Origin of the sequence: Pseudoalteromonas sp. S408, from assembly GCF_005886645.1 — a bacterium.
GTDB lineage: Bacteria > Pseudomonadota > Gammaproteobacteria > Enterobacterales > Alteromonadaceae > Pseudoalteromonas.
Genome location: NZ_PNDY01000011.1, coordinates 1 through 57,671, shown reverse-complemented (window position 1 = coordinate 57,671; position 57,671 = coordinate 1). Strand labels below are relative to the sequence as shown.

Here is a 57,671-nt window from a genome sequence, read left to right as displayed (position 1 = left end):
AAAACTAACTTTCCTGAGCGGTCTGCAGTCTCAATATTAAAATCTGTTTTACCAACTTGATCAACCCGTTGCTTGCGCTCATTACGTAATTGTTTTAATTCACGTACACGACCTTCATTACGAGTTCTTCGGGCTTTTACACCCTGACGGATCCACGCTTCTTCTTCAGCTAATCGTTTATCAAATAATGCGTTTTGGCTTTCCTCTACCTTTAAATCATGCGCTTTTTGTTCTAGATAAGTGGCGTAGTCACCTGGGTATGAAATAAGTTTGCCGCGATCTAAATCTAAAATACGCGTAGCAATTGCACGAATAAACGCACGATCGTGAGATATAAATACAATCCCACCTTTAAAGTCTTTTAAAAACTGCTCTAACCACATCACACTTGTCATATCTAAGTGGTTTGTTGGTTCGTCTAATAGCAACAAGTCAGGCTCACTAACTAATGCACGTGCCAGTGCAACTTTACGTAACCACCCACCTGACAGCGATTCAAGTTTTGCATCGGGTGTGAGCTCAAGTTTTGTTAAAACGAGTTGAATGCGGCTATCAAAGCGCCAGCCATCCGCAGCTTCTAATTTATTCGATAAACGCTCAAGTTTATTTAATAATTGATCAGTACATTCAGTTTGAAGCTCATTACTAACATGATGATAATCAATAAGTAAATTAGCTATATCTGGCATACCTTGCGCAACGTAATCAAATACAGTACCGCTGGCCCCTTTTGGTGGGTCTTGTTCAAGACGAGATATTTTTAAACCACCTAACTGGTTTATTTCGCCATCATCTAAAATTACTTGGCCGTCTAACACTTTTAACAGTGTCGACTTACCTGCGCCGTTTCGGCCAACAATACATACTCGCTCGCCACTTTCAATAACAGCCTCTGCGTTATTAAGTAACGCATGTGTACCAAAGGCGAGTTGGGCTTTTGAAATTCTTATTAAATCCATAATTCTACTATGCTCTTAATCTGCCAGTGCTAAAAAGATTTGCACTTGTTCTGCAGTAAAAGGCCAAAAAAGTTGTTGGCCATGTTCATTTTCTAAAACAGGAATACTTACCTGGTACTGCGCAATAAGTTGCTTGTCAGTCATTATGTCTGTTAAAAGTAAACTTTTTTCACTCGTTAATAACGGTGTTATTAACGAATGAGCTTGTTCACATAAATGGCAACCTTCCGTATGGTATAACGTCCATTTAGCCATGGGTAATTAACCAGCTGTTATGAATTTTTTTATTACGCTTAAAGTCTGGTGACAGTGTTTTGTCAGAAATATTAACGGCTTTTAAACCCAAGCCAATCAAGCCAACTTCATCCATAACGAAACCGCGTTTATTGTTAGAAAAAATCAATGTGCCAGACGGGCTAAGAATTTTTTTAACCCAAGTGAGTAACTTAATGTGATCGCTCTGAACATCAAACGCATCTTTCATTCGCTTTGAGTTCGAGAACGTAGGCGGATCAAGGAATATTAAATCATATTGCGCAGTCGCATGTTCTAACCACTTAAGACAGTCTGCTTGTTCAAAACGGTAACGCGTATTGCTGATATTATTTAAATCAAAATTATCTTGCCCCCATTTTAAATAGGTTTTGGATAAATCGACTGTGGTAATAGCCTTTGCACCACCAAGGGCTGCATGGACTGATGCACTGCCCGTGTAAGCAAATAAATTTAAAAAACGTTTGTCTTTCGCATTTTCTTGGATGTAACGGCGCACTAAACGATGATCTAAAAACAACCCGGTATCTAAGTAGTCAAATAAATTAACTTTAAACTTTGCACCAAACTCTTCAACAACCATGGTTCTATTTTGCTTAGCCATAGGTGTGTACTGCTCTTCACCTTTTTGCTTTTTACGGACTTTTACAGCTATGTTTTCAGGTGCAATATTTAATTGTTGCGCTGTTAAGCTAATTACGTCTTGAAGGCGTTTATCGGATACTTTTTCATCTATTTCTTTCGGTGCAGCATACTCAAAAATTACAGCACTGTCGTTGTAAACGTCAACTGCTACATTATATTCCGGAATATCAGCATCATAAACACGATAAGCATCTACTTTATTTTGCTTTAACCAATTTTTGAGGCCTTGTTTATTTTTTTTCAGACGATTAGCAAACGACATTGAACCTTCATAATTAAGGGCTTTTTTATCATCCGTAGTCAAACTGACTTGCTTATCATCTAGTTGATATAAATTAAGCTCAACATCTAAAGGACCATTTTTAAATTTATAACGTTTTAATTTAACCAGCTTTAAAAGTTTAAATAAACTTTCATCCATGCCCAATAACGCCAGTTTCCAATGATTAAAATGCTTTTTAAAGCCAACACCTAAGTTGCGGTGTAAATTAACTAACTCAGCCATAGAGCCAATACGTTCGCCATAGGGTAAATTTGAAATAACTACACCAGGTAATTTAGCCACTGCGGTTAACTTTGTCGCATCGCTTTGTTTAAATTTAATTATGTCATCAAGCTCTGCACGTTTTGCGTTATCAATGGCTTTACCTAGTACCTGAGCATCGTAATCGTGGCCTATTAACCATAATTTTGGATCTGTAATATTTTCGAACAACTCTTCTTTTAACGCGTTGAATTTTGCCACTCTAAAACTAGGTAAACGCTCAAAAGCAAACCCTTCACGAAATAGCCCTGGCGCCTCATTACGCGCCATACCAGCAGCTTCTATTAAAATAGTACCCGCACCACAACATGGGTCAAACAAAGGTTGTTTAACGTTATCTAGCCATCCACTGCGCTTAATAATTGCCGCAGCTAAATGCTCTTTTATTGGCGCTTTACCTTGTCCCTGTCGGTAGCCACGTTCAGATAGTCTTGGCCCTGAGTAGTCAATATATAAAGAAACACCGTGACGATTTAAACGCGCAACAACACGAACATTTGCATCCTGTTTATCAACATTAGGACGCTGCTCGTACAAGTTATTAAAATAGTCAACAATTGCGTCTTTAATGACTAAACCTGAAAACTGTGTATTTTTTAATGAATCATTAGTACCGTTAAAATCTACAGCGAATGTTTGGGTTGGGCCAAACCATTCTTGCCAAGGTTGAAAACGAGCAAATTTATACAAGCTATCTTTGTCATCAACGCCTTCTTTTTCTTCGATAAGCATAAGCACACGAGTAGCAAAACGGCTTGATAAACAAACCTTTTGCGCCAGTAATGAGTCAGCCTCAAAACGAACAGAACCAACAGTTTGCTTAGACACAGCAGCGCCAAGTTCTGTTAACTCATCAACTAATAAATTTTCGATTCCGATAGAAGTAAGTGCGATAAATTGCAAAGTAGTAACCCTTAATAGCTAATTGCGCAGGATTATACCATAGGTTGAGGGACAAACACGCCATAACGCATGCTTAATAACGTAAATTTGATTAGGCGGTTTTAAATTTAAACTGCTGGGTTAAGATGGGATGAACGCGGTTGTTTAAAATTTTTATAACTTCAAACTGAGCAAGAGATAAATTTTCGTCTAGCTGAAAGTTCTCGCTTAAGTTTAAGCAAACTGACGCATCGCTGCAATGATCGACGATTAGAAAGTCCCCAGACTGCGCCTTAGAAACTAATTTAACGACAGCTTCAACACTGGGTTGAGTGCCTGTATATTCGTTAAAAAACCAGCTTTTAGCTAACACTGGTTTTAAATGAAATTTTACAGCGGTGGCATTGAGCGCTATCTGACAAACTTGCACACTAGACCAGATTTCAAACCCATCTAAGTAATTATAAACTTGTTCGTAAAAAGCGGCATCTTCTAAACTAAAATTCGGGTTTTTGATAACTAAATCTGTTAACTGCCTTATTTTGTAAGGTGTGCAAAGTTGCATTTCGTCGTTCAAATCAAGTAATAAACGATTTTTATTAGGACAAGCAATCCACTGCCATTGCTTTGACGCTTGTAACATATGCTCCTCCTTGTGGGCTTTATTAGAGATGGTATCAGTTCAAAGTATAACCGCTTTTGACCATTTTATATATAATTGCTTAGAACATTTATCTAACGATCAAAAGCTTAGATAACTGATCCTTATAAGCCATTAACGATCGATTTTACCAATTCAGGGCCTTTATAAATAAAACCGGTATAAACCTGAACTAAACTAGCGCCCGCGTTGAGTTTCTCTTTAGCTGATTTAGCATCGTCAATTCCCCCTACGCCAATGATAGGTAATTCGCCTTTTGTTAATCGCTTTAATTCACTCACTACTTCTGTAGAACGCATTCTTACAGGGTGTCCAGATAAACCACCGGCCTCGTCTGCATACTGTTGGCCAATAACATCACCCCGTTCCAGTGTTGTATTAGTTGCAATTACCCCGTCTATTTTATTATTTAGTAGTGATTCACTCACCTGCTCTATTTGAATAGGATCAAGATCTGGCGCAATTTTAACAAGCATTGGAACCTGCTTATTATGTTTTGAAATTAAATCTAGTTGCTCATTTTTCAGGCTTTGCAATAAATCATCCAGTGCTGCACCGTATTGTAAATCTCTTAGGCCCGGTGTATTTGGTGAAGAAATATTTACGGTAATATAAGAAGCATGCTCAAAAACTTTTCTCATACAGTGTATATAATCGTCTTTACCTTGCTCATTAGGCGTATCTTTATTTTTACCAATATTAATACCTAAAATACCGTTGTATTTTGCTGCTTTTACGTTAGCAACAAGGTTGTCAACGCCTTTATTATTAAAGCCCATACGATTAATAATAGCGTTTGATTCTGGTAATCGAAATATACGAGGCTTGTCGTTACCTGCTTGCGGACGAGGTGTAACTGTGCCCACTTCAATAAAACCAAAACCCATTTGGCTAAATGCATCTATACAGTCTGCATTTTTATCTAAACCTGCAGCTAATCCAACCGGATTCTTGAATTCAAGACCTAAAAAGTTAACCGGCTTGTCTGCTACAGATTGCGACCATGCAGCGCTCAATGGTGTGTTAGCGAAACGACTTAGGTTGTTAAGAGCAAATTCATGTGCCCACTCCGCATCACGGGTAAACATAAAACGGCGAGCTAAATCGTAAAACATGAATATATTCCTCTTTAAATAACAGACAAAAAAATACCTCAGACAAGGCTGAGGTATTATATAACATTTTTAATAATTAGCTTATTACTTAGTTAATAAATAATAAGTTAACTTACTGCTTTATTTGGCTGGTGTATCGCAATTGTGACTTAATAACATTAATTCACGCAATGCCACAGAAAACTTAGCAAAGTCATGACTTTGTGATGTTTTAAATTCAGCCAGCATTTGCTTCCAACGAGTAAGTAGTAACTCTTGCTTATCCATCCACTCATCAATTTGATAATCAACGTCTTTCTCATCTGCTTCAAAGCTGTTTAATACAACCTGTGCGAGTGTACGTTGTTGCCAATCGAGCTCTTCTCGATAAGATGAACGTGCCAACGCCTGCCAATGGTTAGCTACTGGTTGGTTGGTTATTTGATCTAAGAACCAATGTAAGCCCATTCTTGCACCAAGCTTGAAGTAAGTATTCGACACCATAGCAATGCCTCTACGTGAATTATTAGCAATTTCTGCTAAGTCCATCACCGAGAACAAGCTAGATAACGACACTATACGCTTAGCAATATCTACTGGTACGCCACTGTCAGTTAACTTAGCCGCAGCTTGATCTATACGAGCACTTTCCTTTTCAACAATGTATGTGGTCAAGTTATCACTCAAATCACTAAATGTTGGTGAGAAGTACTCAATCCCTTGCTCAATTGTTTGCGATTTATTGCGATGACGCAAGAACCAGCGTGTTGCTCTGCGAACAGTTCTACGGAGTTGGTAAAGCATTTCTGTTTGTACTGCCGCAGGTATTTTATTATCTAATGCGCTAATTGATGACCAGGTATCACGCATTTCAAAAATTTCACTGGCAATTGAGTAACACATTGCAATTTCTGCTTCGCTTGCACCTGTTTCTTCGTGCATACGAACCATAAAATTTAAGCCCATGTCATTAACAATATTATTAGCAAGCTTGGTTGCTATAATTTCTTTACGAAGTGGGTGATTGTTCATTGCATCATTAAATTTCTCACGTAATGGACGTGGGAATGATTTAACCAGTAACTGACGATAATATGGATTCTCAGTAATATCATCTGTAACAAGCGAATCTTTTAACACCATTTTAGCGTAAGAAACTAACACTGAAAGCTCAGGGCGCGTTAGGTCTTTACCTGATGCAGCTCGCTCTGCTAGTTCTTCATCGCTTGGAATAAACTCTATAGCACGGTCTAATTTGCCATCTTTCTCAAGGGCATGAATAAAGCGGATTTTCTCTTTAAGCGTCGATGTACCACGAGATTGAGTAATCGAAAGCGTGTGCGTTTGACGATAGCAGTCTTTTAATACCAATTCTGATACTTCATCAGTCATAGAGTATAAAAGCTCATCACGCTGCTTAAGTGTTAAATCACCTTCAGCAACTAAACCATTTAAAAGAATTTTAATATTTACTTCATTATCTGAACAAGCAACACCGCCAACGTTATCAATAAAGTCTGTATTAACGCGTCCACCTTGTTCAGCAAACTCTATGCGTCCAAGTTGCGTAGCACCTAAGTTACCACCCTCACCAAGGACTTTAGCACCCAGTTCTTTACCGTTTATACGCAGCGCGTCGTTAGCACGGTCGCCTACGTCAGCATCTGTCTCTTTTGTGTGCTTGATATATGTACCAATACCGCCATTCCAGAGTAAATCAAACTCCATCATTAATGATGCTTTCATTAACTCGTTAGGCGTCATGCTTGCTTTTTTAGTACCCAACATTTTTTTCATTTCTGGGCTAAGGGTAATCGATTTCGCTGCACGAGAGAAAATACCACCGCCAGCAGAAATAAGATCTTTATTGTAGTCTTCCCACGAAGAGCGAGGCATATTAAATAAGCGTTCACGCTCTACATACGACTTAGCGGCGTCTGGATTAGGATCAACAAATATATGCATATGGTTAAATGCAACTTGTAAGCGAATGTGCTTAGACAGCAACATACCATTACCAAATACATCTCCAGCCATATCGCCAATAGCAACCACTGTAAAATCAGTTGTTTGACAGTCAATGTCCATCTCACGGAAATGACGTTTAACAGACTCCCACGCACCTTTTGCTGTTATACCCATTTTTTTATGGTCGTAACCTACTGACCCACCTGATGCAAAGGCATCACCAAGCCAAAAGTTGTATTCATTCGCAATACCGTTAGCAATGTCAGAAAACGTTGCCGTTCCTTTATCGGCTGCAACTACCAAGTAAGCATCATCTTCATCATGACGAACAACGTCGGTTGCAGGGACTACTTCACCACGAGCAATATTATCAGTGATGTCTAATAAACCTCTGATAAAGATTTTATAACACTCTTGGCCTTCTTTAATGAAAGCCTCACGCTCTGATGGAAGCTGTTTACAAACAAATCCGCCTTTAGAGCCAACGGGTACAATTACGGTATTTTTAACTTGTTGTGCTTTAACTAAGCCTAATACTTCAGTTCGGAAGTCTTCACGACGATCTGACCAACGTAAGCCACCACGAGCAACCTTACCAAAGCGTAAGTGAACACCTTCAACACGAGGCGAATATACAAATATTTCAAAAGCAGGTAACGGTAACGGTACGTCAGGTATTAAACGTGGTTGAATTTTAAATGACACATAAGATTTAAATTGGTTTTGAGCGTCTTTTTGATAGTAATTAGTACGAAGCGTAGCCACAATCATATCAACGTACAAACGTATGATACGGTCATCATCAAGGTTAGCTACATTTTCCAGCTCAAGATAGATTTGCGCTATTAACTTGTCCAGCGTTTTAGCACTTGCAGGGTTTTTAACAGAAAATCGTTTCGCAAATAAGTTAACAATTTGCGACGCAATATGAGGGTAGTTTGCAAACGTACTTTCAATATATGTTTGAGAGAAAGTTACACCAATTTGGCGCATATATTTAGCGTAAGCACGCAATATAGATGCTTCACGACCCGTTAAACCGCCCATTAGTACTAAACGGTTAAAACCATCATTTTCTAAACGGTTATTCCATACATTAGTTAAAGCTGCGCGAAAACGTGCAGACACCTTATCAAAATCATCCATTCCTTTGCTATCAATCAGCATAGAGAAATCCATGATCCAATTAATTCGGCCATCACTTGTTTTAACTGAATACGGTGTTTCACCAATAACACGTAAACCAAAGTTTTCTAACATTGGCATTACATCTGACAAATGAATTGGCTCGTCTTTATGGAATAAGCTCAAGCGCACAATATTGGTATTCGCCTCTTCTTGAGGGCGATAAAAAAGCATCTCAAGTTTATTTTCTTCACTCAATAGCTCTAGCTTTTCAATATCGACTACTGCCGCACTCGGTAACACTTCATCTTTGTAAGAACGCGCAAATGCACTACAGTATTTGCGATTTAAGTCATTACCACGCGCTTCGCCTGCAGACTCCAGAAGCGCTGATTGTAGTTTGTCTTCCCAAGTACGGGCTGCTTCGATTAAATTGTTTTCGATGTCTTTCACGTTATATTCGATATTGTTGTCGGTCACACGAACAGTGTAATGAGTACGTGCTAGTGTTGACTCAGAGAAATAAGTTGTAAATTCGACTTTTTCGTCGGAATTAAATGCATTGCCTAGTATATCTTGAGTTTCGCGGCGCAGAGCTGTGTTATATCGCTCACGCGGAACATAAACCATGCAAGAAAAGAATCGGCCATAGGCATCTTTACGCACAAATAAGCGACACATATCTCGCTCTTGTACTTGTAATACACCCGTTGCAACTTCAAGTAACTCATTCTCGCGTGCTTGAACTAATTCATCACGAGGGTACGTTTCGAGAATATTCAATACAGCTTTATAGGCATGCGTCCCTTTAGCAAAATCACACATGTCCATTATGCGAGTAATTTTACTTTTCAAAACAGGGACGTCGGCTGCGCTATTATTATAAAAATTAGATGAAAACAGGCCTATAAAGCGATCTTCGCCAATTACATTTCCTTCATCATCAAAACGTTTAATTCCCACGTAATCAATATAAGCTGGACGATGTACGCGAGACTGAGAATTTGTTTTAGTCAATATGAGTAGATTACTACTGCGGGCTTCTTGTCGTGCTACTTCTGGCAGCTCAGACAATAATCGAGTGTGCTCTTCTGTTGAATTTTTTAACAAGCCCAGACTTGTATCCATTTTACCTTTTAGCTGGTAGTCACCTTGTACTGGGCTTAACTCGTATTGTCGGTAACCCATAAGGGTAAAATTGTCGCTAACTAGCCAATCTAAAAACTCAACAGTTTCTGCTACTTCGCTCTTGTTTTTACCGTGGCGGCGTTTTGGTAGTTCTTTACTAACCTCAATTAACTTTTTGCGAATCGGTTGCCAATCTTCTACAGCAACTGATACATCAACCAGTACAGACTCGAGTTCTTGTTTAAAAGACTCAATAGCAGATGAATCTGTTTGACGGTCAATTTCTATAAAAAAAACTGTTTTTGTTGATGTAGATTCTTGCTCTGCTTTTAAGTTAGATAAACCAGAAATCTTCGAGCTCTCGTCGCGTTGAATTTTAAGAGGGCTATGAAGTAGTAAGTGAGAGGCGATATTTTCGCGTGTCATGGCCATCCGAACAGAATCAACCAAAAACGGCATGTCTTTAGCAATAATTTCTACGATGGTATGTGATGACTGCCAGCCATCCTTTGCCACTTCTGGATTGAAAACGCGAATAACGGCGTCGTCGGTAGTGTTTTTTTCTAGCGAATTCCAAAGGCTGAGTGCAGCGCCGTATAAGTCACTGTCGTTTCGATTTGCCAAATCCTCTTTAGACATATTGCTGTACAAGGCTTTGGCGAATTTTTCAACGAGTAACACATTATCAGCGTGAACTTTTTTCTGGATAAGCTTACAGACATTATCTAGGATAACCGAGGCTTGGCCTTCATTTCGTGTCATTGTATGTTCCTTAATCTATTACTGCTCAAGAGCAGGAATTTGTACAGCCATTTATTAGTGTGGAGTCAGATAAATTCTAACCCTTTTACAGCTAATAAACAGCTTTTTCGATGAAAACATTTCAAGCTTTTCAGCTATTTGGTCATCTATTCACAAATTATAGATATAAATGGCCAATAGTGGCCATTTAGGAGCAATATTATTCACATTATTTTTTCTGGTCGGTCCACAGAAGACTACCAATTGCAGGTAATAACAGGACTGCGCCTAACATATTTACTAAAAACATGAAGGTAAGGAGTATTCCCATATCAACTTGGAATTTCAAATCTGAAAAAATCCATGTACTTACCCCAATGGCGAGCGTGATACCGGTAAATAGTACTGCACTGCCACGTTCAATAAGTGCATTGCGATAGGCAATCGACAACGGCACATTTTGTTTAAGTTGCCCCATCATTGACGATAATATATAAATACCGTAATCCACACCAATACCCACACCCAAAGCAATAACAGGTAGTGTTGAAACTGTTAAGCCAATTTCTAGCTGCACCATTAAAGCTTGTGCAAGTGTTGATACAATATAAAGCGGTAGCACAACAGCAATGGTCGCTTTGACACTTCTAAAACTTAATAAACACAATGCAATTACAGCACCGTATACATAAAGCATCATCGGTATTTGAGCTTCTGAAACAGATTCATTCGTAGCAGCCATAACACCAACTGGGCCAGATGCTAATTTAAATGCAAGTTTATCTGTCCCTTCCTCATTTGCGAACTGTTTTACGCTAGCAATAACACGATCAATAGTTTGCGCTTTATGATCATCTAAAAAGATAATGACAGGCATAACAGAACAATCACCGTTTAGTAAACCGGTACTCGTTTCCACCCGAGAAGTAGATTGCACTAATGTAGCTGAATTACGAGGCAAACTCTGCCATTTTAAATTACCTTCGTTATAACCCGCATTAACAGACTGGGCAACTGAGCTTAAACTAACTGCAGATTGAACACCGTCAACATTTTCAACTTTATATTGAAAACGGCTAATACGTTCCATTACATCATGCTCTGTACATGCTGCTGGGTAAGCTTCAACTATTACCTTTAAAATATCTGATGAAATTGTATATTTGTCCGATATTAAAAAAGTATCCTGGTTATAACGTGCATCTTGATGAAGTGACGGCGCACCCGCATGTAAATCACCAATACGCATTTTATCCGCTTGCCAGTAACCCAGCGCAAACAAAACAAGCGTAAAGCCAATAATGAGTTTAGCTACTTTAGGATCGGTTGCTTCTACCAATAAATCCCTAATTTTATCAAGCATATTTGGTTTATTAGCATCACCTGATTGAATATGAATACTATTTTCAAACTGCATGTATGATGCCCAAACAGGCAATAAAATTAAATTTGTAAAAATTATTACTGCAACACCTAAGCTAGCAGTAATCGCAAGCTCTCGGATGATACCTATATCAATCGTCAACAGAGTTAAAAAACCAACAGTGTCTGATAGAAGCGCAATACCACCGGGAATCAAAAGCGCTCTAAAACTCGACTGGCAACAAATACGAGTACTTTTTCCCTCGCTTACTTTTTTACCAATGGCATTAATCATTTGCACACCATGGCTTACACCAATAGCAAATACTAAAAATGGGACTAATATCGACATTGGATCAAGACCAAAGCCAAGGCTTGAAAGTAAGCCCAACTGCCATGCAACTGCAATAATCGAGCATGCGATAGGTAAAATTGTGAGCTTTAAACTACCGCAAAACAACCAAACCATAATAAAAGTAAAGGCAATGGCAATGGCAAAAAATAACACAACACCTTTAGCCCCTTCTGCAATATCACCGGCCATTTTTGCAAAGCCAATAATATGAATACTCACCTTATCAGTGCTCAAAGGCTCTCTTAACTCTGTTTCGAGCTTTTCTGCAAAGGCTAAGGTATCAAGTTTTTCTTGTGTTTGTGGATCAGTTTCTAATAACTGAGCTGTTACCATTGCACACGAATAGTCGCTGGCAATCATACGACCAACAACTTTTGCTTTTTCTATATTTTCTTTTACAACGGCTAAACCACGTTCGTTTGCTTTAAAGTTTGCAGGAATAATTGGACCACCTGCAAAACCGTCTTCAACTACTTCTACAAAACGGGCACTAGGAGCAAATATAGAGTTTACAAGTGGCCTGTTAACACCCGGTATAAAGTAAAGCTGATCATGAACGGCTTTTAATTGAGTAAAAAATTCTGGATTGAATATATTACCACTGTCATCACACACAGAAATTAAAATGCTATTCGCACCACCAAACTGCTTCTCATGCTTGGTATACACTTTCATGTATTCGTGATTTAGGGGGATATTTTTATTAAATGAAGCATCAAGTTGAATATGCGTAGCTTTAAAAATAAGTAAACAAGTAATAATTGCAAAACTTATAAGCACAACCAAGCGATGTCTGAATATCGCTTTTTCTATAAAATCTAAAATAGTATGCATTAAGGGGTCAACTCCTTCACTTTAATGCCATCTTCAGTAGCCATAACCAATTTATTATTTTTAATTACACCATCAAGTATCGCTTTACCGTCGGCAAGTTGCTCATGAGTTAATAACCCATCTTGTAAGTGAAAAATCACCCCACTGTTTGCTAACATTAACCACTGCTCGTCATTGTAATTAATAATGCTATTTATAGTAGCGGCTTTAGTGCTATCAAGGTGAAGCCATTCTTTTTCATCGCGCTGCTTGCTGTATACATTACCTCTAAGCCCAGCAACCACCTCTTGGTTATTATCTGAATTAAATGCGAAGAAAGAGCCTGGGTATATTTCTTCAAGACGCTGCCACGTGTTGCCGTTATCCGTGCTTCGAGCTAATAAACCCATCTCACCAACAAGCATTAAGCCATCTTCGGTTTTTTCAATTCGATTAAAATGTGGCAAAATTGATGCTGTTTCTGCTTCGTAACCCTCGGGATCATTTTCTTTTAAGTCATTTAAGTACTCTCTGTCTTCACTGAACAACAAAGAATCTAAAAATCGCTTTTCCCATTGTTTTCCACCATCGGTCGTATGGTAAAACATGCCATACGCACCCACTGCAAAACCTTCTAATTGATCTTTAAATAAAATGTCTAAACATGGCTTATCTAAAGAAGGCTTAGCCTGTTGTAATTGCCAATTATTCCCCCCATCAACGGTGTTAATAATTGTAGCATCATGCCCACATGCCCAACCGTTGTTTTCATCACTAAAATCGACAGCGGTCAACAATACTTGCGTAGGTACTAATTTTGCTTGTTGCCAAGTTTCGCCATTTACACTTTTTATTACTGTGCCATGCTTACCTACAGCAACTAATTCATTACCTGTATTGATAATATCTGTTAATAGTGTTTTTTGTGCATTAGGCGCACTAATTGCGTTTTTTGGTGTATCTTGAGCAAAACTTGCACTGCTTATAATCAGGCTGGCACATACCAAATACTTCATAAATTTTAATCGCCTTGAACTGAAAGGAGTGTTTGTCTTTGTAAACGAGGAAAGTTTTTTGCGTTGAAAGACAAACGCGATGAGAAAGGAAAAAGGCACCTAACTTGCGACTAGGTGCCTATTTTTAACTTATCTACCTGCGCGGCGTAATGCGCTAGATGTAAACTCGTTATCATTAAATGATTTTGAGAAATCGTACATTTTTTCTTGGTTATCTAAACCAATAGCTAAGTAACGACGTGAATTCAAATCATGATAAACCTCTAAAGTACTCCACTGGGTAGGTACTTCATAGTAGTTAAGACCATAGGCCATTGCTACACGGTAAAGTTGGTCACGGTTATCATAAATATCAGTTACCGTTACCTGCCAGCTATCTTCATCTATATAAAACACACGTTTTTTATAAATGTGACGAGTATCATCTTTAAGGTTAGCCTCTACTACCCAAACACGGTGTTTTTCATAACGTGTGTGCTCAGGATTTATATGACCTGGTTTTAAAATATCATCGTACTCAAGCTTGTCACTGTGAAGTTTGTAGCTATTATATGGAACATAAAGTTCTTGCTTACCTTTGAGTGTCCAATTATAGCGATTTGGCGAGCCATTAAACATGTCAAAGTCATCAGTAGTACGTAAGCTATCTGCTGCTGTACCCGGTGCATCATAGGCGACATTTGGTGCACGACGAACACGGCGTTGGCCAGAGTTATATGTCCATGCTTGGCGAGGCGTTAATATTTGGTCCATTGTTTCATGTACCAATAAGGCTGTACCTGCAAGACGAGCTGGCTGAGTAACGCTTTGTTTAAATTTAAATAAAATGTTTGAGTCTTGAAGCTCAGCAGGTGTAGCACTTGGATCAGAGTATTTAACAAGTAGTTGTTCATCAAAACCAACATAGTTGTAAGAACCTGATGCTGTAGGTGCTGCTTGACCACCAAAACGCTCAATTGACTCACCTCTAAAGCGAAGTAAATGGTTCCAAATTGCTTCTAAACCTGTTTTAGGAATTGGAAATGGAATGCCAATAGCTGTGTTCTTAATCCCATTACCGCCTTCAATCAATTCAGCAGTAGGTGCAAACTCTTTAGTTGCATCATAAACAAATTGAGGGTAAGACGCTGATCGGCGTGTTTCATACACTGGCATTTTAAACGTGTCAGGGTAAGCCTCAAATAAAGCAATCTGACCCGGGCTCAGGTTTGCCTTGTATTTATCGATGTTTGTTTTGTCAATTGTAAAAAGTACTTTGTCACTTGAGAAAGGGTCAAGGTGATGCATACCCGCTTCGTAACCTGCTGGAGCAGCAGTAATGCCGTTATTCCACGCAGGAATAGAGCCGTCAGCGTTACCCGCTTTCTCAGCGCCCATAGGAGTTAGGTCTTGACCTAAACGTGCAACTTCTTCAGCTGATAGTTTTGCTAAAGCAGCATTACTTGCAAACAAGCTAGCAAAAGCTGCTGCAATGAGGGTAGGTTTTTTAAGCATAATAATGTTACCCCTAAATAGAATATTTTAAGTTAAAAGAAACGTAATCGCGGTCTGAGAAGGTATTTACACCACCACCGCCCCAAAATGAGTTGTAGCTTACATCAAGTGACCACGCATTTTGGTAGTTAAAGTTCATAGTAGCACCTAGTGACTTACGATCTTCAATGAACAAGAACATAGGATCAGGTGTATTACCATTTACGTCATGTGAAAATACAAAACGAGGTGAAAAGTTGATACCGTTGTAAAGGTTGAAATAGTCACCCTTCGCAATTAGTCGATAACCCCAAGATGAGCCAGTGGCAAACGACTTTTCTTCAGGACCATTTGAAAGACCTAAATGCAGCGTTGAGTAATCTGTTGTACCTGGGCCAGTGATAACACCACTTCGACCAGTACCTGACACATTTAAACGCATTTCATCGTAATCTGGCATATCGTGAATTTTAACGGCGCCAACTTCGCCTACCACAGCCCAACTGTCAGCTCCTAATGACGGGCCAAATAAATGCGTTGCAGTAAACTGAATTTGTGAGGTATCACGTTCAATATAACCTTTTGCAACTTCACCTGGACCTACAGAACTGATTGCATCACCAATACTCATTTGCGAAATACCGGCAAAATCAGGACGAATACCAGCAACGGCTAGCTGTTCAGGCATTGCTGTGTAAAGTAATTCTACATCATCAATTTGCAGAGGCTCGTCTTGTCTAAAAGCAAATTCACCTGCAAACGCAGTCTCGCCAATAGTCGTATTAAAGCTCACACCATAAAGTTTAATATCTTCAGGGTATTCATTCTCAGCTTTAGAAAATGCAACTAAGTCAGCAACATTATCATCAGTAATTTCTGTTGTAGAAATCATTGCTAAATCTTGTGCAATGGCAGCTTGAGAAAAATTAGATACACGCCCTGAAATAAGAGGACGACGGCTGTGGTAATTTACGTGGTAAAGCGCAATTTCAGTGTCATTCCACTCGGGTAAAAATATGCCTAATCGTAAACCATATTGACCACCATCATCTGGTTCAGTTTTACCGTTACTACCTTTACCTTTAAGTGCAACCTTGGTTGGGTGCGCTAGGTACATATTAGCTAGTAAAGCTTGGCCTTCTGCACTTGTAGGATCAATACCCTGAGCCGCAGCTACTTGAGCATAGGTTGCAGTTAAGTTATTTAAACTTTCAGTTAAAAATGCAACATCTATATCAGGGTTAGACGTAAAGCCTAGCTGAACGTTTTGTTGGTAACCATTTTCTGCTGCAAAGTCATTGGTAGAAAAATAAGTACCTGCAGCTGGCAAGCGAGTCTCATGCCATTGGTACTGATAAAAACCTTCTAGGGTGATGTTATCAGTAATACCCAATGATGCCCAAAGCATACCAACAGGAATAAATGCTTCTTTAAGCTCTGCGCCTGGCGCTTTCAATCTATCGATATCTACAGGGTTCACATTTATACCATGAGATATAAGTGTACTTTCACCCCAGTTAACTACTTGTTGGCCAAGTCGGACTGATAATGGGTTTTTGCCTTCGTTTAAATCAAAGTCAGCCCAAACAAACGCGTCTAATAAGCGAATATCTGCACAACTTTGCTTTTTAGTGTCTTTATCATCACAAGGATCAACGCTTTGGCCTGATGTAGGATTTGCGTAGGCAAAGTCACCATCCATTAGGGCAAAATCATAAAAATACATAAACCGAGTGAATAGACCGTAGTTGTCTTTGTTTATTGAAAGATCATGTGTACCTTTCAATAATTTTGAAAACGAATCACCGCTGTCAAAATTAAGGTCACCAGCATCACCATTATTAGAGTAAGAGCCAGGCTGAGCCCAAACATCTTGCGAAGAATAAATAGTATTTACAGCAGGATTGTAACCTGTCCAATTAAATGCGGGGTTGTTGCTTTTACCTATTAAACCAAAGTCTCTGTCTTCTACACGAATACTCTGGCCGTACGAAAATGTAGAATCGAAGGTTATGTCAAAACCTCCGGCGTCAAATGTTACAGCCTGTGAACTTGCTGTAGTTAAAGCTAAACTAGCGGCTGCTAAACCTATAGCGATTTTGTTTTTAACAAAAAGCGATCTTCTTATCATTGTGGTTCCCCCCTGTCGCGGGTCATATTGTGTGATCAAGTTATTGTTTTTAGTGTAATCGTAACGATAGAAGCGAATTGTATAAATTACAAATAGTCGCATTCAATCTGTCATATATATAGTGTGTCAGCTGACGTTTACGTATTGGTAAGACGTCATACCAGATAATTTATACACGTTATTTAACAATAGAACAAATTGAAATTAACAAAAAGACAATATTTTTATGGTTTTATAACATAAAAATAGCGCTCTAAGCCACTTGTTCAATACGAATAAATTTATTTTCAGGGGTGAGTAACATTCTAAAACGCCCTCTTACACCCAAGCTTGTAACAAACGGTCTTAAATGATCGGCAGAAAACCGAATTGACTTCCCACCCTCTTCAACCACTTGAACAGAACTATATCGACCGTGGTAGTAATCCATGCAGTCGTTATAGCTCAATCTTAAATTAAAGTAATATTCAAGCATTTAATTAAGCGCTTTTTCAACTTTCTCGAATAAGTCGTCACTTAGTCCATCTAAATTAGATATACGTTCCAATTGCGTTTTCATAAGCGCTGAACGTGTTTTATCATAACGCTTCCAAAACATAAACGGTGTTAACATTCTTGACGCATTTTGTGGATTTATTGCATTAAGCTTAACAAGTAAATCACCTAGCAATTCATACCCTTGCCCGTCCACACGATGAAATTGCTGAGTATTAAAGTAACTAAAGCTACCTACTAAAGCACGCACTCTATTAGGATTTGAAAAATCAAAACTTGGGTGTTCGTATAATGACTTAATGTTAATAATTGCGTCTTCACCAGTTTGCATTGCTTGAAGCGCAAACCATTTGTCCATGACAAGTACTTCATGTCGCCACTGACTATCAAAGTGCGACAGTAATTCATCACAAAGCTCATGAGAAGCTTTTACCACAGCGCTAAGCGAACCCAACACATTGGTCATATTTGATGAGCTAGCAGCACGTTTAATAAATTTATCTGTTTGTTTACTTCGAACTTTTGCAAGATAATGCAGGCATATTTGCTGTAGTGAGCGCACAGCAACCGCTTCAGCACTTATGCTACCATCGTCATGTAATGAACCAAAACATGCGGTCAGCTCATCATTAAGGCTTGTAGCAATTTGCACTTCGAACTGTGCTACAACGCGAATAATTTCATCAACAGGAATAATTTCAAATTCAGCAGCTAATGTGTCAAAGCTAGGAAGTTTTAATAGCTCAGCAATTAACGCTAAATCGCCTTGTTTTGATACGACCAACACACGCAAGGCTTCAATTATTTCGTCACTCAATTGAAATTGTATATCAGAGTTAATTGCTGTTTTTACTGCTTTTATGAACAATTGTTGTTGTGCATCCCAACGTGAAAAATCACTTCGTGCAAAACGCATGATATGCAAAAGCTCTAGCTCAGTTGTTTGTTGAGTCAAAATACACGGTGCTGAAAAATCTTCTGATAAAACGGCAACTGGTTTGCACGTTACATTCTCAAAAATATAACGCTGCTTTGCATCAGTAACATTAAGTACATTACTTACTTTTAAGCCTTTGTACTGTAGTTCGATGCTATTACCAGATTCGTCTAACAACTCAATTGCAAACGGGATGTGCAAAGGTGCGTTATCGGGCTGATTAACAGGTGCATTTTGTTCTATGGTTAGTGTGTATGTATTAGAAGCACTATCGTAATGCTCTATAGCATTTAAACGAGGCGTGCCTGCCTGGCTATACCAACGCTTAAATTGCTCTAAATTAACACCCGATGCGTCACTCATAGCACTGACAAAGTCATCACATGTAACAGCTTGGCCATCATGGCGTTTAAAGTAAAGGGCCATACCTTTTTGGAAGTTATCCTCACCAAGCAAGGTATGCATCATTCTAATTACTTCAGCCCCCTTGTCGTATACTGTTACGGTATAAAAGTTATTCATTTCAATAACTTTTTCAGGCCGTATAGGGTGCGCCATAGGTCCTGCGTCTTCGCTAAACTGGTGAGTTCGCATTACCTTTACAGCATCAATGCGGTTGAGCGCGCGCGAACCTAGGTCACTACTAAATTCTTGATCTCTGAATACAGTTAGCCCCTCTTTAAGTGATAACTGAAACCAATCTCTGCAGGTAACACGATTACCAGTCCAGTTATGAAAGTATTCATGACCCACTATAGACTCAATAGTATGGTAATCTTTATCCGTTGCTGTTTCTTGATTTGCCAAGACACATTTACTATTGAATATGTTTAGGCCTTTATTTTCCATCGCACCCATATTAAAAAAATCTACGGCTACAATCATATATATATCAAGATCATATTCTAGGTTAAAACGCTCTTCATCCCATTGCATAGACTTTTTAAGTGATTGCATCGCATGAGGTGTTTTAGACAAATTACCCTTGTCTACAAATAAAACTAAATCAATTTTTCGACCACTTTTTGTTGTATACGTATCCTTTGATACATCAAAATCACCGGCAACTAATGCAAACAAATAGCTTGGTTTTTTAAATGGATCCTGCCATTTAGAAAAATGACGGCCGTCGGATGTCTTACCGGTATCAACTTGGTTACCATTAGACAACAAATGTGTGTACTTTAAATCTGCAACAATAGTCACATCAAACGTCGACAACACATCAGGGCGATCCATGTAGTATGTTATCTTTCTAAATCCCTGCGCCTCACACTGTGTACAATATGCTCCACCAGACAGATAGAGACCTTCTAAAGACGTATTCGTCTCAGGAGATATCTCAGTCACAATACGTAATTTACAATGCTCTGGTAGGTTATTAATGACTAGCTGTTCGTCAACAACACTGTAATCTGTTAGCTCAAGCGCATCTATCGATAAGGAAATTAACCGTAAATCTATGCCATCAAGTATTAGAGGTGATTGATCGCCACTAACACGTGTTAAGGTAAGTACGCTTATTACCGTTGTAGCTGTAGGCTGAAGATCAAAAGTTAGGTCTGTATGATCAATTAAAAAATTAGGGGCTTTATAGTCTTTGAGATATTGAGCTTGAGGTGTCTTTGAGTTAATCATATTTACTCCAAAGTAGCGCCTTTATCAATAAAGGCGCTACTAAATTTAGGCAGATTGTTTCGGCTTAATACGTAAAATTTTAATACCAAGGTAAGCATATATAACAGCTAAAACGGGATTAATTAAGTTGAAGAAAGCATAAAGCGCGTAATCGAAAGGGTTTATTAAAAGTACACTTTGCATGTAAGCACCACAAGTATTCCAAGGAATAAGCGGGCTGGTAATTGTACCGCCATCCTCTAAGGTGCGAGATAAATTAACTGGCTTCAAACCACGCTTTTTATATTCGTCTTTAAACATACGTCCAGGAACCACAATAGCGATATACTGATCAGCTGCAATGAGGTTGGTGCCAATACATGTTGCAATTGTAGAGGCAATTAAAGAGCCTGTACTTTTCGCTATTTTTAAAATACTTTTTACAAAAATATCCAACAGGCCCGTTTTTTCCATAATTGCGCCAAACATTAACGCAGTCATAATTAACCAGGTAGTTGTCAACATGCCCGCCATACCGCCACCGCTAAGTAGTGAATCCATTTTGTCATCACCGGTATCGATACTAAAGCCGTCAAAAAATGTCGTCCATACCAATTTGAAATACCCAACCACTTGGCCCTGGGAAGTATCAATTTGAGAGCCTATTAGGTCAGACTGAAATAACATTGCCCAAACAGCACCAACAACAGCACCAATAGAAATAGCAGGAAAAGCAGGCATTTTTTTAATTGCTAACACTAAAAGTACAATTAAAGGAATAAGCATTTCAAAACCAATGTTGAAATTTTGCTCCAAAATTAGCGTAATTTCGTCTAAGCGCCCCGCCTCATTAGATGCCGTTGCATTAAAGCCCATAAATATAAATATAATGAGTGCAATCACAAAGCTAGGGACTGTTGTCCATAGCATATGCTGAATATGTTCAAATAAGTCAGAGCCAACCACAGCGGGTGCAAGGTTAGTTGTTTCAGAGAGTGGACTTAGTTTATCACCAAAATACGCACCCGATATAACAGCACCAGCTGTAACCGTCTGCTCTAAGCCAAGGCCAGTGGCTACACCTAACAAAGCAACACCAATTGTAGCTGCTGTGGTCCACGAGCTACCAATACTCATAGCTACAATGCCACAAATTAAACAACTTGCGGCATAAAACCAACTAGGGTTAATTACTTGCAAACCATAATAAATTAACGTTGGTACTGTGCCAGATAGCAACCAAGTACCTATCAATGCGCCTACCATCAATAAAATGAGTATAGCGCCAAGTGACAGCGTTATACCTTCTATCATGGCTTGCTCAAGCTTTTTCCAAGTATAGCCGTTTTTTAGGCCAATGAGAGCAGCTGCAAAGGTTGCAAATAAAAGTGCAATTTGGTTTGGTCCAGATGACGAATTGTCGCCAAATAAATAAACCGCGGCCCCTAACAAACAAATTAAAACTGAAATGGGAATTAATGCATCAAGGAATGAGGCGGATTTGACTGGTTTATCATCCAATGGGTTCAAGGTTGAGACTCCTACACACATACAGCGTGTTTAATTATTATTTTTAGCACTTAGTGCGTATTAACTGAGCATTATTAAGCTGGCTCAATTTTTAATAGTTAGAGATTATAACAATTTAGGCAGTGATAGGTAGCAAAAAAGGCGCATAAGCGCCTTTTTTATAGTGGTAAAACCAGTTTTACTTTTTGGCTATACGCCCAAAATTTATGTAATCTTGAGTTATTAAGGCTGCCTCTTCAAGGAAAGGGTCAAGCTCATCAATAATTTCGGGTACATCATCTAGGTTTTCAACAGGGTCTTTACCTAATCGTTTCAAGCGTTCATTTGTACGTACTAATGCACGCGCTTCACCCTCTTCTTTTTCTTTAATGCGAGAAGCTTCAACTAAAGAAATTGTTTTACGATCTTTTTCTTCATTATAAAACGCAATATCGTCAAACACATAACCAAATTCTGGCTCAGATTTAATCCGATCTTTATGTTGTTTTTCAAGATACGGAATAACAGGTGTTAAGTTTCCTAACTTCTTATATTTTGCTTTTACAATGCTATCCCATGGTAATGCATTATCTTGCTTACTTTCACCCCACTCAGCAGGGTCTATCGCTGATGGAAAAGAAATATCAGGAATAACACCTTTATGCTGAGTACTGCCGCCATTTATACGGTAAAACTTCGCTATGGTGTATTGCACGCTACCTAGTGGGTTATCATAAAGGTCATATGCTCTTGCAAGACCTTTATGTTGCTGCACAGTGCCTTTACCAAACGTTTGTTCGCCAATAATAACAGCGCGACCATAATCTTGCATTGCAGCGGCAAAAATCTCAGAAGCAGAAGCACTGTAACGGTCAACTAGAACCGTTAAAGGGCCGTCGTAATAAGTAACGCCATCACGATCCCTTTGTTCTTCAATTCTGTTGTTCAATGTATGTATTTGTACGACAGGCCCTTGGTCAAAAAACAAACCAGAAAGCTGAGTAGCTTCATATAAAGAGCCCCCTCCATTTTGGCGTAAGTCGATAATAATACCGTCTACTTTAGCCTCTTTTAATTTAGCTAACTCAACTTTGACGTCTTTAGATAGGTTATTGTAAAAACCTGGGATTTCAATAACCCCAATTTTGCTTGTTAAATCAGAATATTTAGCTTCGAACACTTCTGACTTGGCAGCTCTGTCTTCAAGTCGGATTTTATCACGAGTAATTTCGACAACTTTAGGTGTGCCGTGAGCATCTGCCCCTTTTAAATATTGTAAACGTACTTTAGTGCCCTTTGGCCCTTTAATTAAATCTACAACATCGTCTAAACGCCAACCAATAACGTCAGTAAAATCTTCACCCTCTTGTGCTACACCAATAATTCGGTCATCGGCTTTAATTTGTTCTGTTTTATCCGCTGGACCGCCGGGAACAAGACTACGAATAACGGTGTAATCTTCGTCAGGAGTTAGCACTGCGCCAATCCCTTCAAGCTCTAAGTCCATATCCATTTTAAATTGTTCAGCACGTCTTGGTGATAGGTAAGACGTATGCGCCTCAATTGAGCGAGCTAAAGAATTTAAAACAATTTGAAAGGCGTCTTCTGAGTTTGATTGAACTAAACGTTTTTCTGCGTTTTTGTATCGCTTTGTGAGAACCTCTTTAATACCTTCCCAATCTTTACCTGTCATTTTTAAACGTAGTGCATCGTACTTAACGCGTTCACGCCAAATTTCATCTAGCTCAGCTTGCGATGTTGGCCAGGCTGCATCTTCACGATCAAAAAAATATTCATCTGGTTTCTCAAACGTCATTTCATTTTCTAATAAAGAAAGTGAATATTCGTAACGCTCAAAACGGCGCTTTAGGCTTAAATTAAATATATCAAACGTAAAGCCTAGTTTGCCGGTTGTTAAAGCGTTGTCAAAGCTATCGCGATATTGCTCAAACGATGCAATATCACTGGCTAAAAAAACGCTTTTATTAAAATCAAGGGATTCGATGTAACGATCATATACGCTACTAGAGAGCTCATCGTTAAATCGAACCGGGATATAGTGTGAACGAGTAAATAAGCTTGCCACGCGTTTACTGGCAGTACCATGTTGACTTTCTTGCTTGAGTAGAGGTAAATCATCAATTGTGACAGGCTCTACAGCAGCAAATAATGAGCCTGAGAACAGGGCTGCAACTACCGGAATGAGCGTAAACTTTTTACTCATACAAACTCCTTAATTTATGTACAGCTTATATAGTGTATAAGCTGTCTGCTTTGGTTTTAACTTGCATACCAGTCACTAATTCAACATGAACGTCGTCTTTGTTTACTTCAGTGATTACTGCATTTACAAGTGCTTGGCCTAGTTTAACCTTAACCTTGTTATTAACCTTGACCTCTGTCGCTGGTAAAGGTTCAATTTTACCTGAACGTTTAGCAGGTGCAGCTTTAGCTGTTTTGTTAGCCGACGCGTTTTTATCTGCGCCTTTACTTGCATGTGCTGGTTTTTTCTTAAAGTTTTTAGAATCTGAGTCTTGACGTGGACGCTGTTGTTTTTTGCGCTTAGCCATTTTTGCACGACTTTCTTCTAATGCTTTTTGAGCATGGTCAATATGCTCTTGCTCAACTTTTTCACCTTGATTACCATCAAGGTCAATACGAAACTCCGACTTTGTCACAGCTTCTAAATAACGCCAGTTAGACGTGTATTTTCTTAGTGCTTGACGAACTTGAGTCTTGCTTACTTTTTCAGACCCTTCAATACGCTCAGCAATATCTTTAAAAATACCGACTTTAAGCGGTTTGATACCGTCTTTTTGTTTAAAACATTGTGGAAATTCTTGGTACAAGAATTCCAATACTTCATTAATATCTTTTAGCTTGTTTGTGGTTTCCATTTTAGAACCTATTTTTCACATCTTTTCATCAAGGGACGAATCAACATAGTGTATTACCCAGTCGACCAGTTCTTCGAAATCGGCTTCAAGTACAGCCATATCACCTCGAAGGTGTTCCCAAATACCATTTATTATTTCATCGATTGATTCACAATCTAAATCATCTGGGAGTTTATCCCAAGCGATGTGAATCAAATCATTGAGCGTTTCCGCTACATGTTCTTCTTCGCCTTCCCAGTCACCTACATCTTGTAAAGCAAATAGGTAGTCTTGAACATTTAGCAAATCTTTCATTATAAGCTAGCCTCAAAGCATTTAACCAATGCTTCTAATCCCGCTTTGTCATCAGTGTCAAATCTAGAAATACTAGGACTGTCAATATCTAGCACCGCAAATATTTTACCATGTTTCATGATAGGTACAACAATCTCAGAGTTCGATGCTGCATCACAGGCAATATGCCCATCGAAGGCATGAACATCTTCAATTAGTTGTGTTTGCAACGTAGCTGCAGCCGTTCCACATACACCCTTTCCAACTGGAATACGGATACATGCTGGGTTACCCTGAAATGGGCCTAGCACTAATTCTGATGGCGAATCAATAAAGTAAAAGCCCGCCCAATTTACATCATCTAAAGAGGTAAATAACAGCGCGCTTATATTTGCCATATTAGCAATTACATTCGACTCACCGGCAATCAGCGATTCAGTTTGTTTAACTAATGACTGGTAAAAATCGTGCTTTTGCATACCAAACTACTTCTTATTAAACATACAGTAGCTAAAGGTACTCTTTGTGGTGAAAAATTGGAACCTTTTGCAGGTAAAAAAAAGGAATTTCCGCAGTTTAAAAGCGTCCTTGGTTAATAAAGACGCGATTATGATTTTGAAGTTTTACGAAGACCAAATAAAAACAGCCCTGCCGCTATTGCCGACATAACGCTATTAATCAAAAATATTTCGCCTGTAGATGCACTCAGTAGAAAACTAAAAATAGCCCCACCAACTAAACCAAGCGTTAAAACACCTGAGTAGTTCACTTTTGAATATTTAAACATTAATAAATAGCCAGGGACAACAAATGCAGCCATTGTTAACCCAACAATATGTGCATTAGAGATAGCCGTCATTAATAAAGAGAAAAATATTGAGACAAATTCACCTTTTAAGGTTACCGAATAGTAGACTCCTAATAAGCTACCCACAATAACAGGAGAAAGTAATGAAAGCGCAACGCTTTTTGCTAATTGGTGTTTCATTTAATAGTCCTTAATTACACATATACTTTACTAATAAGCATGCACCAAGAACCAAAAGTTAGAAACAGAGACTATGGTCGTAAATTACGCTCAAAAATAAAACACATTAAACGACGAACGACCTATCGTTCTCGGGAGGTAATTTTAATAAAGGTAAAGTTATTGCTTTTAAATAACAAGACAGGTGATTCAATCTGCAGATGTTAAACAGAAGAATTATATGATGACATAAGCTCTATGTTTAATTTTAAAATTAATTAAACATGAATGCTGATTTCAATTAATAGTTAAATCTAAAAAACAAAAAAGCCCGCTGTTTAGCGGGCTTTAATATAATGGTGGAGAGATAGGGATTTGAACCCTAGATAGGCTACAAACCTATGCCGGTTTTCAAGACCGGTGCATTCGACCACTCTGCCATCTCTCCAAAAGTGCTATAAATTACAAGTAAGAGTGTACTTATAATTATTGTAATAAGTGGTGGAGAGATAGGGATTTGAACCCTAGATAGGCTACAAACCTATGCCGGTTTTCAAGACCGGTGCATTCGACCACTCTGCCATCTCTCCGCACGGCCTGCATAATAGGGAAACCCGTTGGCTTTGTGAAGCTTTTTTTTAAAAAAATTGTTTAAGTGCTTAAAAAACAATTGATTTGTTCAAAGATAAAACAAAAATTTTCTTTTTGGTGCTTAAATGAACTTTAATTAAAAAATTAATGTCTATTGATCCACAAAGGTTTGCCCAAACATATAAGAGTTGGTAATCTAATTTTAGTTAAATTATCGAAACACACGTTTCACTTAAAGGAGCTCTACAATGGCGTTTAATCAATCGTACAATACCGCTAAACCGGTAATGTCTACCATTGAAACAAACAAGGTACTTAAAAACACCTACTTTTTACTAGCGATGACACTGGCATTTAGTGCAGTAACGGCTGGTATCTCAATGGCACTACAATTACCTTACTTTATGGGAATTGTGTTCACACTGGTTTCGTTTGGTTTACTATTTGTTGTAAACAAAAAAGCTGACACCGCATCTGGTGTATTTTGGGTATTTGCTTTCACTGGTTTAATGGGAGCTGGTTTAGGTCCAATGTTAAACCATTACGCTGCCATGCCTAATGGCCCAATGCTGATTATGCAAGCACTTGGTTCGACGGCACTTATTTTCTTTGGTCTATCTGCATATGCGCTTAACACCAAAAAAGACTTCTCTTTTATGGGCGGCTTTTTAACCGTTGGCCTAATTGTTGTTATTGTTGCGAGCATTGTTAACATATTCATCGGCAGCTCTTTAATGTTTATGGTGCTTAACGCTGCTGTTGTATTAATTATGTCTGGCTTAATTTTATTTGATACAAGCCGCATTATTAACGGCGGAGAAACTAACTACATTCGCGCTACAGTATCTTTATACCTGAATGTGTACAATCTCTTTACTTCATTACTGCACCTACTTGGCGCAAGTGATGACTAATTAAATAGTTCTGTTAAAATAGCCCCTTTATTGGGGCTTTTTTATTGGAATTGTTTTGGCACGATTTGTTCTTTCATTACACACACCACCATCAGATCACGATACCAGCCAACGTATAATTAAGTTTGCTAATGCGTGTTTATCTCAAGGGCACACCATAGACGCAATATTTTTGTACCAGCAAGGCGTTTATCATGCATCAACCCATTTTGACTTAGCCTCTGATGAGCTTCAAATTGGCGCATTATGGCAGCAGCTATCAAGTCAAAATATTAATCTTATGCTGTGTGTAACCGCTGCAGAAAAAAGAGGCCTAGATACGTCAAATACAAGCGTGTTTTCTGTGGCAGGTTTAGCGGAGTTTGCAATGCTTGTAAGCGACGCTGATAAATGGGTGCAATTTAAATGATTAATGTATTAGTAATGAGTCAAAGCAGTCCATTTGATGATCTAAACTTGCGCGACGCGCTCGATATGACGCTGATTTTTGCAGCTGTCGATCAAAATATCAGTTGGTTGTTTAGCGGCCCCGCCGTTTTAGCTTTAAAAAAACATCAAACTCCTTCTACAATAGGTATAAAAGATTTTTTTAAAAACATAAAAACGCTTGAAATTTATGACGTAGAGAACATCTATGTATGCGAAAAGTCGCTGCTTGATTATGGTTTAAGCAAAACTGATTTACTCATAGACGCATACACAATGACATTTAGTGAACAACAAACACTTATTAAAAAACAACATCATGTGGTGACCTTATGAGCACGCTGCATATTTTTTCAAAACCTTTAAATTATTACTCAGCTAATCAATTAGAGAACTTAATTAGCCTTGATGACCGGGTATTACTTTTAGGTGACGCGTGCTTTGCTAGTAAACAATTTAAACAGTTTTCAGACGCTCTCTTAGTACTTGAAGAGGACGCACACGTTCGCGCAATTAAGTTATCACACAACGACACTCCCATTAGCTACGACGAGTTTGTAGCGCTTACTTTAACCTCTACGCAATTAATTACTTGGTAATCCATGCTTGAATTTAACGAACAAACAATCGAAACCGATAAGCAAGGTTACTTACTTGACTATACACAATGGTCTAAGCAACTAGCACCCCTTATTGCAGAGCAAGAAAATATATCGCTTAGCGAACAACACTGGGAGGTGATTAACTTCGTCCGCGAATTTTATATTGAATACAACACAAGCCCAGCCATCCGCATGCTTGTAAAAGCAATGGCTAAAGCACTCGGAGAAGATAAAGGCAATAGTATTTATCTTTATAAGTTGTTCCCAAAGGGCCCGGCTAAACAAGCGACAAAAATTGCTGGATTACCAAAACCAGCCAGGTGTATTTAATGAGAAGTAAATCAAGTAACAAGCAAACACCCGCCTCCTCAAATAAGCGCAATACGGGTCGTAGCTATTCTAGAAGTGCAATTAAAAAGCCTACAAACAAAAGAGAAATAAAACCTCAAATAGACGCTAAAGACAAAAAAATTGTACTTTTTAACAAGCCTTTCGATGTACTTTGCCAGTTTACCGACGATGCAGACAGAAAAACGCTAGCTGAATTTATTCCTATTAAAGATGTATACGCTGCAGGACGATTAGACCGCGATAGTGAGGGGCTATTACTGCTAACAAACTGCGGTAAACTACAAAATACATTAACAGCACCTAATAAAAAAACCAATAAAACGTACTGGGTCCAAGTAGAAGGCGAACCTTCTACACAATCAATACAAGCTTTATGTAAAGGTGTTGAACTTAAAGACGGGCTCACACTGCCTGCTAATGTAAAAATAATTAATGAACCTGATATTTGGCAACGTACCCCGCCGGTTCGTGAACGAAAGTCTATTCCTACCACATGGCTCAGTATTACCATTAATGAAGGAAAAAATAGACAAGTTCGCCGAATGACTGCTCATATTGGCCACCCAACTCTTAGGCTCATCCGTTACAGCATAGGTAATTACACTTTAGACGATATTAATAATGGTGAATATAAAATCATTAAAGGTAGCGTTAATGCATAAGCCAAATGTAACAGTAGCCGCCATCGTAAAAAAACATAACGAATACTTATTAGTAAAAGAGCGCGATAAATTTACTAGCCGCATTTGCTACAATCAACCAGCAGGCCATTTAGAAAAGAATGAAACGCTAGCCCAAGCAGCAAGCCGCGAATTATATGAAGAGACAGGTTTGTCACTCACCCCTACAGGCCTTTTAGGCATTTATAACTTATACGCTGATAACGGTGTTCATTACTTAAGATTTTGTTTTTTATTTGATGCGACTGGCACCAGCCAACAACTCAATCCAATTGATAAAGATATTATAAGTGCCCACTGGTTCAACCTTGAACAGATTAAGTCTTTAGCACTACGAAGCCCGCTCGTTCAAAAATGCATTGATGACGCGATAACGCGTCCGCCATTAAGCCTAGATACTATTTATAACTAATCAAAAATTAAGGCATGTTGATGGTGTGTTTTAAAGTTTGCTCTGACTAGAGGGCCTACATAGTGACGTGGGGTATGTAATTGCTCTTGTGTTATTTTTGTGAGTTGCAACCATGTACGGATAAGTAAAAAAAGCAAAAATTTCTGCGTTCAGCCTAAGCCCTTGCCTACCCCATGTAGGCAACAAATAATTAATTTAACTTTGAGAGTGTAGTGCAATACAGTTTCTGCCTTGGTCTTTTGCATAATACAGTGCGCTATCGGCTCCTTTAACAAAGCTTACTTTATCGTTTTCGTAATTAGCTGTTGAGTTAACACCCATACTGACAGACAATAAACCGCTATAAGTTTCTTCATGCACAATTGCCAAGCTTTCAACAGCCTTCTGTATTTGCTCAGCAATAAATAGTGCACCTTCCCTATCCGTATCAGGAAGTAACACAACAAACTCTTCACCACCGTATCTGGCAACAAAATCCTCAGGACGGTTTACAGTCGATGCAATAGTTTGAGCCACTTCGTATAAACAAGAGTCACCTGCTAAATGACCGTAGCGGTCGTTAAACTGTTTAAAAAAATCAACATCAATAATTATTAAGGATATTGCCCCTTCGCATTCCTTGGCTTTATCAAATTCATGGGCAAGTTTTTCATCAAATCGACGCCTATTAGCAATTTTGGTTAATGAATCCAAAAACGCCATATCCCTTAAAATATCCTCAGCCTCTATTCGTTCGGTTGCATCTTTAAATACGGCTAAAAATTCTTCGCCAATATTTATCCCCGACACCTCCATAACCACTTGTGTGCCATCACTTCGTGCAACAGTGTAGTTATTGGCTGGTATATCGTCATTATTACTCTTCGCTTTTTTCAAAGCTTCAGACCATAGATTTTGAGCTTGTAACCTATATTGAGGATCTGGGTAGGCCTTTTTCCACCATGCATGAAGGTTAGGCACATCCTCAACAGTATAACCAAACACATCTACAAACCGTTGGTTTACTCTGAGGATATCACCAGTTTTACTACACACGTTACACACCGGCATAGGGAGCACTGAAAATAACTTAGCATAATGACTTATCTCATGCTTTCGCATTGGGTTTAAGGTACTGCGGGATAAAAAGCTCATCGGCATTTCTTTGCTTTCAGCACTTAATTGTTCGTGCATTTGTATAGCAAAATCCCATTCTAGCCACCAATGTTCTAATTTATCCAAAAGCTGCATTTCCAGACTATGCACTTCTGTAGTGTGCTTAATTAAATTAAACAAATCACTAATTTGATGATGGGATTGGGCGTGTTTGAGTTTTATTAATTCATAAAAAAGGTTATAGGCTGACTTTTTTAAATCTAACAAATTTATGATTAAAAGCTTATTAGAAATGAGATTTACTTGATGTTTGTTTTGTTCTACGAACGATCTAATTTTATTAATTTTGTATGCGTGATTCATATACTCATTCCATTGATTATATTTTACAGCTCATTGATTGGGTTCACCCATCCAACCTTATTACTAATGAGTGTATCTATACTCTAATCACTTTAAAAGAACTTATTATTAAATTTTAATAAGAGACTCATATTTTATTTTGTTTTTAACCATTGAATTGGAATCAAATTTGCTCAAAAAAATATTGTGTTAGCGCCTTAGGTAACTTAGCTATTTATTATATTAATAAAATACCCACTAATTGTTAGGTTTGCCTTGTTAGTCTCTTTAAGCAGAAACAAAATACATGCTATAATCGCCACCTTTCCAAGTTAACAGTAATCTGTATAAGCGAAATTATTCATGAGCGAAAATAGTCACATTAAAGTCATCGTTGGCATGTCCGGCGGTGTTGATTCTTCTGTATCTGCATATTTGTTACAACAACAGGGCTACCAAGTAGAAGGCCTGTTTATGAAGAACTGGGAAGAAGACGACAATGACGAGTACTGTGCCGCTGCAGAAGACTTAAAAGATGCACAAGCTGTATGCGACAAGCTAGGCATTGAGCTACATACAGTAAACTTTGCAGCTGAATATTGGGATAACGTATTTGAATACTTTTTAGAAGAATACAAAGCAGGCCGTACTCCTAACCCCGATATAATGTGTAACAAAGAAATCAAATTTAAAGCCTTCTTAGAATTTGCTGCACAAGCACTGGGTGCGGACTTTATTGCAACAGGCCATTATGTGCGTCGTGAGCTTCGGGACGACAAATATGTAATGTGTCGTGGTTTAGATAACAACAAAGATCAAAGCTACTTTTTGTACACCTTAAGTCACGAACACATCGCTCAAACACTTTTCCCTGTGGGCTATATCGCCAAGCCAGAAGTTCGCCGTATTGCTGAAGAGCAAGATTTAATTACTCATGATAAAAAAGACAGCACCGGTATTTGTTTTATTGGCGAACGTAAATTTAAAGACTTTTTACAAAAGTTTTTACCTGCTCAACCAGGTGTTATTGAAGACACAGAAGGTAATAACGTCGGCGAGCACGAAGGCTTAATGTACCACACACTTGGCCAACGAAAGGGCTTGCTAATTGGTGGTATGAAAGAAGGTTCTGGCGAGCCTTGGTACGTTGTAGACAAAGATGTTGAGCGTAACGTACTTATTGTGGGTCAGGGTAAAGACCACCCACGCCTATATAGTAATGGTTTAAATGCTAACCAACTCCACTGGGTAGACCGTACAGGTCCAAAAGGAACGACACGTTGCACCGTTAAAACACGTTACCGCCAAGAAGATATAAACTGTACTTTGCTTGTTGGGGATGACGGTATGGCCCGTGTGTTATTTGATGAACCTCAAAAAGCGGTTACACCAGGTCAGTCTGCGGTATTTTATGCGCAAGAAGTTTGCTTAGGCGGCGGTATTATTGACTCGGTGATCAAGTAATGAATGAACACCAAGTTATGGCGCTTGCCGCTATGTGCCAAGCCGCTAAACAAGTACAAAAAATCGCGCAATATGGCAGTAATAATGAGCACGATTTAGACATACTGCTTTCTAGTATTGTTCAAACATCACCAGCATCACCAGAAGATGTATACCAAGGTACTCATAATTTACGAGATGGCTACAAAACCTTGATGGAACAACTCTCTGCGGGCGCTCAGAAAGATGTTGAGATTGTAAAATATGTTGGTGGCTTAATGCAGCTTGAGCGAGCACTTAGCGCAAACGACAAAAGCTTAAACGAATTAGGTAAACGTATTGATGATATTCATCGTCGTTTAGACCATTTTGCCATAACCGATGACACCGTTGTTGCCGGTTTGGCAGATATATACTCATCGGTGCTAAGCCCCCTTGGGCACCGAATACAGGTTTATGGTAAACCCGAGTTATTAAAACAGCAACTCACTCAAAATAAAATCCGCGCATTACTACTTGCGGGGATCAGAAGTGCAGTATTGTGGCGACAAATGGGCGGTAAACGCCGTCACTTTTTCTTTGCAAAAAGAAAAATAATCGCCATTGCTAAAGCAAAAATTTAATTATCGTTCAAACAAATATTTAGGAGTTATTATGGAGCTTTCAGCGTTAACGGCTATCTCGCCAGTTGATGGTCGCTACGGCAGCAAAACCACTGAACTACGCAGTATTTTCAGCGAATTTGGCTTAATTAAATACCGCGTAATTGTTGAAGTGCGTTGGTTGCAAGCGCTAGCTGCAGCAAGCGACATTAAAGAAGTACCGGCATTTAGCGAACAAGCAAATGCACTTTTAAACGCTATTGTTGATAACTTCAGTGAAGCCGACGCTCAGCGCGTTAAAGACATTGAACGTACAACTAACCACGACGTTAAAGCCGTTGAATACCTTCTAAAAGAAAAAGTGGCTGATAACGCAGAGCTTCATGCTATCAACGAATTTATTCACTTTGCATGTACCTCTGAAGATATTAATAACCTATCACATGGTTTAATGTTAACTGAAGCCCGTGACAACGTATTGCTACCATATTGTGACCAATTACTTAACGCCATTAAAGAAAAAGCGATTGAGTATAAATCAGTGCCAATGATGACTCGTACACACGGACAACCTGCTACACCATCAACTATGGGTAAAGAGTTTGCAAACGTATACATGCGTTTAAAGCGTCAACGCGACCAAATTGCGCAAGTTGAAATGCTAGGTAAAGTAAATGGTGCTGTAGGTAACTACAATGCTCACCTAAGTGCATACCCAGATTACGACTGGCATACACATGCAGATAAGTTTGTATCAAGCTTAGGTTTAACATTAAACCCATTTACTACACAAATTGAACCGCATGATTACATTGCAGAATTATTTGATGCAATTGCACGTTTTAATACTATTTTGCTTGATTTTGATCGTGACGTTTGGGGTTACATTGCCCTTAACCACTTTAAGCAAAAAACAATTGCAGGCGAAATTGGCTCATCAACAATGCCGCATAAAGTTAACCCTATTGATTTTGAAAACTCAGAAGGTAACTTGGGTTTAGCTAATGCAATTTTTGCACACCTTGCACAAAAACTGCCTGTTTCTCGCTGGCAGCGTGACCTTACAGATTCAACTGTGTTACGTAACCTTGGTGTGGGTATGGGTTATGCGCTTATTGCATATCAATCAACCCTTAAAGGTGTTAGTAAACTTGAAGTTAACGAACAACGTCTGCTTGAAGAGCTAGATCAAAACTGGGAATTACTTGCTGAGCCTATTCAAACTGTTATGCGCAAATACGGTATTGAAAAGCCATACGAAAAACTTAAAGATTTAACCCGTGGTAAACGCGTAAATCAAGAAATAATGGCTGACTTCATCGATGGCTTAGACCTGCCAGAAGATGCCAAAGTAGAAATGAAAAAACTAACACCGGCTAATTACATTGGCCGCGCGGTTGAATTTATTGACGATTTAGTTTAATAATTAAACGCGACTATTAAAAAGCGAAAGGTTTATCCTTTCGCTTTTTTTGTATAAAAAACAAAGCAATTTCTAGCAGGCAAACGCATGTATCAATTAAAAATAAACGATTTATCTGAACAAGAATTTTTAACCCATTTTTGGCAAAAAAAGCCGCTTTTGATCAAACAAGGGTTTAGTCACTTTGAAGATCCACTTGATGCAAACGAACTTGCTGGCTTAGCCATGGAAGACTCTATTGAGTCGCGTATTGTTACTAATCACAACAACGATTGGCAAACTCATCAAGGACCTTTTGAAGACTTTGAAGTCCTTACAGAGCAAAATTCAACGTTATTAGTACAAGCAGTTGATCACTGGCATTCTGATGCAGCTTTGCTGCTAGAGCCCTTTAGATTTATTCCTAACTGGCGCATTGATGATTTAATGATCAGCTTTTCTACCCCTAATGGGGGTGTTGGCCCGCATTTAGATCAATACGATGTTTTCATTATTCAAGGTGAAGGAAAACGTCATTGGCGAGTAGGCCTACCCGACCCAACGCTTAAGCAATTTGCTCAAAATAAAAAACTATTACAAGTTGAAGCCTTTGAAGCAGTCATAGACTGTATTTTAGAGACCGGTGATATTTTGTATATACCGCCAGGCTGCCCGCATGAAGGCTACGCAGTTGAAAATGCACTTAATTACTCTGTGGGATTTAGAGCACCAAATCAGCAAGATTTACTTTCAAGCTTTGCCGATCATATTATTGATACTGAAAGTGGTCAAACGCGCTACACCGATCATAATTTAGTAAGCAGAGCCTCTAAAGGTGAACTTAACAACGCTGAAGTAGAAAAAGTTAAACACCTTATGGCGTCAATGCTAGAAAATAACGATTTATTTAAGCAGTGGCTTGGCAAAACCTTAAGCCAACCAAAGCATGAAATGGACTTAGCACCAGTAGAGCCTGCTTTTACCCAAGAGCAAATATTAAATGAATTAGCAGAGCCAGAAACTATTTTTGAACGAGTAGGTGGCACACGTGCAATTTATCAGCTGTGTGATAATGAACTTCTTGTCAGTGTGAATGGTGAAAATTTTACACTGCCTCTCGAGGACTTAGCAGCAGTAAAATTACTGACCGACGAGACTGAGTTTAAGACTAACGAAATGGTTAAAACAAAAAACAGCCTAGTTTTTGTTCAAATGTTTACTACACTTGTTAATGAAGGTATTTGGTTTAACACTAACCAAGAGTAACAAGTAGGAGGCCATTGTGGGTTATCGAGTAACTAAAGTTGAATGGGATCGACAAAAAGATCAGTTACAACAAATAAGGGAGCGCGTTTTTGTTTATGAGCTGCACATACCCAAACGCGTTGAATTTGATAACCACGATAAATTAGCTCTGCATGTACTTGTAACAGACGATACCCGTTGTCCTGTAGCTACTGCACGATTATGTGATGACGGCTTAATTAGTCGCTTAGCTGTACTGCCTGATCACAGAAACCGAAAGGTATATTGCTCATTACTCAATTACATTTTTGATTTGGCTACAGAGCAAGGCATTGAGTCTATTAGCGTTAACTGTGTATTACATGAAGTTGAACGCTTTATACGTAATGGATTTATAAAGCAAGGCAACGTATTTATGGAAGCGGGTATACCAAGGCAAAGGCTTAAATGCCCAGTTAGGTGTGCAGATACAACACCTTTTACGTTAGTTCATTAATTAAATTGTAAGGGTAATCGACAATCGATTACCCTTTTTTGATTATTTTGGTTCGTGAGCCCAAAGCTTATCGTTATCGTATAACTCGTATAGACCATGTGCTCTTTTTACTAATAAGTTAGCAAAATCTGCCTGTGTTTTATCACGTGCGCCCGTACTCATTATCTGGTCTGCTTTTAACTGCCATTGCAGCGAAAAATAACGCATAGCATCACGTGCATCTGATGCCGCCCCCACTTCAGCATGATCTGTTGGTAATTGGCCAGTAACAACCCAATACGTTTTTCCATTTTGCGCTTTAAATTTCCACATAGCGCAAATAGGCGCTAAAAAACGGCTGTCTTGCTCAACTACCGACTTAGGCATAATGCCTTTTTCTGCTAAATATTTTTGTGCTGTTTGAAAACATCCACGTTGCCATGCAACACGTTGTTGTTCGGCTAAAGCTTGCTCTTCAGGTGTTAATTGTTTTTGTTGTTGTTCCATTGTAATGACCTTATTACTTCTTTTTAAACACTGTAAGGTCTTAGTAAATAAGGTGCAAGCATAAAACAGGCTGCTTGCACTTTAAAAACTCTGACTGCTTTTTTTTTATACAAATTGCTATTTTATATTATGCTCAAACGAACCAACATCCCCCGGAAACACAACTGGCGACTCAAAACCATCATGACTAACTGATGATACGCCAAAGTAGTAATTATCTATTACAACGTTTTCAAGTGTGAAATCAGAAACATTACCCACGTATTTACTAAACTGCCATTGCGGTTCACTTGTGTAACGCCAATATATTTTGTAACCGGCAACGGTATCATCATTACTTTTTTGCCACGAAAAGGAAGTACTGGCCTTAACCGCGCCTGTAATTTTAACGTCTTTTGGAGGGGCTGGAGCCCATGCCATAGATGCCATAGTCACTGCGTTAAGTGATGTTAATTTTGCTGCATAATCAAAATCAACACCGTCAATTGTATCTCCGTATGTGATGCCATTTTCTGTGCGTAAGTCTTGGTGTTGGCGATCATAATGCTCATTGGTTTCCATTATACGCACCGCTGCAAACCCGGCATCATTAAATGGTCTATGGTGTCCGCCTCGTGCAAACCTGTCTAATCTGTAAACAAGCATTGTGTCTAGGTTGGGTATATATCTATCTGCAACGGTATCAATATAACGCGCTAGATTTCTGCTCGCAGAATCAACCTCACCACCAGTAAACCGGCGAGTACGAGCTTGCGCTTTTGTTTCTACAACACGTGTACCTTCTGAAAAAATACGTGCAGTCGTATTATCGGTCACACCGTTTATGCCCGTAATATTGCCTATCATGTCATTATTTAAAACACCATGTACTTGCCAGTTATTCTTTTGAGCGTACGCTGTTAAAATTTTACCACCAAATAACCCCTGCTCTTCTCCCGATAACGCGGCGTAAACTACAGAGCCATTAAATTTATATTTACTTAATACCCGAGCTGCTTCAATAACTCCAGCGACCCCAGATGCATTATCATTTGCACCCGGTGAGTCACTAGTAAAGTCCATGACATCGCTGACACGTGAATCTATATCACCCGACATCATCACCATACGATTTGGCTCTGTGCTTCCACGTTGAATAGCAACAATATTGACTACCTCAACTGGGTTAGGGATACGTTTTTCACCAGATATAGTGTCCGATACCTCAATAATTTCTAGGCAACCACCACATTGCGCTGATATTTTTTCAAACTCGGCTTTAATCCAACGTCGTGCGGCGCCAATACCTCGCGTGTCAGATTTAGTTTCTGAAAGTGTATGACGTGTACCAAAGTCCACCAGCGTTTGAATATCACTACCAATTCGCTCAGCTGATACGTTTGCGGCAATATCATGTAATTTCTGTTGGTCTTTGTATTGCACCTCAGCCGCACTAGCCCCGTTCGATACTGAGCAAGCAAGCGCAAGCGCGCTTACCTTTAATAATTTTATTGATGGTTTAAGCATATATGTCGCTCCTTATTGTTATTGGTTCACAATTACCTATGTATTTGTATATCGCAATTGATTTGAGGTAAATACGAAAATAAGTACGCTAAAGCGCAGTAAAGAAGGGTTCTAATTCGAGTTCAATATAAAAATAGTTGCCATGATTATAAAGTAAGGGATCAAACCAAATATCCACAGCTTTAGCCCTAAGGTATAATGTTTAATAACTTTTTTGTTCACCCTTTTGCGAACTCTGACTTTATAATCAGAGGCGTTACCAATTACTAAATTCATCCCCCCTATAATAAGCGCTAAATAAAGTGCACTAGATACTATTAAATTATGTCTTAATGAATCTGTCAGTATTTTTGCATAGTCAAAACAAAAAATAAGAGCAAATATCCCTATATAAACAGATAAGACCATACCGATGAGTACACTCGCTTTGTAACCCGTATGCGTGTTTTTTGGATCCACTTTTTTCAGCCACTGAGCACACACAAAATGTACAGCGCAAATAAACGATCTCATCTTCTATCCTTGAATTAATGAGTAAGTTGGATATTGTTATAACTTATAAAACGGTCATGCAAACCCACACTTAATAATACCGAAGCTGAAAACACAAACAAAATTACAAAAACAACACAGGCCAGCCCTACGCTATTTTGTGAGCTAGTAATAAAAAATTTTATACATAAAGCCAAACCAACACTAAATATTGCAAATTTGTTGAAAACAAAGTAGCTAGGTATCTCAAATGCCCATAATGACGTTTCATTTATAAATTGTTTGTAACCATAAAATACAAAGGCAATAGCACCAACTAAAGCCACTGTCAAAGTAATGAGCGTGACCTCTAAAGCCATATTTTTGTGAATAAGCAAATAACCAAGTCGAGTTGAATAAATAAAAATAGCGAGCCAAACTACCAATACAGGGCCTAAAATTAATCCCATTTTTCTTTCCTTGAATGTATTAAATGATTTAATTTAAACCAAAATACTACACGGTTAAGCAAATCAATAAACTTAAAACCGAATAACTTAAGTAAACTTTTTATTTTCGTGCCAAACTAATAAACGAAGACTCTGGATAATAAATCAATTTCGAGCAACTATTGCCTGTAAGTTCGCCTTGTTTTTATTAAAGGCCCTAGGCTTGGAAAGTTTAATTATCATCATGATTTGATAAGTTAGTAAATCACTTAATCAGAATTCCAATTTAGTCATCATTTAAAATAGTAAAAGTATGCGCCAGTTAAAAAATGAAACGCTAAAATGTAACCTTGTGCAGTTTAAGCAAACGGCGCTAGGTCCTATCTATGTTTATGAAAACTCGCAATACCGTTGGTTAACACTTGATGAAAAACGTGAGCAAGATGCTGTTATTCAGGGTGTAATGAGCCAAAGTAGTCCAGAGCGCGTCTTAGTACCTGTTAATCAAAGCATGCTACTTTTTTTATTAAAGTCAGTAACCAATCTCAAGATGCTAAATTTAGGACTGGGAACGGCGGGAGTAGAGCGCGCTATATACTACTTGCTTAATAAAAAACAACTTATAAAAAATCTACATACTTTTAATACCATTGAAATTAACCCTGATGTGGTTGAAATTGCACATACACATTTTAAATTGCCAAAAACACACTCTGTATTTATACAATCAGCTGAGCAATTTATTCAGCAATGTGAAATTAAATACGATGTGATCACCATCGACATATTCAGTGGAGAGCATCACCAGCCCTTTTTAAATAATGCTCTTTTTTGGCAAAATATGACGCACTGTTGTCATTCAAATAGCCAAATAAAACTCAACATAAACCCTAAAACAGCTCAAGAGTTACACCTGTTACTGGCCATGTTAAGAAAGTACTTTAAAGCAATCGCGCTTGTTGAATTTAATGAGTATAAAAATATAGTTATTGTTTTAAGCCCCAGTTCGTTAAAACACATTAGCGTTGATGAAATTCAAAATTCTGCAGTTTTTGAGCACCTTGCACCCAATTTATATAAAGATATTAACCATATTTATCACATTGAATCGCAGTAATTAGCGACCTGGCTCATGCTTTTCATAGCAAGGCAAACTGGTTTCTAACTGCTCCCAATTCGCTTTTGAAGTAACAAAATTATGAGATAACGGTTTTTCTGTAATATCTGTATCCAGTAAACCTAACCGAATACGAATACGGCTAATATCACTGCTGTTTGCGCTATAAATAGGCGAACCGCAGCAGGTGCAAAAATACCGTGTTCTACCAGGTTTAAACGAATAACCACTTAATGAGTCTTGCCCTTGAGTAATTAAAAACTCATCTGCATTTACAAAACCATTTGTAGCAAATGCCGTCCCGCTGTTTTTTCTACACAAAGAGCAGTGGCAGTGAATAATACTGGTAATATTACCTGTAATTTTTACGTTTACTTTTCCACACAAACAAGCGCCTGAATACATAATATTTCCTTATTAATTTCTTAAAATAAATACATACGCATGTTAACTATAAAGTTATTTAATATGAATAAGTTTCAGTAATTTACTGCGAACACGTCAAATCTTATATTATTTTTACCTATATTTAATCCTGTCAAATTATTTTGATTTACAATTAGGTTATTATTGGTTATAAAGTAAATGCAATTTGGTAATAACAAATTAAAACCATCCAACTAAATCTTATTACCAATATAAATTTACTTCTGTTTATGCTGTCAATACCAATTACATAAAGAGCAAACAATGCGCTATAAAAACGGTCTTCTACTAATGGGGTTAACCTCGTTAGTGGCATGTAGTCAAAATCACCAACACTCTTCCACGTCTCAATGGTTGTTGATCGATAATTTTGAAACGCAAACGTTAACATGGCAAAAAGCTGATACAGACAATCAAACCAATCCATACGTACCCTACCCACAAGTGTCAAAAATATCGCAAGAGGCTGAATCCTCAAATCATTATTTGTTAAAAAAACCAGCCGCCGAAGGTATTTTTGGCAACCGAAAAGCACTCAGCTTTACCAAACTGCCAAAAGTAGTAGAAGTTGGTGAAACTTACACGTTTTTTACACGTATAAATGTAGAAACATTTCCTAATAACCATGCTTTTGGATTAAGTAATCTGCAACCAAATGAAATAAAAAAGCAGGGTTACAACGCGTTTGAACCCACGTTGCGTGTAACAGATAAAGCCGAGTCGAATGGGTTTAAAAACAACGGTACGTTAATGGTTAAAACAGACAATGGCTACAGCAATATACAAAACTACAAAGCCGCTCAATCAGCACAGCCACTCAATACAAATCAATGGTACAGCATTTGGTATGTGGTTAATAACGCGCCTACAAAAATGCAAGGCCAACAATATAATGTGTATGTTCAAGGTGGGGAGTTTACAACTCAAACACTGGTATATAAAAATGCAAAATTTAGAATGAAACGCGAACAACCACTTATTTACTTTTTAGCAAACGCAAACACCGGACCGGCTAAAAAGCCCTATGGCAACGGTGGGTTAAAATACGACGACTTATATATGAGCCGAGGCATAAACCTTTCGAACCCTGTTAGGTAAAATAGCCTACCTAAGTAATGATTAACCTGAGTTCAGGTTAGTGAACACAAAACTGCATTTAAAAATACTTAAATGGTATGATACCCCATATTATTTGCTATTTAAGTTTTTAAAATGTATCGATTATTTGAAAGAATGACCAACGCATTTCCTGAGGAAAAACCCACTCAGCCGCCTTCTACTTTATTTGCGTTTTGCCGCCATTACACCAAGGGCATGGAACTCTCACTAGTACTTATGTCGATAAGTGCGGCGCTCTTGGCTATTTTAGAAGTTTCGTTATTTAGTTATATGGGCCAATTAGTAGATTGGCTAAGTACGCATACACCTCAAACCCTGTTTGTAGAACAAAAGTCTGAACTTATCAAAATGGCTATTATGCTGTTAGTCGTTTTGCCCATAGTGGTTTTTTTTCATGCAGCCATCTTGCATCAGGCCTTACTGGGCAATTACCCTATGTCAATTCGTTGGTCGGCGCATCGATATTTACTTCGCCAAAGTGTGAGTTTTTACCAAAATGAATTTGCTGGACGAATAGCCACCAAAGTCATGCAAACGTCTTTAGCGGTTCGCGAAGCAGTAATGAAGTTGCTTGATGTACTTATGTACATAGTGGTTTACTTTGGCGCAATGGTGTTTTTAGTGGCTGAAGCTGACTGGCGCTTAATGATCCCATTGCTTGTATGGCTTGCGTTGTATGCTTCAATACAGGTTTACTTTGTTCCTAAACTTAAAAAAATAGCCAGTTCACAAGCCGACGCCCGCTCAGAAATGACGGGCCGTATTGTTGATAGCTATACAAACATTTCAACTATTAAACTTTTTTCGTACACCCAGCGGGAAGAGCAATATGCTAAACAAAGCATGGATGTATTTTTACAACCTGTGTACAAACAAATGCGTTTAGTAACCAGCCTTAACTTTGCAATTAATACGCTAAACTACTTATTGGTGTTTAGTGTTGCCGCATTATCACTTTATTTATGGTCATTAAGTGCAATTAGCACTGGCGCCATAGCTGTTGCAGTGAGTTTATCGCTTAGATTAAATGGCATGGCGCAATGGATCATGTGGGAAATAAGTAGCCTATTTGAAAACATTGGCACCGCCACCGATGGTATGAAAACGCTTTCAAACCCAATAAAAGTAGACGATAAACCTAATGCAAACACCCTTGAAGTAACACAAGGAAGCATTGAGTTTCAAAATATCCACTTTAATTATGGCAAAGCCGCTAACGAAACCCACCGCGGACCGGTAATGAACGGGTTAAATCTCAACATAAAACCAGGTGAAAAAATAGGGTTAGTTGGACGTTCTGGCGCGGGTAAATCAACGCTTGTTAATCTACTACTTCGCTTTTACGATACCGACTCTGGATGCATAAAAATTGATGGGCAAAATATTACTGACGTAAGTCAAGAAAGCCTTCGTCGTTACATTGCTATGGTAACTCAAGACACCTCACTACTTCACCGCTCAGTAAAAGACAATATTTTATATGGCCGCCCCGATGCCACCGAAGCCGAAATGTTAAACGCAGCAAAGCAAGCTAAAGCCCTAGAGTTTATTAATGACTTAGAAGATTCAAAAGGCAACAAAGGGTTTAATGCACAAGTAGGAGAACGTGGTGTCACGCTATCGGGCGGTCAACGCCAACGTATTGCCATTGCACGTGTGTTACTTAAAAATGCCCCTATTCTTATTTTAGACGAAGCAACCAGTGCACTTGACTCAGAAGTTGAAGCGGCTATTCAAGCAAGTCTGGATGATTTAATGACAGGCAAAACGGTAATTGCTATTGCGCACAGGCTGTCTACCATTGCTCAAATGGATAGACTCATCGTGTTGGATAATGGTGGCGTAGTTGAGCAAGGCTCGCACGATGAACTGATTGCTCAAGGTGGAATATATGCAGGCCTTTGGGCACATCAAACCGGCGGGTTTATTGGGGTGGAGTAGCTGTAAATATAACACGAAGTTATAGCGCTACAGCTATAACGTCGTGGTTTACTTATTAAGCAATTAACCGTAAACCTATTAATACCAACATGACAATGTTGGCAATAAAACTGATTAAAAAGAAATAAGTACGTGGGCTTGGGTTTTTTTCTGTTGCTATAACGTAATAAAGCACCATATGAACTATACGAGCAACAACATACACCCATACACATAGGGCAAAAGCAGCACTTTGGTAGTTAATTAAAAATGCAAATAACACTGTACCAATAAACAATGCGCTGTTTTCTAATGTATTTTGAAAGGTACGATGCGCTCTAAATATAAAGCTATCGTGCGATAAATCGTCGCTAATTTTACCCGGTACTGCACCCGGTTCTTTAGCTTTACTAAATGTTGCTACCCCCCACTGCACCACCAGCATAATTAAGTAAAAATAAAACCCTAAATAAGCAGATAAAGAAACTTCCGTCATTGTTAAATCCTTTATTATTAAAACTAAGTAATTAAAGCTGCAATACTTTTTTGCAAAATGAATACCAAATATAAATTCAATTTATTCAGCACCTTGTAATAAATTAAAAATCACTTTTGTAATAAATACATATTACTATGTGCCTTTTTACAACGGTTTTTTAAGTTCTGAGGCTTAAAGTAATACACACAACACCATGATCGGTTGTTAGGTCATCTCGCTCGTATTCTGGGTTAATTAAATGCCTGTCGTAGGTAGTATGGTCGCTGACCTCAAAAAAACTATCGTCGTAACTTGAATCAAACTCGCACGACAGCAAAATATAATCGAGCACTGAGCTGCTGGTGCCAAAGTATTGCGTTGGCTTACGCGTTAAAGGCGCTTGTTTGGCTATATTATTATCACTATTGGTATTGGCTAGTTCAGTATCATCAGTCGTAATAGCTAATTTTTCAAATAACGCCCACGAGTCATACAAACAATATTTAGCAAGGTAGGCTTTGGCATCCATTGCGGGAGCAAACCTGAGTGTATTTGTCAGTAAATGGCTAAGCACACCATCGGCTAGGTCATTATTAAAATCCCCCATTAATACCATAGGGTATTGAGTTGCTTCTCGTCGGGTGATCATTTGTATCATAAGTAAAGTCGCTTCGCTGCCGCGCTGTATAGTAGAGCCCCAGCCACCTGCTACATTCGCTTTTAATATTTCGATTATGTTTTGCTCGGGCGTAAGTGCTTTAGTGTGCTCATCAGTCTCAATCATGCCTCGCTTAGATTTAAAGTGCACAACATAACAATCAGTGTTCCCTAAATGCGGTAAAGTAATTGTAGCTCTCAGTACCTTTCGGCTAAATAAAAATGCTTCTGTTAAACCAAGTGAGCATGCAAGTTCTTTATCATGCTCTACCGCTATAACATCAACAATCGGGTATTTAGAGGCGATGCCGACGACTGGGTGCTTAAAAATAAAATCATCTATAACATGGGGTTTATCAACTACAGCAAAGTGCTCGTAACCTTGGTTTTGCATCAACTCTTTAAGCGACTCAATGCTAAATATTTCCTGAAAACCAATTACATCGGGCTGCTGCTCCTTTATGTATTCAGTTATCCATCGTTGTTTTCTTACCCATTGCTCAGCGGTGTATATGCGTTCAAATTCATAATAGGCGTTAGGTGGCTCAAGGTAGTTAAATAAATTAAAGGTTGTTATTTTTACTTCTTGATTATTAATTGAATATTCCTTCAAATTATCAGTCGTCTATATATTTTCCGTTATAATTGTCGCACTGCCTGTATTTTTATTACTAGTAACTCAGAGCAATCAATTTATATCTTTGTAAGAGCAGCGGAGTAAGATTATTTGTCAGTAGATAATAAAAAAGATCGCAACTCAATACAAACCTAGCGAAATTTTTATTTATAAATGGTTTGCGTATTCATTGCAATCAGTTAGTAATTTATACCTGCTATCCTTTTATCAAAACTCTACAATAACTCTCACGCGATCAGCATATAAACCAGGTGATGGGAACCTATCTTCTACCAATGTTTCAACTAAAAATTGATAAGCTTGGTTATTGCCAATGCCTACCCCTGCTACACTGGCGCCTACATCAGGACCAATAGCAGTATTACCATCGGTCGCAGAGATTTTATAAGCAATGCTTTCACCGCCAAATACCATATTACGGTTGCCATTAGTAAAGTTATCACCACCGTCAACAAAGTACTGATAACTTAATTGTTTTGTACAGTTGACATCAAAAGGCAAAATAGCACTATGTAAATCACCTAAATAAGATACGGTGCCTAATGAAACATCCGATGTTTGTACGCTACAACTAGCAGTAACATCGAGTTGAACATTAACAACTACACTAGCAGACCCTTCATCTCTTCCAAGACATATACCCGATAAACCAATTCCAGAGCAATAATCCCACTGCCAAAATATTGTAATTGAATCGCTATACGACCCAACACCGACATTCGAAGTCCCTGTTGATAAATAGATTGGAATCGTACCATCGTCTCCAAACAAACCAAGCAAGTCTAATAAGTTAAACGAACCAAAGCTAACGGTTTCGTTCAGGGTAAATGGATCTGTTCGCTCTGCTGCTGTATAGAGGGTGTAAGGGATCGCATCGCCATTAGTTGCAGTTAGTTGGAAATCAGCAGCAACTAATGTGGCATCAATTTCACTAAAGTCTAATAGGTTAACAAAACCCGAACAAGCAAAGTCAGAACTAAATGATGTTTCAACTACCCCAGTCGATATTGAGTTTGAATTAAAGGTACCCAAGTTTTGGTTGCTATTTCCCCCAACAACGCAATCCGCTAATGCCGTTTCACAGGTCATGACCATTATAGCGCCACAGCAAAGTTTAGATATGGTATTCATACTGATTCTCCTCGGGTCGAAATACGTACTAATCTATTCGATTTATTTGTTACATCTAAGCTTTGTTGCTTAAGTTGCTTATTGATTGAACATTTTGCAGATTAGGCATCACCGTCGTTGGCTTTTGAGCTAGATATGATGAGGTAAAATGTTTTTTAACAATTAAACCAGCACAAATATTTGATGTTCCATCACCTTGTGTTGTCAACGACGGTTTAGCATTATTTGAAAAGTGCTCGTCAAAATTAATGTCGTCTAAATAAAAGTCATCTTTGTGCTGCTTATTTTTTAGCTCTGTAGAGTTATTAAAATCATTACTACCTTGTAAAGGTGTAATTGATTTTTTAACTGATAATGTGTCCTTCAAAGGCGTATCTTTTAAAGGCAAGTCATCAGTATATTCCTCTGTTTCTAACTCTACAGGCTCAGCCACACTGCGCTTAGTTTCAGTTTTTGGTGCTTTACGTGCTTCTTTGTCCCCAATAGCTTCAGACTGCTGCACAGCTGTTGGTAATAAGCTTTCTTTGCACTGCAGCGGCCCAATAATCGCTTTTTGATGATTGACTTGGTCATAACTAAAGGACACAGTACATTGCTTGTTGCTCCACGTTAATACCATTTGGTTTGTGTCTTGTAGCGCTTGTGGATAAATTTCTCCATTGTGCGATACGGTATGCGATTGCTCCGCATTTATTACTGCATTCGCTCCTGCAGGGATTGGTTGACCTCGACTATCCTTTACAATCACAGTCGCCATAAATGTCTTTTTCTCACATTTGACTGGCCCAATAACGGGAATATCGGTACTTTGTTTGTAATAACTAAACTCTGCTGAACATTCTTGGCCCGCCCAGTTAACTGTTACTATATTTTGTGCTAATAATCCACTGAGGGTAAGTTCTCCATTAAGCCCGACCACAAAGGGAGCAGCTTGATCATTAATAATCGCTAAACTGCCAGCAGGGATTGGTAACTCGTTAGCATCAATAAGTAGTACTATGGCGTCCGATGCTTCAGCTGAGCAAGTGAGAGGGCCAATAACTGGCACGTCTTCACTCTCCTTAATATAAGGGAACTCTAAAACACACTGTTTATCATCCCACGTAAGTATTAATGTATTGTTGTCTTGGAGCTTTTCTAAATACAGCTCGCCGTCCCATCCTACGAAGTTATCGCCCTGCTCTTCATTTAAGCTAGCAGTTGCGCCAACCGGGATCGGTCGACCGCTCTCATCGTTGAGGATAATAATAGCTGCTTTAGTTTGATAAAGCTGAAAATCTATGTCAATACCATGATTTTCAGCTGCCATAATTTGTACTCTATCGTTAACTACATTGGTATCTATTGGTAAAGTTTTAGTGCTGATACTGACATTGACTGGGTTATATGATGCAAGCCCTGTCACAAGCAAAACCCCTTCTTCATCAGACTTTCCTACTACCTGATTCTCTACCAGTACCGGTACATCTTTAATTCCACCAGTTGAAACAACAGCAAAAGTATCAGCAACACGATTCCCCATTAATAAGCGGTTTTTAGAGAGCACCAATGAACCAGACAACTGCCCCCAATAACCACTTGATCCTCCACGGTTGTAATAGCCTGAACTCAGCTCTACTTTATCGGTACGCCAACTGCCATTTGCAGATAGATCACTTGAACCAATAACATTACTCACAGCACCTTTAAAACCACGATTCCCAACACGTGACATTGAAGCTGAAGCCACGGTTCGATTTTTAGTCCGTCTATTTTGTACGTGATTGATACTGGCTCTTAAACGTTGGCCAAAAGGAATGGATAGGTTTAAACCTACACTGAGATCTTTTGTATTAAGGTCCAAATTAACATTGGCCGACAGAGATGATTCTCCTATTGACTGGTTGTAAAAACCTGACAGTAGTTGTCGGTTTTCATTATCAAACTTTTCAATATCAAAATAACCAATCCCCAACGATACTCCATTAGCGAATGAATATGCCGTATTGACTTGCGCTTCTCGCTTGATTGGTGAGATAGCTTGGCTGGTACCAATATCGCTATAACCTGCTTGCTGCTGCTTTACTTTAGCCGAAAGCCCCCAGTTATCTGCCTGAAAGCGATATCCTGCAGAGCCTAACCAACCGCTATTGTCCTTACCTTTACCATGGGCTAGAGCAAATGAAAATACCCCTGCATTACCATAAGTGAAGTCAGTGCCTATACCTAAGTTATAAACATATTTATTAAGTTCAGTATGACTGAAAATGGTAATATTGTTTGTTAAGCCATAGCGAATATCAGCTATACCTGTAAGATTTGTATCGTAATCAAACGACTTTATACCGAAGTTCTTTCTCAGCATACCTAAGTTTAAATCGTAATCGTAAATCCCTTTTTTCAATAGTTCAGGGGCAACGTAAAATTGCAGGTCGCGAGTTACTGCTTGGCCATTGATGTCGGTGGTAACAATACTTGCACTAGCAAAGCCATTTACCCTAGGCTCGCTGTCGAGAATGAAGTTCCCAGGATCTACATTACCGCTAAACATTTTGTAGTTATTGACGAAAACTTCAACATCAGAGGGTAATACGGCACTGCCAACAAACTCAGGGTATGGGTAACTAACAAATTGTGGATTTAGCTCAAACCGGCGAGATAACTTTAATCCCCCCATTCGAACCTGTCTGGCCAAAGGGCTACCGCTCGTAAGAAGGTCTCCGACTCGCCAAAAACGCATTTTTTCTTCGTCATTATATTGCCAAAAACTATCGTAACGGGTCATCCCCTCTGAAACAGAGGTGTTACTAGAACTATTCCACTCTTTACGCAAATTTGCCGTAGTTTCGAAAATACCCAATTCAGAAAATGCTCGCCATTGCTGCAAAATATCAGTGGTCGCAGAACCTGATTCATAGTTTCGATAATATATATCGTAATTTAATAATGCTCCGCGAGATTTAGTGATCGCAAGCGTGTTTTTTCTTTTGCTTGTGATAACTTGATCTGGAAACAAATCTGCGTCTGCCGTGAGGTATAATCGTTGTTTTTCATAACTGTATTTACAGCTTATAGATTGTAAACCACAATAATCGACTTTACCCTTCAATTCACTCGCATAATCAGCAAGCAGTGAATCCCCAAGTACACCATCAGTACTCCAAAAATGATTATTTTTGTTTTCAAACTGTACTAACTCACTCACTGGTTTACCATTTAGATACACGTCTAAAAATAGCGTTTCAGCAGATGAGGTTGAGGAGTAGAAAGCGCCGACACCAAGCATTAATTTTACTAATATATACATGGCTATTTCCTAAATGCTTCAATCTCCACATCAACACCATTTATTTCTGCAGACAAAATTGAAGTGTTAGCTAGCGCAACCGATGGGATGTCGAAGCTATGTTGACTATTTGCAGGGGTATAACCAAGTAAACCACTGAAAATAAATGTTTCTTTACCATTTTCGTCAGCAAAGCGTAATTTTGAGATTCTGGCATGTCCATTAGTTTGGTTTTTAAAAGTTATTTGATTAGTAAGGCTATTGTGTGAATAACTTAATGCGCGGTTCCATATGCTTTTCAATTGACTAAGGTTGTTAGTGCGAGATACTGATAGATCAGGTCCACCTATAAAGAGCGGTAAAGCGTAGCGTAATTGAAGTAACAGACCCTGATCTGATGCGCTACTGGCATCTGGAATTTCATCTAAAAACACACGGTACAAACGTTCTTTATCTATATTACTCACCGGGCCTGTATTTACTATCCGCACAACTTGTTGCTTTCCTGGAAAAATATTAACAGATGCAGGGCTTACAATAACTTTAGGCTTTGGCTTTGTTTTGTCGTTATCCCAATTGCGTACTCTAATTTGGATTTTCATAGGGGAATTGCTATTATTTTGTAATTTTAACAAGGCAGCTCTCTCGCCTGGAGGAATATCGATGTTGACAGGTGAAATTAATAACTCTCCCGCATGAAGCGTTATAGGTTTAAACAACAAAATTACACCGAGTAAAAAAATTAGGCTAATGCTCTTCATGATGCTTCTCCTTAGAAAATGAGTACAACTTCGATATTATCATTGTAAATTCCCGCTGAAGGGGTAACTGGTTGAGGCGATATTGATGCGAAGATAGGTAACCATTCAAATAAGCCACTTGCATTTCCGCTAACAGCATTTGCATCGTCCCAAATTTGAGACCGCCCAGCGTCTTGATAAAGTTGATAAGGGATTAACTCCCCAGTAGAACTATTCAATAATTTTCTGTTGCTACTGTCTGTAGCATTTAATCCGTTACCTAGCTCGATTCGATAACTTAGATTTGGTGAACAACGAAAGCCAATAGAACCACTACCTTCATTAGATGTAGCTTGTGCACCGTAAGCTAAGCTACTGTATTCGCCAAAACTTATAACTCCAAATGAAGTTGCACCACTGCCATTGTCCAACACACATCCTTGCTCAATTTGAATACTAATCTCGCTAGTATCTTCAGATTGAGCCGCCAGTAAGGTCATTGGTGTGATAGCAAGCAGCACGAGCAGTATGTTTGTAGTCATACTTCTATCCTCACAGTGATGAAATTTTGCGACATATTTCAGAGCTGTGTGGCGCAGTTTTGAATTACCACGCAATAGTCATACGCACGGTATCTAAGTAAGTACCTGCGGCTGGTGTGGTTTGACCTGCTAGTACACGACCATAAATGGTAAGAGGTTGTGAAGTCCCCGTTCCGGATAGCGCTAGTGATTCAGCGCCTTCACCCCAACGTACTGACCGAGCAGCATCTTGATAGAGCTCATAATCTACAAATGCTCCACCAGATTCAACACGACGTTGACCAGTCAAAGGGTTTGAACCATCATCTAGTGACACACTATATGAAAGGTCAGCATTACAGGTCAGCTCTATACTGCCTGCACCTGCAGCCCCTGTTGACTCAGTATCAATAAATAAATCAAGGTTGCTTTGCTCTCCAAAATCTACAGATGCAAATTTATTAATCCCAGCGCCTGTGTCTGCAGCTCCATTTATAGCGCAGCCTTGACCTATGATTAGTGAAACATCAACATCGCCACGAATCTCGTTGGCAAAAGAAGAACTAATGCTGATTGTTGAAGCTGCTAATGTAATGATTGCTAAATTTAATTTTTTCATAATCCACCTCAGTGTTTTTCGTAAGTTTTACTTTAGGTTTATTCTTTAAGAGCAGTATTAGTGCCAACCTGGTTAAAAATCAAACTATTAAATTACAATAAGTTAAAAACATTCTATTTCGGTATTTTTATTTTTTATTCAATTGATTTGCAAAATGCAATTCAACTATTGCATTTTGCGAATTCAACAGTACAAAAATAAACCAACACATTATCTTGTTACGAATGAGAATCTAGCGATACGGAAGTTTGTTAAAATTATGAGTATTTCGAGCGAGATAAAAGATGTTTTTAAGCAAAATTTTTAAATTAAGTATTATGTAAGAATCTAAGTAGGCAGCGCTTACAGATAAATAAGCTTTAATGCATATGTGTTAATTTTTTTGTAAAAACGCACCATCACCTCTTTAAATTTATATATAAGTTGGTATGCTACGCGACCTTTTTTAACATATGGTTATCAAACAAAGGCATAGCCAAGGGGCGGCTAACGCTACAAGGCACTTACTATAAGTGGCAGCAATATTACATGCATCACGTTAAAAACGTTATGTGTAACTTTAAATAGCAATATACAAAAGTACTATTAAGGTCAAACTATGCGATTAGGTCCAGGATTACTAGTCACTGCAGCCTTTATTGGGCCAGGCACAATCACCACTGCCAGTGTGGCAGGCGCCAATTTTGGTTTTGCCCTTATATGGACATTACTATTTTCAGTTATTGCTACTATATTACTGCAATCTATGGCTGCACGACTGGGTGTTGCCACAGGGCAAGATTTAGCGCAGGCACTGAGAGCTAATATTCAAACACCGTTATTTAAATTGTTAGCTATATTTTTGGTTATCAGCGCTATTGGTGTTGGCAGTGCAGCATACGAAGCGGGCAATTTAAGCGGCGCGAGTATGGGGTTAATAGGTATATTTCCAAACGTTAACCCGCAAATATGGACCCCTCTAATCGCTTTTTTAAGTGCAGTATTACTTTATAGCGGCAAACACAAAGTAATAGAAAACGCATTAATAGTATTAGTGATTTTAATGAGCTTAGTGTTTATATCTACACTGATTATGGCTGCCCCTTCGCTAAATGATGTATTTTCAGGCTTTATGCCTAGCTTGCCCGAAGGTTCAATAACAACGGTACTAGCACTCGTTGGCACCACCATAGTACCTTATAACTTATTTTTACACTCTGGCGTTTTAGCAGCCAAGCACGATAGTAAAAGCGATTTACAAAAAGTAATAAAGCAAACCAATGTTGATACCGGATTATCAATTACCTTAGGCGGTGTGATCACATTAGCTATTTTGTCTACCGCATCGGTCGCCTTTTATGGCACAGAGGCAGGGCAAATCAGCGCAGCAAACATGGCTGTACAACTAGAGCCCCTGTTAGGTGATGCAGCCCATTACTTTTTTGCTATTGGCTTGTTTGCAGCAGGGTTAACAAGCGCCATTACAGCGCCCCTTGCTGGCGCTTATGCGGTATGTGGTATGTTAGGTTGGTCAAACAACATGGCTAGTACTCACTTTAAAAGCGTGGCGATTATTATTTTATTGTTTGGTGCAGGCGTAGCATCGCTTGGGCTAGACCCTGTCGCGGTTATAATATTCGCGCAAGCAGCTAACGGTTTATTACTGCCTGTTATTACTATTTACTTAGTGTGGTTGGTGAATCAAAAATCAGTGATGGGGCAATTTACAAACTCCATTTTTTTAAATTTGATTACTCTTCCTGTTTTAATACTTATTTTTGGCTTAAGTAGCTACAAACTTATCGGTTTAATTTTTAACTAAATGCTAAAAAATCATATTTAAAAGCCGCTGTTTACTAAAAATAGCGGCTGTTGCTTATTAACAAAACAGTTAATTTTTTTTAGTACTTTTAGCATCTTTTATCAGCTGTGCAAACGTATAGCCTCCAACCGCACCAGCAAGCAACTGTAAGTAAAATCCCCAACCTCTCGCGCCAGCAATTATGGTTATATTCATAATTGATTCAATAGCAATGAGCGCGGTCGCAAAAGCAGCTATACCCGCTATAACAAAAAGCCCGGCATAATGACCTTTTAATTTTTTATTAATAAACCAGGTTACAAAAAAAGCAACAATAAGTGCAACAGCAATAATAGCGCCGTACGTAGGAAGTAAACCTAACCAATCGTCGAATGTTAAATTAACACGATCGGCAAACCCCACCACTACACCTACATTAACTAATTGATTGACAACGTATTGGCTATGAAACAAGCTAGCAAGCGTAAACGTAAGTAACCAAGCAACTAAAAATGAAGGGAGTATACGTGTTAAAAACAACATGGTTATCTCAACTTAAACAAAATAATCTTTCTTACAGTAGCAAAGGCTTGCACCTTAAACAATCTATCTCACTTTTTATACTATGCGTGCTCTTTGCGTTTAACGTTAATGCAAACAATGAATTACCTCAAAAACAATATAAAACGCAAACATTAGCTACACAGTTAAACTCACCGTGGAGCATGGTGCAACTACCAAATGGCACGTGGTTAGTAACCGAGCGTGATGGCCATGTAGTGATCATTAAAAACAATCAACAAAGTAAAGTAAAATTACCTCTTGAAGGATTATATGTTGCAGGCCAAGGTGGTTTACTCGACATAGTACTCACGCCTAATTTTGCTGAGTCTAAGGAGCTTATATTTACTTATGCCCAAGGCAGTCTTGAAGCAAACAGGCTCGTTATTGCCAAAGCTAGGTTTGATGGAACACGCTTTTCGGTACCAAAAGTTATTTATAAAGTCGCCACCGATAAGGGTACACCTCAGCATTACTCTGGCCGCGCCCTCTTTCTCCCCGATAGCACTTTACTTTTTTCAAGTGGCGACGGTTTTGACTACCGCGAGCAAGCACAAGTTATAACCAGCCAGTTAGGTAAAGTGCTACGAATTAATTTAAATGGTACTATTCCAACCGATAATCCGTTTATCAAACATGAAAACTCTACCGCGCATGCCATTTATTCACTCGGCCATCGGAACTTACAAGGTTTAGTGTATGATTACGATGCACAGCAAATTGTCAGTCATGAACACGGTCCCGCAGGCGGTGACGAGCTGAACTATTTAACAGCTGGAACTAATTATGGGTGGCCGGTAATTACAAACGGTGACGATTACTCACAAGCACGTATTTCCCCGTTTAGAGACTACCCCGGAATGGCTAAACCAAGCGTAGATTGGACGCCATCAATCGCTCCATCAGGCATGGCGTATTATGGCTCTAAGCATGCAGCCTTCCCTTCACTGCAACGTCACGTACTTATTACTACACTGGTCGATAAAAAGCTCTACAGTGTTAATTTAGTGAATGGTAAATACACCCAGTCACATGTATTTCCAGAAGCAACAGGCAGGCTAAGAGATGTGTTTGTTACAGCTAAAGGTAATGTAGCAATATTAACCGATGGCAAAGAGGCAAAGCTGATGTTGTTTAAAGCAAATTAATGTACAAATAGGGTTAAAGGTGCTTCGCTTTTAGAGGATACTAGCGGCTTAAGAGAGCCGCTTTAATCACTCACAATCAGGTAATGGCTCACTAATTGTAAGTGTATTAGTACCAAAATCTACTATAGCTTGGTACTTTCTAAAAAATGGAGAACCTAGTAACCCATGTATTGTATTGCCGCCACCAGCGGCCTGAACATGGTCTAAGTTGAGTGATACAAACTGCGTACTTTCATACAACTGGCCTGCCAGTTCAAATTTCAAAACGTCTATTAAGCCCATTTCATGTTCGGCTGTACCTAACCCTGCGGCATTTTCTTCGCTTAGTTCCTCTTTTACCCCAAGCTTTTTAATACATGCCCTATCTAAAACAGATGCACCCGCGGCTGTATCTAAAATTAAATTTACTTTATGCCCGTTTATTTCAGCTTGTATAATTTGATGCCCTGTTTCTGTTACTTCAAATTGCAAGCTTGTGGTTTTAACTAATTCCATGAATGTTCCTTATTTAGGTTGATTTACAAACACTCTACTACAGTTGCCTTCTAAAGCAACCGCATAAATAGTAAGCAAGTGACTTTTCACTCACAGCCCTTTTGTATTTCAAATCTTGCAGTAATTTCTCAAACTAAATATACAAAAACTAATTTTCTTAGAGCCTATTAATTCACAAAGAGAGTTAGAGGCGCTTTGCTTATAGAGAAATCTGGGAAGTCCATATAATGGCTTAAATAAAGGTGCATCTAACTAACTGCGACTTGATGTCTGAAGTCAAGATTTGACCCCCTTAACGCCCGAATTGACCGTCAATTTATAAAAACGGTCAAAAAGAACACTAATGCCTATTGACAGAGTTAAGGCTCATATGTGTTAGGTGTTTTCTTGGTAACAATCAGCACTTCTAGCACATGAAGATTTAATACCTAACTCTTCATGATATTGCGCCATAATATAAAACATGATTAAGAATATGCATGTAGCTATAACAAATTTGATCAAATGCTTGCTATAGAATGTTTTACGCCAAACACCATCAACAAATTTCGTGAAATGTTTAAATGCAAAGATAAAAGAAATTATTGCAATAATAAAGGGAATCATTCCCAGTAAATTCATACTCGACCTTAAACAGCTAACGCCGCATTAAGCGGACTAAAATTGTTGGTTATAATGTGTAGTGTAGCGAAGCCTAACCAACTGTTTTAGTTCCGTTTTTAATACCTTGTCAGCGCTTACTTTGCTGAATACTTGGCTTTTCCCAACCAAGAATACTTACGCAATAATTTACACCAACAACTAGATATTCCGTTATTTCTGAATTACCACACGACGAAAAACCATTACGCTTACTTTCTAAGTCGAACCAGCCACCAGAAATTATTTCGTGGAGCCACCCTGCTTGTAAGGAACATTCATGCCAAAACTCTAACAAGTCACCTTCATCTAAGACTCGAAAACCTGCAGGCTCTTCGAAAATAATATCAATTTTATCACCGTCAATAGATATTGTAATTGTTAGGAGATCAACATCAAAATTAAGGTTTATAACCTCAATAGTATTTGTTGAATTATCACACTCTAAAATCTTATTTTTCACAAAACCTCTGAGTACCGCTAACGCCCAAATAATGGGCAAATATCAGTTGGTTAAAATAAGCGACGCAGAGCAAAACCAACTGTTATTTGTCCTGATTAATTTGCTTGTATGGATAATAAACCCATAAATTAATTAATACTTTAACCTAGTTCGGGTAATGTGAGGCCCAAGCTTTGGCTGCAACCAAAGCCTTTTATACAGTAGTTCGATTGATTGAAGGCTCCTCTATTGAGAGACCGGTAACAAGTTAGAACGCTGTATAAACTCCAAGCTTTAAACTCGGATAGTCAACGGGGCCTCGAGCCCGAATAGCAAGGCAGAGTCAGCTTATTATGAATACAATAAATAATCAAAATGAAATTAACGTCGGTGTCGATACAGGTAAAACACAACTCGATATTTATATCAGGCCTTTAGACATTTACTTTACTGTAGAAAATAATCAAAGTGGCATTAAACACGCCATTCAAACCTTAAAAAAACACCCAGTAACACGCGTTACTATTGAGGCAACTGGACGTCTTGAACAGCCTTTTATCATAGCCTGCGCTGAGGCGAATATTCCCTTCGTTATTGC

Annotated in this window: 51 protein-coding genes, 2 tRNA genes and 1 pseudogene (1 of these 54 running past the window's edge); 18 read left to right on the top strand and 36 right to left on the bottom strand. The window is 38.6% G+C overall.

Annotation, left to right across the window (positions count from 1 at the left end; genetic code table 11):
* From uup to CWB62_RS09975, 20 genes are all read right to left on the bottom strand, one after another.
* Window positions 1-959, bottom strand: the 5' portion of a protein-coding gene (uup, locus tag CWB62_RS10070) for an ATP-binding cassette ATPase Uup (protein WP_138529200.1). The gene continues 955 nt to the left of window position 1, outside the view; 959 of the gene's 1,914 nt are visible here — the first part of the coding sequence; the start codon lies at window positions 957-959; its stop codon lies beyond the left edge, outside the window.
* A 15-nt stretch (window positions 960-974) separates the two neighbouring features.
* Complete coding sequence (locus CWB62_RS10065) at window positions 975-1,214, bottom strand: glutaredoxin family protein (protein WP_138529202.1); 240 nt, start codon at window positions 1,212-1,214, stop codon at window positions 975-977.
* A complete protein-coding gene (rlmKL, locus tag CWB62_RS10060; protein WP_138529204.1) occupies window positions 1,207-3,324 on the bottom strand; it encodes a bifunctional 23S rRNA (guanine(2069)-N(7))-methyltransferase RlmK/23S rRNA (guanine(2445)-N(2))-methyltransferase RlmL in 2,118 nt (705 codons plus the stop codon). The genes CWB62_RS10065 and rlmKL overlap by 8 nt, the downstream gene beginning before the upstream one ends.
* Window positions 3,325-3,415: 91 nt before the next feature.
* A complete protein-coding gene (locus tag CWB62_RS10055) occupies window positions 3,416-3,946 on the bottom strand; it encodes a cell division protein ZapC (protein ID WP_058405550.1) in 531 nt (176 codons plus the stop codon).
* 122 nt (window positions 3,947-4,068) lie between these two features.
* A complete protein-coding gene (gene pyrD / locus CWB62_RS10050; protein WP_058405549.1) occupies window positions 4,069-5,079 on the bottom strand; it encodes a quinone-dependent dihydroorotate dehydrogenase in 1,011 nt (336 codons plus the stop codon).
* 120 nt (window positions 5,080-5,199) lie between these two features.
* On the bottom strand, window positions 5,200-10,041 hold the full coding sequence (locus CWB62_RS10045) for an NAD-glutamate dehydrogenase (RefSeq protein WP_058405548.1): 4,842 nt from the start codon (window positions 10,039-10,041) through the stop codon (window positions 5,200-5,202).
* A 208-nt stretch (window positions 10,042-10,249) separates the two neighbouring features.
* Entirely contained in the window at window positions 10,250-12,571 is a 2,322-nt protein-coding gene (locus CWB62_RS10040; protein WP_138529206.1) for an efflux RND transporter permease subunit, read from the bottom strand.
* Window positions 12,571-13,566 carry a WD40/YVTN/BNR-like repeat-containing protein gene (locus CWB62_RS10035; RefSeq protein WP_138529208.1) on the bottom strand — a complete coding sequence of 332 codons (996 nt, stop codon included), beginning with the start codon at window positions 13,564-13,566 and terminating at the stop codon, window positions 12,571-12,573. Before CWB62_RS10035 ends, CWB62_RS10040 begins: the two co-directional genes overlap by 1 nt.
* Window positions 13,567-13,695: 129 nt before the next feature.
* Window positions 13,696-15,060: a DUF1329 domain-containing protein gene (locus tag CWB62_RS10030; protein ID WP_058405545.1), complete on the bottom strand. Its 1,365-nt coding sequence runs from the start codon at window positions 15,058-15,060 to the stop codon at window positions 13,696-13,698.
* Window positions 15,061-15,073: 13 nt separating this feature from the next.
* On the bottom strand, window positions 15,074-17,170 hold the full coding sequence (locus tag CWB62_RS10025; protein ID WP_138529210.1) for a DUF1302 domain-containing protein: 2,097 nt from the start codon (window positions 17,168-17,170) through the stop codon (window positions 15,074-15,076).
* Between the two features lie 253 nt (window positions 17,171-17,423).
* Entirely contained in the window at window positions 17,424-17,645 is a 222-nt protein-coding gene (locus CWB62_RS10020; RefSeq protein WP_058405543.1) for a DUF2835 domain-containing protein, read from the bottom strand.
* Window positions 17,646-20,240: an aminopeptidase N gene (pepN, locus tag CWB62_RS10015; protein WP_138529212.1), complete on the bottom strand. Its 2,595-nt coding sequence runs from the start codon at window positions 20,238-20,240 to the stop codon at window positions 17,646-17,648. It lies immediately after the preceding gene.
* A gap of 45 nt (window positions 20,241-20,285) precedes the next feature.
* Complete coding sequence (gene nhaC, locus CWB62_RS10010; RefSeq protein ID WP_171034606.1) at window positions 20,286-21,749, bottom strand: Na+/H+ antiporter NhaC; 1,464 nt, start codon at window positions 21,747-21,749, stop codon at window positions 20,286-20,288.
* A gap of 178 nt (window positions 21,750-21,927) precedes the next feature.
* Window positions 21,928-23,952 carry a carboxy terminal-processing peptidase gene (gene prc, locus CWB62_RS10005; RefSeq protein WP_138529214.1) on the bottom strand — a complete coding sequence of 675 codons (2,025 nt, stop codon included), beginning with the start codon at window positions 23,950-23,952 and terminating at the stop codon, window positions 21,928-21,930.
* Window positions 23,953-23,977: 25 nt separating this feature from the next.
* A complete protein-coding gene (gene proQ / locus CWB62_RS10000; protein WP_138529216.1) occupies window positions 23,978-24,625 on the bottom strand; it encodes an RNA chaperone ProQ in 648 nt (215 codons plus the stop codon).
* A gap of 15 nt (window positions 24,626-24,640) precedes the next feature.
* Window positions 24,641-24,919, bottom strand: a complete 279-nt coding sequence (locus CWB62_RS09995) for a hypothetical protein (RefSeq protein WP_058405538.1) — start codon at window positions 24,917-24,919, stop codon at window positions 24,641-24,643.
* Window positions 24,919-25,377: a free L-methionine (R)-S-oxide reductase MsrC gene (gene msrC, locus CWB62_RS09990; protein ID WP_010556413.1), complete on the bottom strand. Its 459-nt coding sequence runs from the start codon at window positions 25,375-25,377 to the stop codon at window positions 24,919-24,921. The genes CWB62_RS09995 and msrC overlap by 1 nt, the downstream gene beginning before the upstream one ends.
* Before the next feature lie 128 nt (window positions 25,378-25,505).
* Window positions 25,506-25,886 (bottom strand): hypothetical protein, encoded by a 381-nt coding sequence (locus CWB62_RS09985; protein ID WP_138529218.1) that lies wholly within the window; start codon window positions 25,884-25,886, stop codon window positions 25,506-25,508.
* Window positions 25,887-26,222: 336 nt separating this feature from the next.
* Window positions 26,223-26,313, bottom strand: a tRNA-Ser gene (locus CWB62_RS09980).
* A gap of 51 nt (window positions 26,314-26,364) precedes the next feature.
* Window positions 26,365-26,455: transfer RNA gene (locus CWB62_RS09975), tRNA-Ser, on the bottom strand.
* Between the two features lie 249 nt (window positions 26,456-26,704).
* Between CWB62_RS09975 and CWB62_RS09970 the strand changes: the two genes are divergently transcribed.
* Genes CWB62_RS09970 through CWB62_RS09940 form a run of 7 tightly spaced genes read left to right on the top strand, consistent with a single transcriptional unit; the run spans window position 26,705 to window position 29,841 of the window.
* On the top strand, window positions 26,705-27,370 hold the full coding sequence (locus tag CWB62_RS09970) for a Bax inhibitor-1/YccA family protein (protein WP_006792828.1): 666 nt from the start codon (window positions 26,705-26,707) through the stop codon (window positions 27,368-27,370).
* A 55-nt stretch (window positions 27,371-27,425) separates the two neighbouring features.
* Window positions 27,426-27,779, top strand: coding sequence for a sulfurtransferase complex subunit TusD (tusD, locus tag CWB62_RS09965; protein WP_138529220.1), 354 nt, complete (start codon window positions 27,426-27,428; stop codon window positions 27,777-27,779).
* A complete protein-coding gene (tusC, locus tag CWB62_RS09960) occupies window positions 27,776-28,132 on the top strand; it encodes a sulfurtransferase complex subunit TusC (RefSeq protein ID WP_138529222.1) in 357 nt (118 codons plus the stop codon). The genes tusD and tusC overlap by 4 nt, the downstream gene beginning before the upstream one ends.
* Window positions 28,129-28,395, top strand: a complete 267-nt coding sequence (locus CWB62_RS09955; protein WP_058553171.1) for a DsrH/TusB family sulfur metabolism protein — start codon at window positions 28,129-28,131, stop codon at window positions 28,393-28,395. The genes tusC and CWB62_RS09955 overlap by 4 nt, the downstream gene beginning before the upstream one ends.
* Window positions 28,396-28,398: 3 nt before the next feature.
* Entirely contained in the window at window positions 28,399-28,728 is a 330-nt protein-coding gene (locus tag CWB62_RS09950) for a TusE/DsrC/DsvC family sulfur relay protein (RefSeq protein ID WP_138529224.1), read from the top strand.
* Window positions 28,728-29,411, top strand: a complete 684-nt coding sequence (locus CWB62_RS09945; protein ID WP_138529227.1) for a pseudouridine synthase — start codon at window positions 28,728-28,730, stop codon at window positions 29,409-29,411. The genes CWB62_RS09950 and CWB62_RS09945 overlap by 1 nt, the downstream gene beginning before the upstream one ends.
* Entirely contained in the window at window positions 29,404-29,841 is a 438-nt protein-coding gene (locus CWB62_RS09940) for an NUDIX domain-containing protein (protein WP_058405531.1), read from the top strand. Before CWB62_RS09945 ends, CWB62_RS09940 begins: the two co-directional genes overlap by 8 nt.
* Before the next feature lie 195 nt (window positions 29,842-30,036).
* On the opposite strand, the gene CWB62_RS09935 is transcribed toward CWB62_RS09940, so the two are convergent.
* Window positions 30,037-31,299 (bottom strand): GGDEF domain-containing protein, encoded by a 1,263-nt coding sequence (locus tag CWB62_RS09935; RefSeq protein ID WP_058405530.1) that lies wholly within the window; start codon window positions 31,297-31,299, stop codon window positions 30,037-30,039.
* 342 nt (window positions 31,300-31,641) lie between these two features.
* Here CWB62_RS09935 and mnmA point away from each other — a divergent pair, with 342 nt between their 5' ends.
* The 5 genes from mnmA to CWB62_RS09910 all read left to right on the top strand — a co-directional run bounded on the left by mnmA (window position 31,642) and on the right by CWB62_RS09910 (window position 36,466).
* Window positions 31,642-32,742: a tRNA 2-thiouridine(34) synthase MnmA gene (gene mnmA / locus CWB62_RS09930; protein WP_138529229.1), complete on the top strand. Its 1,101-nt coding sequence runs from the start codon at window positions 31,642-31,644 to the stop codon at window positions 32,740-32,742.
* Window positions 32,742-33,344, top strand: coding sequence for a high frequency lysogenization protein HflD (gene hflD / locus CWB62_RS09925; RefSeq protein WP_006792838.1), 603 nt, complete (start codon window positions 32,742-32,744; stop codon window positions 33,342-33,344). The genes mnmA and hflD overlap by 1 nt, the downstream gene beginning before the upstream one ends.
* A gap of 31 nt (window positions 33,345-33,375) precedes the next feature.
* Window positions 33,376-34,746: an adenylosuccinate lyase gene (gene purB / locus CWB62_RS09920; protein ID WP_058405528.1), complete on the top strand. Its 1,371-nt coding sequence runs from the start codon at window positions 33,376-33,378 to the stop codon at window positions 34,744-34,746.
* 87 nt (window positions 34,747-34,833) lie between these two features.
* Window positions 34,834-35,991, top strand: a complete 1,158-nt coding sequence (locus tag CWB62_RS09915) for a cupin domain-containing protein (protein ID WP_138529231.1) — start codon at window positions 34,834-34,836, stop codon at window positions 35,989-35,991.
* 16 nt (window positions 35,992-36,007) lie between these two features.
* The gene (locus CWB62_RS09910; protein WP_138529233.1) at window positions 36,008-36,466 is read left to right on the top strand and encodes a GNAT family N-acetyltransferase; all 459 of its coding nucleotides are present in this window, start codon (window positions 36,008-36,010) and stop codon (window positions 36,464-36,466) included.
* 42 nt (window positions 36,467-36,508) lie between these two features.
* On the opposite strand, the gene CWB62_RS09905 is transcribed toward CWB62_RS09910, so the two are convergent.
* The 4 genes from CWB62_RS09905 to CWB62_RS09890 form a co-directional block, all read right to left on the bottom strand.
* On the bottom strand, window positions 36,509-36,952 hold the full coding sequence (locus CWB62_RS09905; RefSeq protein ID WP_058405525.1) for a DUF4826 family protein: 444 nt from the start codon (window positions 36,950-36,952) through the stop codon (window positions 36,509-36,511).
* Between the two features lie 117 nt (window positions 36,953-37,069).
* The gene (locus CWB62_RS09900; RefSeq protein ID WP_138529235.1) at window positions 37,070-38,458 is read right to left on the bottom strand and encodes a M28 family peptidase; all 1,389 of its coding nucleotides are present in this window, start codon (window positions 38,456-38,458) and stop codon (window positions 37,070-37,072) included.
* A 111-nt stretch (window positions 38,459-38,569) separates the two neighbouring features.
* Window positions 38,570-38,971: a hypothetical protein gene (locus CWB62_RS09895; protein ID WP_058405523.1), complete on the bottom strand. Its 402-nt coding sequence runs from the start codon at window positions 38,969-38,971 to the stop codon at window positions 38,570-38,572.
* Between the two features lie 14 nt (window positions 38,972-38,985).
* Window positions 38,986-39,399 carry a hypothetical protein gene (locus CWB62_RS09890; protein WP_058405522.1) on the bottom strand — a complete coding sequence of 138 codons (414 nt, stop codon included), beginning with the start codon at window positions 39,397-39,399 and terminating at the stop codon, window positions 38,986-38,988.
* A 292-nt stretch (window positions 39,400-39,691) separates the two neighbouring features.
* Between CWB62_RS09890 and CWB62_RS09885 the strand changes: the two genes are divergently transcribed.
* Window positions 39,692-40,495: a polyamine aminopropyltransferase gene (locus CWB62_RS09885; protein ID WP_138529237.1), complete on the top strand. Its 804-nt coding sequence runs from the start codon at window positions 39,692-39,694 to the stop codon at window positions 40,493-40,495.
* On the opposite strand, the gene CWB62_RS09880 is transcribed toward CWB62_RS09885, so the two are convergent.
* Window positions 40,496-40,900, bottom strand: coding sequence for a GFA family protein (locus tag CWB62_RS09880; RefSeq protein WP_058405520.1), 405 nt, complete (start codon window positions 40,898-40,900; stop codon window positions 40,496-40,498).
* Window positions 40,901-41,185: 285 nt separating this feature from the next.
* On the opposite strand from CWB62_RS09880, the gene CWB62_RS09875 reads away from it, so the two are divergent.
* A complete protein-coding gene (locus CWB62_RS09875; RefSeq protein ID WP_138529239.1) occupies window positions 41,186-42,019 on the top strand; it encodes a hypothetical protein in 834 nt (277 codons plus the stop codon).
* Between the two features lie 114 nt (window positions 42,020-42,133).
* Window positions 42,134-43,981, top strand: coding sequence for an ABC transporter ATP-binding protein (locus CWB62_RS09870; RefSeq protein WP_058405518.1), 1,848 nt, complete (start codon window positions 42,134-42,136; stop codon window positions 43,979-43,981).
* Window positions 43,982-44,036: 55 nt separating this feature from the next.
* On the opposite strand, the gene CWB62_RS09865 is transcribed toward CWB62_RS09870, so the two are convergent.
* From CWB62_RS09865 to CWB62_RS09835, 7 genes are all read right to left on the bottom strand, one after another.
* Window positions 44,037-44,456, bottom strand: a complete 420-nt coding sequence (locus CWB62_RS09865; RefSeq protein ID WP_138529241.1) for an MAPEG family protein — start codon at window positions 44,454-44,456, stop codon at window positions 44,037-44,039.
* Window positions 44,457-44,616: 160 nt separating this feature from the next.
* Window positions 44,617-45,708 carry an endonuclease/exonuclease/phosphatase family protein gene (locus CWB62_RS09860; protein ID WP_249310739.1) on the bottom strand — a complete coding sequence of 364 codons (1,092 nt, stop codon included), beginning with the start codon at window positions 45,706-45,708 and terminating at the stop codon, window positions 44,617-44,619.
* Between the two features lie 231 nt (window positions 45,709-45,939).
* Window positions 45,940-46,863 carry a spore coat protein U domain-containing protein gene (locus tag CWB62_RS09855; protein ID WP_058405516.1) on the bottom strand — a complete coding sequence of 308 codons (924 nt, stop codon included), beginning with the start codon at window positions 46,861-46,863 and terminating at the stop codon, window positions 45,940-45,942.
* 55 nt (window positions 46,864-46,918) lie between these two features.
* Entirely contained in the window at window positions 46,919-50,149 is a 3,231-nt protein-coding gene (locus tag CWB62_RS09850; RefSeq protein ID WP_138529243.1) for a FimD/PapC C-terminal domain-containing protein, read from the bottom strand.
* A gap of 2 nt (window positions 50,150-50,151) precedes the next feature.
* A complete protein-coding gene (locus CWB62_RS09845) occupies window positions 50,152-50,889 on the bottom strand; it encodes a fimbrial biogenesis chaperone (protein WP_138529246.1) in 738 nt (245 codons plus the stop codon).
* An 11-nt stretch (window positions 50,890-50,900) separates the two neighbouring features.
* Window positions 50,901-51,410 (bottom strand): Csu type fimbrial protein, encoded by a 510-nt coding sequence (locus tag CWB62_RS09840; RefSeq protein WP_058405513.1) that lies wholly within the window; start codon window positions 51,408-51,410, stop codon window positions 50,901-50,903.
* Window positions 51,411-51,474: 64 nt separating this feature from the next.
* Window positions 51,475-52,008 carry a Csu type fimbrial protein gene (locus CWB62_RS09835; RefSeq protein ID WP_058405512.1) on the bottom strand — a complete coding sequence of 178 codons (534 nt, stop codon included), beginning with the start codon at window positions 52,006-52,008 and terminating at the stop codon, window positions 51,475-51,477.
* 598 nt (window positions 52,009-52,606) lie between these two features.
* Between CWB62_RS09835 and CWB62_RS09830 the strand changes: the two genes are divergently transcribed.
* Complete coding sequence (locus tag CWB62_RS09830; RefSeq protein WP_058405511.1) at window positions 52,607-53,809, top strand: Nramp family divalent metal transporter; 1,203 nt, start codon at window positions 52,607-52,609, stop codon at window positions 53,807-53,809.
* 69 nt (window positions 53,810-53,878) lie between these two features.
* On the opposite strand, the gene CWB62_RS09825 is transcribed toward CWB62_RS09830, so the two are convergent.
* Window positions 53,879-54,331 carry a hypothetical protein gene (locus CWB62_RS09825; RefSeq protein WP_058405510.1) on the bottom strand — a complete coding sequence of 151 codons (453 nt, stop codon included), beginning with the start codon at window positions 54,329-54,331 and terminating at the stop codon, window positions 53,879-53,881.
* On the opposite strand from CWB62_RS09825, the gene CWB62_RS09820 reads away from it, so the two are divergent.
* A complete protein-coding gene (locus tag CWB62_RS09820) occupies window positions 54,316-55,497 on the top strand; it encodes a PQQ-dependent sugar dehydrogenase (protein WP_138529248.1) in 1,182 nt (393 codons plus the stop codon). The two genes, CWB62_RS09825 and CWB62_RS09820, sit on opposite strands and share 16 nt — an antisense overlap.
* A 66-nt stretch (window positions 55,498-55,563) precedes the next feature.
* Here the strand turns inward: CWB62_RS09820 and CWB62_RS09815 are convergent, their stop codons facing one another.
* Both CWB62_RS09815 and CWB62_RS09810 read right to left on the bottom strand, forming a co-directional pair.
* Window positions 55,564-55,992: a retropepsin-like aspartic protease gene (locus tag CWB62_RS09815; RefSeq protein WP_138529250.1), complete on the bottom strand. Its 429-nt coding sequence runs from the start codon at window positions 55,990-55,992 to the stop codon at window positions 55,564-55,566.
* 730 nt (window positions 55,993-56,722) lie between these two features.
* Window positions 56,723-57,094 carry a hypothetical protein gene (locus CWB62_RS09810; protein ID WP_138529252.1) on the bottom strand — a complete coding sequence of 124 codons (372 nt, stop codon included), beginning with the start codon at window positions 57,092-57,094 and terminating at the stop codon, window positions 56,723-56,725.
* A gap of 332 nt (window positions 57,095-57,426) precedes the next feature.
* Between CWB62_RS09810 and CWB62_RS09805 the strand changes: the two are divergent.
* Window positions 57,427-57,671: pseudogene (locus tag CWB62_RS09805) on the top strand (IS110 family transposase); the annotation flags it as partial.

Bases quoted from the DNA above. Each gene is read 5' to 3' on its own strand.
- CWB62_RS10065 (WP_138529202.1), bottom strand. From the start codon at position 1,214: ATGGCTAAATGGACGTTATACCATACGGAAGGTTGCCATTTATGTGAA.
- CWB62_RS10055 (WP_058405550.1), bottom strand. From the start codon at position 3,946: ATGTTACAAGCGTCAAAGCAATGGCAGTGGATTGCTTGTCCTAATAAA.
- pyrD (WP_058405549.1), bottom strand. From the start codon at position 5,079: ATGTTTTACGATTTAGCTCGCCGTTTTATGTTTACCCGTGATGCGGAG.
- CWB62_RS10045 (WP_058405548.1), bottom strand. From the start codon at position 10,041: ATGACACGAAATGAAGGCCAAGCCTCGGTTATCCTAGATAATGTCTGT.
- CWB62_RS10040 (WP_138529206.1), bottom strand. From the start codon at position 12,571: ATGCATACTATTTTAGATTTTATAGAAAAAGCGATATTCAGACATCGC.
- CWB62_RS10035 (WP_138529208.1), bottom strand. From the start codon at position 13,566: ATGAAGTATTTGGTATGTGCCAGCCTGATTATAAGCAGTGCAAGTTTT.
- CWB62_RS10030 (WP_058405545.1), bottom strand. From the start codon at position 15,060: ATGCTTAAAAAACCTACCCTCATTGCAGCAGCTTTTGCTAGCTTGTTT.
- CWB62_RS10025 (WP_138529210.1), bottom strand. From the start codon at position 17,170: ATGATAAGAAGATCGCTTTTTGTTAAAAACAAAATCGCTATAGGTTTA.
- CWB62_RS10020 (WP_058405543.1), bottom strand. From the start codon at position 17,645: ATGCTTGAATATTACTTTAATTTAAGATTGAGCTATAACGACTGCATG.
- pepN (WP_138529212.1), bottom strand. From the start codon at position 20,240: ATGATTAACTCAAAGACACCTCAAGCTCAATATCTCAAAGACTATAAA.
- prc (WP_138529214.1), bottom strand. From the start codon at position 23,952: ATGAGTAAAAAGTTTACGCTCATTCCGGTAGTTGCAGCCCTGTTCTCA.
- proQ (WP_138529216.1), bottom strand. From the start codon at position 24,625: ATGGAAACCACAAACAAGCTAAAAGATATTAATGAAGTATTGGAATTC.
- CWB62_RS09995 (WP_058405538.1), bottom strand. From the start codon at position 24,919: ATGAAAGATTTGCTAAATGTTCAAGACTACCTATTTGCTTTACAAGAT.
- msrC (WP_010556413.1), bottom strand. From the start codon at position 25,377: ATGCAAAAGCACGATTTTTACCAGTCATTAGTTAAACAAACTGAATCG.
- CWB62_RS09985 (WP_138529218.1), bottom strand. From the start codon at position 25,886: ATGAAACACCAATTAGCAAAAAGCGTTGCGCTTTCATTACTTTCTCCT.
- CWB62_RS09970 (WP_006792828.1), top strand. From the start codon at position 26,705: ATGGCGTTTAATCAATCGTACAATACCGCTAAACCGGTAATGTCTACC.
- tusC (WP_138529222.1), top strand. From the start codon at position 27,776: ATGATTAATGTATTAGTAATGAGTCAAAGCAGTCCATTTGATGATCTA.
- CWB62_RS09955 (WP_058553171.1), top strand. From the start codon at position 28,129: ATGAGCACGCTGCATATTTTTTCAAAACCTTTAAATTATTACTCAGCT.
- CWB62_RS09950 (WP_138529224.1), top strand. From the start codon at position 28,399: ATGCTTGAATTTAACGAACAAACAATCGAAACCGATAAGCAAGGTTAC.
- CWB62_RS09945 (WP_138529227.1), top strand. From the start codon at position 28,728: ATGAGAAGTAAATCAAGTAACAAGCAAACACCCGCCTCCTCAAATAAG.
- CWB62_RS09940 (WP_058405531.1), top strand. From the start codon at position 29,404: ATGCATAAGCCAAATGTAACAGTAGCCGCCATCGTAAAAAAACATAAC.
- CWB62_RS09935 (WP_058405530.1), bottom strand. From the start codon at position 31,299: ATGAATCACGCATACAAAATTAATAAAATTAGATCGTTCGTAGAACAA.
- mnmA (WP_138529229.1), top strand. From the start codon at position 31,642: ATGAGCGAAAATAGTCACATTAAAGTCATCGTTGGCATGTCCGGCGGT.
- hflD (WP_006792838.1), top strand. From the start codon at position 32,742: ATGAATGAACACCAAGTTATGGCGCTTGCCGCTATGTGCCAAGCCGCT.
- purB (WP_058405528.1), top strand. From the start codon at position 33,376: ATGGAGCTTTCAGCGTTAACGGCTATCTCGCCAGTTGATGGTCGCTAC.
- CWB62_RS09915 (WP_138529231.1), top strand. From the start codon at position 34,834: ATGTATCAATTAAAAATAAACGATTTATCTGAACAAGAATTTTTAACC.
- CWB62_RS09905 (WP_058405525.1), bottom strand. From the start codon at position 36,952: ATGGAACAACAACAAAAACAATTAACACCTGAAGAGCAAGCTTTAGCC.
- CWB62_RS09900 (WP_138529235.1), bottom strand. From the start codon at position 38,458: ATGCTTAAACCATCAATAAAATTATTAAAGGTAAGCGCGCTTGCGCTT.
- CWB62_RS09895 (WP_058405523.1), bottom strand. From the start codon at position 38,971: ATGAGATCGTTTATTTGCGCTGTACATTTTGTGTGTGCTCAGTGGCTG.
- CWB62_RS09890 (WP_058405522.1), bottom strand. From the start codon at position 39,399: ATGGGATTAATTTTAGGCCCTGTATTGGTAGTTTGGCTCGCTATTTTT.
- CWB62_RS09885 (WP_138529237.1), top strand. From the start codon at position 39,692: ATGCGCCAGTTAAAAAATGAAACGCTAAAATGTAACCTTGTGCAGTTT.
- CWB62_RS09880 (WP_058405520.1), bottom strand. From the start codon at position 40,900: ATGTATTCAGGCGCTTGTTTGTGTGGAAAAGTAAACGTAAAAATTACA.
- CWB62_RS09875 (WP_138529239.1), top strand. From the start codon at position 41,186: ATGCGCTATAAAAACGGTCTTCTACTAATGGGGTTAACCTCGTTAGTG.
- CWB62_RS09870 (WP_058405518.1), top strand. From the start codon at position 42,134: ATGTATCGATTATTTGAAAGAATGACCAACGCATTTCCTGAGGAAAAA.
- CWB62_RS09865 (WP_138529241.1), bottom strand. From the start codon at position 44,456: ATGACGGAAGTTTCTTTATCTGCTTATTTAGGGTTTTATTTTTACTTA.
- CWB62_RS09855 (WP_058405516.1), bottom strand. From the start codon at position 46,863: ATGAATACCATATCTAAACTTTGCTGTGGCGCTATAATGGTCATGACC.
- CWB62_RS09850 (WP_138529243.1), bottom strand. From the start codon at position 50,149: ATGTATATATTAGTAAAATTAATGCTTGGTGTCGGCGCTTTCTACTCC.
- CWB62_RS09845 (WP_138529246.1), bottom strand. From the start codon at position 50,889: ATGAAGAGCATTAGCCTAATTTTTTTACTCGGTGTAATTTTGTTGTTT.
- CWB62_RS09840 (WP_058405513.1), bottom strand. From the start codon at position 51,410: ATGACTACAAACATACTGCTCGTGCTGCTTGCTATCACACCAATGACC.
- CWB62_RS09835 (WP_058405512.1), bottom strand. From the start codon at position 52,008: ATGAAAAAATTAAATTTAGCAATCATTACATTAGCAGCTTCAACAATC.
- CWB62_RS09830 (WP_058405511.1), top strand. From the start codon at position 52,607: ATGCGATTAGGTCCAGGATTACTAGTCACTGCAGCCTTTATTGGGCCA.
- CWB62_RS09825 (WP_058405510.1), bottom strand. From the start codon at position 54,331: ATGTTGTTTTTAACACGTATACTCCCTTCATTTTTAGTTGCTTGGTTA.
- CWB62_RS09815 (WP_138529250.1), bottom strand. From the start codon at position 55,992: ATGGAATTAGTTAAAACCACAAGCTTGCAATTTGAAGTAACAGAAACA.